Genomic DNA, 57,671 nt, shown 5'->3' on the forward strand with positions numbered 1-57,671 from the left:
TCGGCGACCATCGCGATCAACGGCACCCGGCACACCTTCCCGCCGCAGGTCGATGCCGACCTGCAGGCCCTGCTCGACCGGATTTCGGGGTCCTGACTCACGCACTAACGAAATGAGCCAACTCGGGGGTGACTGCTGTGGCCAAGGGCTTCACGAGCACGATCTGACCTACCTGGAGGTCGAGCCAGGCCAAACTGTCCTCCGGCAATTTCAGATCGGCTGCCTGACCATCGCCCAGCATGAGCAAGAGCCAGACGCGATCGGTGTCGGGGCAGTGATAGATATCTTCGATCCATGCCTGCTCGGCGTCCGGGTCGGTTCGGTCGTAGACCAACTCCAGTGGAATCACGGCGGCTGACGCCGACCGCAGCGCGGGCTGCGCATCAGCGCGTCCAAGTGCCGGTTGGAGAGAGTCGCTACGAATGAACTGAAGAGCGGACGACATAGCCGGAACGTTAGCCAGACGAATTTCATGGCAGAAGAATTATCGTCAGGATGATATTTAATGCCGCGGCGTGTGGATGGGTGTAGAAATCCGCTCGCTCATTGCCGTCCGATCCATCGGTATCGGGGCCGAGGATTCCGGTGTCGAATCCGACATATTCCCTGATCAGAGACTCGGATGCCTGGTTCGTCCGTCAGGGAAGGCGGCTCCCTCCACCGAGCGTCGGCCACAGATTCCGATCCATCGCCGATAAGTAGGAGCGCTCGTACCTGACTAAGTAGACCATTTTAGTCTGCTATGGTCCGGGACGTGACTTCGCTGACCATTTCCACCCCTCCCCTGCTCGCAGACGCGCAAGCGGCACTCGCCGCTGCCGACGAGTTTGCGGACCGCATCCGCCCGGGTTCGATCGAGCGTGACCGACTGAAGACGAAGCCGCTGGCCGAACTCGCCGACCTCGCCTCGACCGGGCTGCTCAGCATCTGGATCCCCCGAGAGTACGGCGGCTCCGGCCTCGACTTCGTGACTGTGATCGATGTGTTCCGCCGCATCGCCGTCGCCGATCCGGCTGTCGCTCAGCTCGTTCTCGCCCACTTCGTGCTTCTCGAATGCGCCCGCACCGACGCGGACGAGCCGACACGTCGGTTCATCTACGACACGGTGCTCGCCGGCGCGCACCTCGGTAACGCATCTGCCGAGCGCGGCACCAAGAACGGCTGGAACCGCAACACGCGCGCCGAGCGCGACGACGCCCGTGGCGGGTGGGTCGTCACCGGCCAGAAGTACTACGCAACAGGCGCCCTCGGCGCCGGGCTCATCAGCGTCGACGCCAAGTACGGCGACCGAGGCGGACTCCTCGGTTTCGTCACACCCGATTCCGATGGGCTCACGCTCGACCTCGACCAATGGTCGTCGTTCGGTCAGCGCACCACTTTCAGCGGCGCGGTGACGTTCGATGCCGTGTTCATCCCGGACGGCAGGGCGATCGACTACGGAGAAGCTCCGGAAAACCCGAAAAGCCCTGCCGCGTCGGTGATCACGCCTCTCGATCAGGCACTCCATGTTGCGATCGACGTGGGAATCGCCCGTGCCGCACTCGAGGACGGAGCCGGTTTCGTACGCAGCAAGACCCGTCCCTGGGTCGAGTGGAACGACGCACCGGCCTCGGAGGAGCCGCATATCCAGCGCCGTTTCGGTGAACTCACGACGCGCCTGCATGCGCTCGAGGCGCTGCTCGAGAGGGCGGCCGGCGCCGTCCAGACTGCGGTCGAGGAGACTCCGCTCACCCACGAGACTGCGACCGCCGCATCGTTTGCCGTTGCCGAGGCCAAGGCGCTCGCGCAGGAATTCGGTCCGGAAATCGCTACCGGCGTCCTGGAACTGGCCGGCACAAGTTCGACCGACGAGAAGTACGGCCTGGACCGGCACTGGCGAAACGTTCGTGTTCACTCACTGCACGACCCCGCGCGCTGGAAGTACGTACACATCGGCAACCACACGCTCAACGGCACCCTGCCTCCCGCCGGCGTACTGATCTGAGTCACCTGATGTCCATCAAGTTGCACTGGTACCTCCCCACCAACGGCGACGGTCGCACGCCGCACGAGTCCGGAACCACCGTCGCGGTCGGCGGCAACCTGGAGTTGGGCCGCACACGAAAACCGGACCTCGAGTACCTTTCCGCAGTTGCCGGCGCGGCCGAAGCGAACGGCTTCGATGCGGTCCTGACACCGACGGGCACCTACTGCGAAGACGCGTGGATCAGCACTGCGGCGCTCAGCCAGATCCACCGCCGGCTCCGATATCTCGTCGCGTTCAGGCCCGGAACGATCAGTCCGGCGCTGGCCGCTCGGCAAGCTGCCACCTTTCAACGCCACAGCAACGGACGGTTGTTGATCAACATCGTCACCGGTGGCAGCGATGTCGAGCAACGGCGGTTCGGGGACCCGCTGGACAAGGACGGCCGCTACGCCCGCTGCGACGAGTTTCTGACAATCTTCAAAGGGGTATGGGACAGTCCAGGTTTCGACTTTCGCGGGGATCACCTCTGGGTGGAAGGCGGGACGATACCCACCCCGACGACGCGACCGGAGATCTACTTCGGCGGCTCATCCGATGCTGCACTTCGGGTTGCGGCAAAGCACGCGGACGTGTACCTGACTTGGGGAGAACCCCCCACGAAGTACCTCGCGGACCACCTCGACACCGTCAGAGAGTTGGCCGCCGCTGCGGGGCGGTCGGTGAGATTCGGAATCCGCTTCCACGTGGTGGGTCGTGAGACCAGCGCTGAGGCTTGGCAGGCGGCAGACGCACTGCTGGCCGACGTCGACGCGGAGACGATCGCGCACCAGCAACGCGCACAAGCACAGTCGAGTGCGGTCGGGCTCCAGCGAATGCGCGCTCTGCATCAGGGGGACCGCGACAATCTCGAGATCTACCCCAACGTCTGGGCGGGAATCGGACTCGTCCGACCGGGTGCCGGAACGGCGCTCGTCGGGAGCTACGCAGAGGTCGCGTCCCGCCTCGCCGAGTACCACCGGAAACTGGGGATCGACGAGTTCATCTTGTCCGGATATCCGTGCGACGAAGAAGCATTTCATGTCGGCGAGGGGATCGTCCCCGAGCTCCGCAAACTCGGCCTGGTGGAGTAGTGAAGCGATGAGTTCTGCATACGTAGACGACAAGCCGCCGGTTCTCGACCGAGACGGCTCAGCGGCGGTGTTGCGCGGAGACGCAGATGTACTCGACGTTGCCCGGGAACTGGCCGACGAGCTGCGATCATCAGCTTCCGAACGTGACCGCGCCGGCAGGTACCCCGCAGCAGCACTCGAGCAAGTGGCGTCCAGCGGCCTACTCGCTGCTGGAATACCTGTCGAGTGGGGCGGCGCCGGTGCAGGAGCCGGCGCTGTGATCGAGGTGATCCGGCTGTTGGCAACCGCCGATGCGTCCGTCGCGCAGACACTGCAGCCGCACTTCCAATTGGTCGACGCGGTGCTCCTCGACGGTGGAACAGAGTTGCAGTCGGTGCTCCTCCCTGATGTCGTCGCCGGCGGCCGCGTAGGAAACGCTATCGCGGAGCGTGGCGCAGCCGACGGCGCACAGCATTCGACACTGTTCCGTCAAACCGACGAGGGCACTTGGGAACTGGATGGAAGCAAGTACTACTGCACCGGCGCACCAGGATCGAGCTGGCTGGGGGTCGCGGTACGCGGCAGTGACGACACAATGTCGCTCGGGTTCACGAGGACCGAGCGAGACGGGATCACCGTGACCGACGACTGGGCGGGCATGGGGCAGCGGTCGACAGGCAGTGGCACTGTCACCTTCGCCGCGGTTCGCGTACCCGACACACACGTGATCCGTCCCTGGGCCGGGGCCGAGTCCCGCCGCGCGACCCACTACGTGGGTCGCCTGTTACACGCAGCGATCGACATCGGAACTGCAGAGGGTGCCCTGGCCGACGGACTGCGGTTCCTTGCAGAGCGTGCTCGACCGGCGCCCGGACGGGGCTTCCGGCACGCCGGCGACGATCCGCTCGTCCAGCGCTCGGTCGGCGCGGCAACGGCCCGCGTCCATGCGGGAAGGGCATTGCTCGCACACGCAGCATCACTGCTCGAATACGCGGTTCGAACCGAAAAGAATGTCGACATGCAGGCGGCGGTGGTCGCTGCAGAACAGGTCAAAGGCTTGGCGGCAGAACTCGCTGTCGAGATCTCCAGCGAGGTCTTCGCATGGTGTGGTGGCAGCGCCGCGGACGAACGACTCAATCTGAACCGCTACTGGCGTGACGCCCGCACTCACACGCTGCACGATCCCGCCCAGTGGGCGTACGCCACCGCCGGAGCCGAAGTCGTTTCCGCGATCGGGAGCGGCACTCTTCCCGACTTCGTGTTCTGAAGGTGTCTCGTGTGAGCCGGCCAGGACACGACGCCGGTTACGACAGCACGAACAACCCACTGCACGAAGCGAACAGACCGAGAAACCCTACAAAGCCGGATAGGACATGTCAGAAGCGCACACATCGGCCATCGGACCGAATCACCTTGTGCCTGTGGACTCCTCACCGGGCGCCGTAGTGCTCCGAGGCGTCGGCAAGAAGTTCACCGACGATTACGCGGTCACCGACGTGTCGCTCACGGTGGCACGGGGTGAGGTTCTGGCGATCATCGGCCCCAGCGGAGCCGGCAAGAGCAGTCTGTTGCGCTGCATCAACCTGCTCGACGCACCGACCGCCGGAGAGATCGTGGTCGACGGAATCCAGGTACGTGGTGCCGACGGAACGACCGTGGCAGGCAAGGAACTCGCCGAGCTACGTCGCCGCGTCGGGATGGTGTTCCAGTCGTTCAATCTGTTCCCGCACCTCAGCGTGCTGCAGAACGTCTCACTCGCCCAGACTCGTGTGCTCGGACGCTCCAAAGCGGAAGCGAACGCCCGCTCACTCGACCTGCTCGAACGCGTCGGACTCGCCGACAAGGCGGCGCAGCATCCGACACGGTTGTCCGGTGGCCAGCAGCAGCGCGTCGCGATTGCCCGCGCGCTGGCACTCGACCCCTCGGTCATGTTGTTCGACGAGCCGACTTCGGCGCTCGATCCCGAACTGGGCCTGGAGGTGCTCGCGGTCATGCGGGAACTCGCCGACGAGGGGATGACGATGCTGATCGTCTCCCACGAACTGCACTTCGCGGAAGAGGTTTCCGATCGTATCCTCGTGATGGCCGATGGCCGGGCGATCGAGTCCGGACCGCCGGAACAGGTGCTCAGGAATCCGACTCATGCACGGACACAACAGTTCCTAGGGGCACTCCATGAGCGATAGCAATGGTTGGGACCAGTTCGGGGACCTCGTCGGAGGAATCCCTCTCACCCTCGAACTCACGGTCGCATCGTTCGCGATCGGCGCCGTAGTCGGCGTCCCTCTGGTGTTGGCGCGTCGTTCGCAGTTCCGTCTGACGCGTGGACTCGCCGTCATGATCATCGACCTTGCCCGTGGAATTCCGATGATCACCTGGCTGTTCCTCATCTACTTCGCACTTCCTCAAGCCGGAATCCGCTTCTCCCAGTTCGCCGCAGCGGTTCTCGGGCTCGGGCTCCTCACTGCGGCGATGATGGCCGAGATCTACCGCGCCGGGATCGCGGCGGTCCCGAAAGGCCAGTGGGAAGCCGGACGGACGCTCGGGCTGTCGGAGCGACGCCTGTTCCTCGACGTTGCTGTGCCGCAGGCGGCTAGAGTCGCGATTCCGCCGACGGCCACTCTGCTGATCGGCCTGCTCAAGGACACCGCGATTGCATCGACCCTCGGCGTCGCCGAGATCACCTACCGCGCCCAGATCGCTGCGCAGAACACGTACAAAGGGCTGACGATCTTCGCCTTGGCCGCCGGGCTGTACATAGTCCTCAGCCTCCCCGTCGCCGCTCTCTCACGGTGGCTCGACCGATGGTTGCATCAGAAATGGACAGTAGCGTGATGGGCGGCGGTCTGCTACACGACTGGGCTCAGCAAATCGGCCCGTTGGCGCAAGGACTTTGGGTGAGCGCCCGGTTGGCAGTCGTAGGGCTGGCGGTCGGTCTGCCGCTGGGCCTGTTGCTCGCGATCGGTGTCGGCAGCAAGGGCCGGTCGCTGCGGTGGGCCTGCGTCGGAATCGTCGAGATCGCACGAGGCACCCCGATGCTGGTCGTACTCCAACTCGTCTACTTCGGGCTGCCGCAGGTGAACATCACGTTCAGCAGTTTCGTGGCCGCGGTGGTGAGCATTGCCGTGATCACCGCTGCCTACACCAGCGAGATCTTCCGTTCCGGACTCGCGGCCGTGCCGCACGGGCAGCAAGATGCAGCGCGTGCCCTCGGGCTACGAACAGCGGATCGTCTCCGATACGTCATCGTTCCTCAGGGCATCAGGATCGCGATCCCGCCGCTGTTGAATTTCGCGATCTTGATCTTCCAAGGCACGTCCCTGGCGTTCACGATCGCGGTGCCGGAACTGATGGCCCAGGCCTACGGAATCGGGGCCAGCACCTTCCTGTACATGCAGGTGCTCAGCCTCGCCGGACTCATGTACGCCGCAATCACCCTGCCGAGCGCGGCGGGTGTCCGTCTACTCGAAAAGCGGCTCGGGCGTCACGTGGCGGCCGCCGCCTGACGCCATCCATGGCGCCGCTCCAGGAACACCTTTTCCACTGTCCAACGCTCCACCAGTAAGGATCACGAGAATGAAGCCCGCAAAACTCAGCGCCGTCGCCCTCGCAGCGGTGATGGCAGCCGTGACACTCGGGGCCTGCGGCTCCGGCGACTCGGCCTCGACGGCCGGCGCCGGTGCGGCGGAGTGCACTCCGCGACATCAGTTCAGCACCGTCAGCGAGGGCGAGCTGACCGTTGCCCTCGCCCCCTACGAGCCGGCGGCCTATACCGACAGCTCCGGCAATCTCGTGGGCATCGAGGGCGAATTGCTGCGGCAGATCGCCGAGTGGGAGTGCCTGGAAATCAAGGTGCTTCCCCTCGGCTCCTACGCTGCCACCATCCCGGCGGTGCAGTCCGGCCGCGCCGACATCACGGTCGGCGACATCTACCGTACGGCCGAGCGCGCAGCGGTCACGACCCTGACCGATCCGATCTACAAGGACGCACTCGAGATCGTTTCCAAGGGAGGCACGGTGACCTCGATCCAGCAGCTGGTCAGCGACAACCTCCGCCTCGGCGGTTCCACCGGAGGACTCTGGGACGACGATTTCCAGAAGTTGCTCGGCGACAATTTCAAGCTGTACCAAACATTCCAGGATGCGGTTCAGGATCTGCAGGCCGGGCGGCTCGACGCGGTGGTGATGAGCAGTCTCGGGTACAACGCGTTGACCGAGGGTGTTTCCGGAGTCGCCGGCGTCATGCCGCCCGCCGATTCTCGGGTCACGGCCTCGACGGCACCGGGACAGGCGACGTGGCCGACCAACAACAGCACCCCTGAGCTCACCACCGCTCTGAACGCCGACATCAGCGAGCTTCGTTCCAGCGGAGCAATTACGGAAGCGCTCGAAAAGTACGACTTGGATCCGGAACTCGCCGATCCCGGTGAGCCCAACCTCCTGTAGTCACGGCTGAATCGGGACGGATACCCGTTGGGGTTGTGAGATCGTCACGACCCCAACGGGTCTGCCCGCTGTGATTTCTGTGCCCTCTACACCGAGCTCAGAGCATCGGCGCTACCCGCTTATGCGGCACAGGATCTCGCTGTGGAGCAGCGCAAACCAACCGTCGTTGTCGGCAGCCCAGGTACGCCAGCCGTCCGAGATACGTGCGAGGTCGTCGCCGGTTGCGAGACCCAGTTCGACGGCCCGGTCGGCGTAGTTCGACTTCAGAACCCGGTCGGCCCACGACCCGCCCCACCACTCGCGGTCCTCGTCGGACGAGAAACACCACGTACTCGCGGTGGTGACCGCATCGTCCAGGCCGGCGGCGTGCGCCCAGGCCCGCAGACGCCGCCCCGCGTCGGGTTCGCCACCGTTCGCGCGGGCGATGTCGTGGTAGAGCGACAGCCACCGGTCGAGTTCGGGATTCTCCGGGTACCAGGTGAAGGTGCCGTAGTCGGCGTCACGGGCGGCGACGATGCCGCCCGGCTTGCAGACCCGAGCCATCTCGCGCAGCGCCTGCACGGGGTCGCCGACGTGTTGCAGGACCTGGTGGGCGTGGACGACATCGAAGGTGTCGTCGGGGAAGTCGAGTGTGTGGATGTCGGAGACGACCGTCTCGGCATTGGTGATCCCGCGCCGGGTGAACTCCTTTCGAGCGAGATCGAGGGCCTCGTCGTTCATTTCGACGGCGGTGACCTCGGCGACCAACCCGGCGAAGTCTGCGGTGATCGTCCCGGGACCGCATCCGACGTCGAGGAGAGTCATGTCCGGCCGCAGGTGCGGCAGCAGATACGCGGCGGAGTTCTCGGCCGTGCGCCAGCGATGACCGCGCAGCACCGACTCGTCGTGACCGTGTGTGTAGACGACCTCTTCGTTGCCCATGCCTCGAGCTTAGGCGACCTGCCCAATAAGTGGGAAACCAATCCTAAATCATGAGAACGCCGACGCACGCTCCGTGAAACGCACCAGGCGATGCCGCGCATCAGCGGTCGCGGTAGTACGCCCGGATCGCTCGGCTGATCACCTTGGCCTCCCGGTTCCGCTCGTGCCGCAACCGCGCATCGGCACGCGCCGCTACCCACTCGTTCTCGCGGCGCAGCTTTCGGTGGCTCTCCACCCGTCGCGCGTCGAGGTCGCCTTGTTCGACGGCAGCGCGGACCGCACATCCAGGCTCGGTCTCGTGCGCACAGTCCGTGAAGCGGCAGTGCTGCGCGAGATCGTCGATCTCGGGGAACACCGCGGCGATACCGGCATCGGCGTCCCACATTCCGACCCCGCGCAGGCCCGGTGTATCGATGAGGGTGATGCCGTCTCCCAGCGGAAACATCTCCCGATCGGTGGTGGTGTGCCGGCCCTTGCCGTCGCCGTGCCGCACCGGCGCTGTTGCCTGGATGTCGCGGCCGCACAACGCGTTGACCAGCGTCGACTTCCCGGCACCGGATGCCCCGAGGAAGACGACGGTGCCCTGGATCCGGTCGCGCAGTTCGCTCAGCCCAGCCCCTTCCGGTGCACACACCTCGACCACGTTCGCGCCGGGCGCGAGCGCCACGACCTGCTCGAACACCGGTTCCGTCGTGACGTCGACCTTCGTGAGCGCGACGACCGGCTGAGCTCCACTGTCCCAGGCCAGGGCAAGCAGGCGTTCCACGCGGCCGAGATCGAGCGTGTCCGCCGCGGCCGTCACCACGACGGTGTCCACGTTTGCGGCGAGGACCTGCTCCTCCGATCGCCCCGACGCGTCGGCGCGACGGATCGCACCGGTACGCGGCAGCACGGCGCAGACCGTGCCGACCGTGTCGCCGTCGGTGGCAGGTTCGCGCACGATCACCCAGTCGCCGGTACAGACCCGATGACCCGACGACCGCACCCGCAGCGGGCCCGCGGAGGTCACGGCTTCGCTGTGGCCGCGACCGGCCCGCACGATTCGTCCCGGCGTCCCCTGAATATCGCTGTCCGCGAAGCGTTCTGCAATCCGCGGAGTCCAGCCGTACTCGGCCAGAGGTTCGATTCCGGGTAGGACATCGGGGTGCACGGTGACTCCTGATTCATGGTGGCGCGCGGGGCCCATGTCCCGCTCCGACAGATTCCGATGGTGAACCCGGTGGCACCGCAGCGCAATCGAATTTCCGGATGGGGCAGCCTGGACCGATGACGAGACGCCTCCGCATCGTGATCACCGTCGCCGTCGCGGTGCTGCTCGTGATCGCCACCGTGCTCGGGCTCTACACGCTCTCGAACTCGCGCACCTACCAGCTTTTCGGCGATCTCGTGCACCGGGTCGAGACCGACGACAAGCTCGTCGCGTTGACCCTCGACGATGGACCGTCCGACCGCACTCCCGAAGTTCTGCGTGTCCTCGCCGAAGCAGGTGTGCCGGCGACCTTCTACGTCACCGGCACCGAGCTGGCCGCACACCCCGAGATGGGACGCGCGATCGTCGAAGCCGGGCACGAACTCGGCAACCACACGAAAACGCACCGGCGGATGATCCTCGTCGGCGGCGACACCGTGCGCGAGGAGATCGAGAGCACGGACGCGCAGATCCGCGCCGCCGGGTTCGACGGCGACATCACGTTCCGCCCGCCCTACAGCAAGAAGCTCGTCGTCCTCCCCCGGTATCTCGACGCACACGACCGGACCACGGTGATGTGGGACGTGGAACCGGACTCCGTCGCCGCCGACGCGGCCACGATGGTCGACACAGCACTCGCGCAGACCCGCCCGGGGTCGATCATCCTGCTGCATGCGATGTATCCGGCGCGGCAGTCGTCGCTCGACTCGATTCCGGGGATCGTCGCCGGTTTGCAGGCGAAGGGCTTCCGGTTCGTGACGGTCTTGGAGCTCCTCGGCTCCTGACCGACCGAAACGTACCCGCTGGTCCCCGCCTCCTGACACGCTGGAGATCTGTAGGACTCACCGGCAGAAACCAGACAGGAGTGATCGCAGATGGCACGTCCGGTTCGCGTCGTCGTTCTCGGTTCCGGATCGTGGGGGACCACGGTCGCGGGGCTCGCGGCCCAGAACACACCGACGCTGCTGTGGTCGCGGAAATCCGACACCGCGGCGGAGATCAACGAGGAGCACCGGAACAGCCGCTACCTCGGCGACCGCGAGCTTCCCGCGGAACTGCGCGCCACCGACGACCTGGTCGAGGCCGCGCACGAGGCGGACGTGCTGGTCGTGGGTGTGCCCTCCCACGCCGTGCGGGAAACGCTCGAGCAGATCGCCGACGAGGTGCGCGCGTGGGTGCCGATCGTCTCGCTCGCGAAAGGTCTCGAGCCGGGCACCCGGCTGCGTCCGACCGAGGTGGTCGCGCAGTGCATGCCGGGGCACCCGGTCGGGTTGCTCGCCGGCCCCAACATCGCCAGCGAGATCGCCGACGGCCTGGCTGCCGCGGCGGTGGTGGCGATGCAGGACGAGTCGATCGCGAGCGCGCTGCAACCGCTGTTCGCGGCGAAAGTGTTCCGCGTCTATCGCAACACGGACGTGCTCGGCTGCGAGTTGGGCGGGGTCCTGAAGAACATCATTGCGATCGCGGCCGGCATGGCCGAAGGTCTCGGGGTCGGCGACAACACCCGCGCAATGGTGCTCTCGCGGGGACTCGCCGAGATGATCCGGCTCGGTGTGGCGATGGGCGCGCAACCGCGGACCTTTTCGGGCCTGACCGGCATGGGCGATCTGATCGCCACGTGCATGAGCCCGGCGTCCCGCAACCGCCGAGTGGGCGAGGCGATCGCACGTGGGCTGTCCGTCGAGGAGGCGGTCGCCGAGTTGGGGCAGGTCGCCGAGGGTGTCAAGACCGCGCCGACGGTGATGGAACTGGCCCGCGAGTACGGCGTCGAGATGCCGATCGCCGCCGAGGTCGAAGCGGTGGTCGCGGGACGTCACACCCCCACCGAGGCCTACCGCGGTCTCCGGAAGCGCGCGCCCGGTGACGAGGAAGACCTCGTCTGATCAGCCGAATATTCAGCTTTCTCGGAGAGACACTAGAGAGCTATAGATTCCCCGATTTGACTGTTCAAACCACAACTTGAACACTGTTCAGGTGTCGTCGTCCACAGAAGTGCTCATCATCGGCGCCGGATTCGCCGGCCTCGGTGCCGCCGTGCACCTGCATCGCCGCGGCCGGGACGTGCGGGTTCTCGAACGCGCGGATTCCCTCGGTGGGACGTGGCGCGACAACACCTACCCGGGCTGCGAATGCGACATCCCGCCGGCGCTGTACTCGTACTCGTTCGCCCCGCAGGCGACGTGGGCCCGGGGACGCGCCGGCCAACCGGAGATCCTCGCGCATCTGCACGAACTCGCCGACGAGCCCGGCCTGCTCGAGCGCATCACGTGCGGGGTCGGCGCCACCGGATGCCGCTGGGACGAGCGCACGCAACGCTGGCACGTCACCACCGACCGCGGAACCACCTACGAGGCACGTTTCCTCGTCCTCGCGGTGGGCGCACTCAACGTTCCGCGGATCCCCCGCACGGACGGCACGTTCGACGGCCCCGCCGTCCACACCGCACGCTGGGACCACTCCCTCGATCTCACCGGCCGACGCGTTGCCGTCGTCGGAACCGGCGCCAGCGCAATACAAATCGTTCCCCGGCTCGCCGAGATCGCGGAACACGTCACCGTCGTGCAGCGCACCGCACCGTGGATCCTGCCACGCACCGCACCCCGGCTGCCGCTCCCCCGTCCGGCTCGACGGGCACTCGAATACTGGCGCGCGGAGTCGCGATTGGGCTCCTTCACGGGTTCGCCGGACCGGCTCGAGGCTCGCGCACTGAGGCACCTGCACGACGGAATCGACGATCCGGCGCTGCGTGAGACACTGACCCCGGGCTACCGGATCGGTTGTAAGCGAATCCTGTTCTCCGACGACTACTATCCCGCCCTGAGGCGGGAGAACGTCGAGCTGGTGCCGTCACCGATCGCACGCCTCGCCGGGAACTCCGTCGTCACCGCGGACGGTCGCGAGCACCCTGCCGACGCCCTGGTGTATGCCACGGGATTTCACGTCTCGGGCGCGCTCGCATCGGTGCCGGTGTCCGGTCGGGGCGGAATCGTCCTTCTCGAACGCTGGGCGCGCGAGGGCGCGCAAGCGCACCTGGGTATCACCGTCTCGGGGTTCCCGAACATGTTCGTTCTGGGTGGCCCCAACACCGGCCTGGCACACACGTCGGTTCTCACTATGCTCGAATCCCAGTTCCGTTATGCCGCAGCCGCAATGGATGTAACCGATCGCGAAGAAGTCGAGGCCCTCGAGGTAGACGAGCAGGCGCCGGCCCGGTTCGGCGCCGAGATGGCCGAGCGGTCGGCGGGAACCGCGTGGACGTCCGGCTGCGACAGCTGGTACCTCGACCGCGGTGGCATCAACCGTTCGTTGTGGCCCGATTACGCGTGGCGCTACCGGTGGCGCACCCGCAGGTTCGACCGTGAGAACTACCGCGTGCCGGTACCTTCGACAGAGCCATCACCGACCTTCCTGCCGTAGCGCGAGTTTCGGAATGATCCCGCCGGCCAGCACATCCTCGAGTTGCCGGGGCGACAGCCTGTGCCGCACCGGAATATCGATGTTGCGGGTCGAGTTGTGCACCGACAGCTCGGGTCCTGCCACGAGAGCGTCACGAAGCCCGTCGAGGACGAGCACGTCGCCCTGCTCGATGGCGTCGTAGTCGTCCGGGTTCGCGAATTCGAGGGCGAGGACACCGAAGTTCGCGAGGTTCTGCCAGTGGATCCGTGCGAACGACTTCGCGAGCACGGCGCGGAGACCGAGATACCGCGGCGTGATGGCCGCGTGCTCACGCGACGATCCCTGACCGTAGTTCTCTCCCCCGACGACGATGTGTCCGGTGGTGTCCTTGGTTTCCGCGGCCCGGTCGGGGTAGGTTTCGTCGACCTGTGTGAACGTGAACTGCGAGAGCTTGGGGATGTTGGACCGGAACGGCAGTGCCCGGGCTCCCGCCGGCGAGATCTCGTCGGTGGAGATGTTGTCCGCGACCTTCAGCAGAACGGGCGCCTCGATCCGGTCCGGCAGCGGCGGGAAATCGGGCAGCGACGAGATGTTCGGCCCCTTCACCGGTTCGATCCCGCGTGCGTCTTCTTCCGGGGGCGGCGGGACGAGCATCGCGGTGTTCACCGAGGCCTCGGCGGGCAGGTTCAATTTCGGGTAGTCCGTGCCGACCTCCGCGGCCCAGTCGCGGGGATCGGTGATGCGACCGGTGAGTGCGGACGCGGCCGCGGTCTCCGGCGAACACAACCACACCGAATCCTCCCGGGTTCCGGAGCGACCGGGAAAGTTCCTCGGCATGGTGCGCAACGAGTTCCGCCCGGTCGCCGGGGCCTGCCCCATGCCGATGCAGCCCATGCATCCGGACTGGTGGATGCGAGCTCCGGCAGTGATCAGGTCGAGCGTGGCGCCCATGCGGGTGAGGTCGGAGTAGATCTCCCGCGAGGACGGGTTGATGTCGAAGCTGACCTCCGGAAGGGTCTGCCGCCCGGCGACCATCGCGGCCGCGATCGCGAAGTCGCGCAGTCCGGGGTTTGCCGAGGACCCGATGACCACCTGCGCGACCGGTTCTCCGGCGACCTCCCGCACGGGCACGACATTGCCCGGCGACGACGGCTTCGCGATCAGCGGTTCGACGGCGGACAGGTCGATGTGCTCGACCAGGTCGTATCCCGCACCCGGGTCGGCGGCAACCTCGACGAAGTCGTCCTCCCGCCCCTCCGACCGCAGGAACTCGTGCACCGCGTCGTCGGCGGGGAACACGGTGGTGGTTGCACCCAGTTCGGCGCCCATGTTCGCGATCACGTGGCGGTCCATCGCCGTGAGCGTGTCCAGGCCCGGCCCGTAGTACTCGACGATCCGCCCGACGCCGCCCTTGACGCCGTGCCTGCGCAGCATCTCGAGAATCACGTCCTTCGCCGAGCACCACGGCGGTAGCGCACCGGTCAGCTCGACGCCCCAGATCTCGGGCATCCGGAGGTTCAGCGGCTCACCGGCGATGGCCAGCGCAACCTCGAGGCCGCCGACTCCGATGGCGAGCATCCCGAGCGACCCGGCCGCGGGGGTGTGCGAGTCGGATCCGGCCAGTGTCTTTCCCGGAATCCCGAATCGCTGCATGTGCGTCGGGTGCGAGACGCCGTTGCCCGGCTTGGAGAACCACAGTCCGTACCGCAGGCAGGCGGTACGCAGGTACTCGTGGTCTTCGGCGTTCTTCTCGTCCGCCTGCAGCAGGTTGTGGTCGACGTACTGGACGCTGACCTCTGTCCGGGCCCGATCGAGGTTCAGCGCTTCGAGTTCCTGCATCACCAGGGTTCCGGTGGCGTCCTGGGTGAGGGTTTGATCGATCCGGATCGCGATCTCCTCGCCAGGGTCCATGTTCCCCGACACGAGATGCGTTCCGATGAGCTTGCGCGCAACGTTCTCCGGCATGGTGGCTCCCGTCCGCGCCCGGGGCACCGAAGGCCGACCGGGCGGCACTGTCGATTCACTTCCTCCAGGATGCTCCGATTCGACCGCGGGAACTACCGCATTCCGGGGCCTGGGGCCGCCGTGGCGACCACCCGACCCGCCCCTTCGCGAACGAGGGGTCTCTACCGACGCCGAATCCGCACCGCCAGTCCTGCGACGTGAGCGCAGCTGGCGGCGCGGGCACCCTCGGCATCGCCGGCCCGGATGGCCGCGACGATACGTTCGTGCTCTTCGACGACAAGCTGCCGGTTGGTCTCGGACGCCCACATGTCCGAGCGGTACAGGTGCCTGCGCGTCGAGGCGGAACAAGGCCTCGCGCAGCGGCTTGTTCGCGGCAATGCCGCGGATTGCGGTGTGGAAGTCGAGATCGAGCCGCGAGTCCCGTCGTCGGTCGGCGGGCTGGTCGAGCATCGACCGCTGTGAGTCGACCATCGCCATGAGGTCGGCGACCTGCTGGTGAGTGGCCCGCAACGTCGCCTGGTAGCCGTCGAGCACCTCGCGCACCGCGAACACCTCCCGGATCGGCTCGTCGTCGACCGTTTCGACCTTGGCCCCGGCGTTCCTGGTGTACACCGCGAGGCCGTCGTTGATGAGTTGCTGCACGGCTTCGCGGACCGGGGTCCTGCTCACGTTGAGTTTCGCGGCCAGCGCCGGCACGGACAGCGCGGTGCCGGGCGGCAGCTCCCCCGCGAATATCCGGTCTCGGAGCGTGGGGTGAACCGATTCCGCGAGCAGCTCACATTCGGCAATCCTTCGGGGCTTGCGCGACAACGGGATTCGCGCGGCACTCGGTCGCGGCGTCGCCGACCGGGCCGACGCCACCCGCAAGTGGGGCTTCGAGCCGCGGCTCATGCAGCCGCTGGACGACGTGCTCGCCCATGCCGACCAGCTGGCGGAGGACGCGGCCGGATCCGCCGTCACCGTCGGGCTCGCGGTTCCGAACCCGCGGTCCGTCACGGCCGAGGGCATGGCCGCCATCCGGGAGTTCGCGACGGCCCGCGACATGACCGTCTCGATCCATCTGCTCGAAACCACCACCGACGACACGATGTGCCGGGAGCACGCGGGCATGGGCGTGGACGGCGCCGCCGGCAACGACACCCAGGACATGCTCGAATCACTTCGCAGGGGAGCGTACGTGCAGCGGGCGGCGCAACGCAGGGCCGACCCTGTTCGGATTCGAGCAGATGCTCGACATCGCCACGGGCGGAGCCAATTCCGCGCTCGGACTACCGGCCCGCTCCGGTGGCGTGCACGTCGGGGACCCGGCGGATCTGACGTTGATCCGGTTCGACCGGGAGTTCGCGACCCTGCCGTCCGCGATCCGGGTGCCGCCGTTCTCACGACCGGCACCAGCCGGATCGTGGACACCGTGATCGTCGGCGGTGAGGTGACGATCCGGGACGGGCGCAGCACCGGGGTCGACGAGTCCGAACTGGTCCGCACCCTGGCAGCACTCTGGGATCACAGCCCGGCAATCGGCAGTTCGAGGGTGAAGACGGCGCCGCGGCCGGGTCCTTCGCTGTGGGCCCGGATGCGGCCGTGGTGGGCTTCGACGAGGGCCCGGGCGATCGTCAGTCCGATTCCGCTGCCTCCACTTTCGCGGTCGCGGGCGGTGTCTGCGCGGTAGAAGCGATCGAAGAGATGGTCGAGGTGATCGGGTGCGATGCCTTCGCCGGTGTCGGCGACGGTGATCTGCACACGATCCTCGTCGGCTCGCCTGCTGGTGACGGTGACGACTCCTCCGGCAGGGGTGTGCCGCAGGGCGTTGTCGAGCAGGTTCCCCAGCACCTGACCGATCCGGTCCGGATCGACCGTCACGATCTCGGAGTCTTCGATGCGGGTCTGCAGAGCCACACCTGCGCTTTCGTACCGTTCGCGTACCGCATCGGCCGCGGTGTCGACGAGGGCGCCGGTGGTGGTGGGCACCGGCCGGATGCGGGTGAGGTGTTCTTCGGCGCGGGAGACGGCGGTGATGTCCTGGGCGAGCCGGGACAACCGTTGGGTCGCGGCGTGCAGGACCTGGCGGGTCTCGCCGTCGAAGGTGCGGACGCCGTCGTCGAGGGCTTCGAGGTAGGAGTCGAGAGTGGCGATGGGCGTGCGCATCTCGTGACCGAGGTCGGCGAGCATACGGCGGCGGGTGGTTTCGGTGGCGTCGAGGCGGCGGGCCAGTTCGTTGACGGTGACGACGAGTTCGTCGAATTCGCGGCCGAGTCCGGGGCTGGTCAGACGGGTGTCGTAGTGGCCTCCGGCGATGCGGGCGGCGGAGGTGGTCACCGCGGTGATCGAGCGTTGCACCCGGCGGGTCAGATACCAGCTCACCACCAGCGCCAGGAGCACCGCGAGTGCGACGGCCAGACCCCAGGCCAGGACGATCGACCGGGTGAAGGCCTGCTCGACGTGAGCGGCCTGGCTGGAGTTGTGGTCGATACCGGCCCGTCCGAGGTGATCGTGGAAGATACCGGGCGCAAGAGACGACGCGACGAGCCAGGCACTGACCGCACAGCCGACCACCACCACGGTCAGCGCGAGAAACAGCCGGGTGCCGAAGCTCGACCCGGGGAAGATGCGCCGCAACGATTCTCGTGGAGAAGACTGGTGGTTCATGCGCCTGTACCCATCCGGTAGCCGACCCCGCGGACGGTGCGCACATAGCGGCCCCTCGAGGCGTCGTCACCGAGTTTGCGACGCAGATGACCGATGTGCACGTCGACGAGGTGCTCGTCTCCCGTCCAGGCCGGCCCCCACACCGTCTCGATCAACTGTGCGCGGGTGAGCACCACCCCGGGATCGCGCGCGAGGGCGGCAAGGACGTCGAACTCGGTGCGGGTCAACGCCACCGGCACACCGCCGACGGTGACCTCCCGGCCGTCGACATCGAGCGTCAGGTCACCGAACCGACGGATCCGATCGGCGGCACCCGGGATGGGACCGGGTGTGGGTACGGCGAGGCCGGCCCGGGGGCGGCGCAGCATGGCCCGGATGCGGGCCATCAACTCGCGGGGACTGAACGGTTTGGTCATGTAGTCGTCCGCGCCGACGGACAGCCCGATGAGGGTGTCGACCTCTTCGGTGCGGGCGGTGAGCATCACCACGTACGCATCGGAGAAAGTGCGCAGCCGTCGGCACACTTCGACACCGTCCAAACCCGGCAACCCCAGATCGAGAACCACGACATCGGGATCGACCTGCCGGGCCAGGGTCACCGCGTCGGCGCCGTCGCCGGTGATCACGGTCTCGAAGCCGTCGCGTTCGAGATACGAGCCGATCAGGCTCGCCAACGGCGCCTCGTCCTCGACGACCATCGCCCGCAGCCCTGTCGTGGGGCGTTGCGGCGGCCCCGGGTCACCGGCTGCGGTGGGCGTGCGCGCAAAGGAGTCCATGACGTCCATCTTCACCGGCGCTCACTACGACGAACGCTGTGGTCGGGCTTCTTGAGCAAATCTTCATACGGCCTCCACAGCAATCGCGGGGTAGGAGCGCCAGGCTGGACACACGAACCGGGGAAGGGAGGCGATCATGATGGGCTGGGCAGGTCAGCTGACCTGGACCGTATGGATCGTCATGGCCGTGTGCATGGTCGCGTTCTGGGCGGTGGTGATCTATCTGGTTGCGATGATGTTCCGTTCCGACCGGGTGGACGGATCCGGACGCGGCGGCCAGGAGCCCGATCCGCTGCGACTGCTCGAGACGCGTTTCGCCCGCGGCGAGATCGACGCCGACGAGTTCGCTGCTCGTCGGCAGATGATCGTCGCGGGTTCACCTGTGCTCCATGACCATTCGAGGAAGGGAACACCCTGATGGACAAGAAGACTCTCGCTGCCGGCGTAGCGGCGCTTGCGGTGGTGTTCACCGCGGCCGCGTGCAGCGACTCCGACACGGGCACCACCACCGCCGCCCCGTCGAGCGTCACGGCCACCTCGCCCGCCGAAGAGGCCGTAACGCACAATCAGGCGGATGTGATGTTCGCCCGCATGATGATTCCGCACCATGCCCAGGCGATCGAGATGAGCGACATGATCCTGGCGAAAGAGGGTATTCCCGCCGAGGTGACCGCGCTGGCCGAGCAGATCAAGGCCGCCCAGGGACCGGAGATCGAGCAGCTCGAATCCTGGCTCGACCAGGGGGGCCGGCCACAGATGCCCACCGACGCCCCGGGAGCTTGGCAGAACATGCCCGGAATGACGTCTATGCCCATGCAGTCCATGCCCATGCAGTCCATGCCCATGCAGTCCATGCCCATGCAGTCCATGCCGGGTATGCAGGGGATGATGAGCGCCGAGGACATGCAGGCGCTGTCCGCCGCGCAGGGCACCGAGGCCGCCCGACTGTTCCTCACCCAGATGATCGTCCACCACCAAGGCGCCATCGCCATGGCGCAGACCGAGGTCGAGAACGGACAGTCTCCCGACACAGTTGCCTTGGCCCACAACATCATCGATGCCCAACAGCAGGAAATCGACACCATGCGTCAGTTGCTGACCACTCTGTAACCGATTTCCCTGTCCGATTTCCCCCCAGGCCTGGCACCCCAGGAGGCTTTCGATGTCGCCTCCGGAGCACGGCCACTCCGGCCCGAATCCAGCCCCGACCGGGCACGATGACCGCTCCGGCGAACAGAGTCCGTCACCCCGGCAGCACGATGCTCACGCCGGGACCGCCGAACATCTCGCCCACGTCGCCCACGCCGAGCGCGACACTCGTGCCGACCACGGCGGGCACGATCGGCACGCCGGGCACGGGGCGCACGGGGAGATGTTCCGCCGCCGCTTCTGGGTGTCGCTGGTGCTGTCGATACCGGTGGTGTACTTCAGCGACATGGTCGCCGAACTGCTCGGCTACACCACGCCGGATTTCCCCGGCGCCATGTGGATTCCCCCACTGCTGGGCACGGTGATCTTCTTCGCCGGGCACAGCACCCGGGTCGACGAGCCCGAACTGGTCCGTACCTTGGCAGCACTCTGAACTGCGGTGAGACGCGGTCGAAAAGAAGATCGCATTCCCGCAGATGAACGAATCCCGCGGGACGATGGGGGCGATGGAGGGAGAGGTTGGAGAGCCTCCCGTTCGATCGGTCACGCAGTAGAAGCGCGGCCATGAACGTGATGGCGACGATGGACCAGGGCGTACGTGATACTGCACCAATTGATGATGTGGCTACATCGGATGGACGGGATGCCGATGATGCATCTGCCTATTTGGTCCCGGCCGGTGCCCGTGCCAACGAACCGAAGTGTTCACCGTCGTCTTCCGCCGCCCGCCCCCGACCCTGCCTCGAGCACGGGCGGCGGCATCTACGGGATGGGGGTCTACCGCGGCGTCACGGCACGGAATCGAACGCGGGCGTCGAGACCACCATCCGGGCTGCGGGACAGCAATTCGGCGGTGGCTCCGCTGGCGCGGGCGAGTTGGGCGACGATGGCCAGCCCAAGTCCGCTGCCTTCGGTGTCGGTGCGGGCGCGCCAGAAGCGGTCGAAAGCCCGGATGCGGTCCTCGGCGGACAAGCCGGGCCCGTGATCGAGCACGTGCAGGTCCACACTGCCGGAGGCAGCGTTGTCGATGGTGACCTCGACAGTGGTGCCGGGCGAGGACACGGCGAGGGCATTGTCGAGCAGATTGTCGATGATCTGCTCGGCAGCGCCGGGCACGGCGAGCACGAGCGCTGCCGCAGGTGCCGTCACTGTGATTCGCGTCCCGGATTCGTCGGCGAGGGGTTCCCACTGCTCGACGCGGGCGCGGGCCACCGCGGCCAGATCGGTTTGCTGCGGTGCGGTGCCGGAATCGTCGGCACGGCTGAGCACCAGCAGTGCATCGACGAGGTGCTGCAGCCGCAGCACCTCGTCTTGGGCCGAGGCGAGCGTTTGACGGGCCGCCTCAGGATCGGCGTCGATGAGGTCGGCGGCACCATCGAGGCGCAACCGGAGCGCGGTCAACGGGGTACGCAACTGGTGCGACGCATCGCCTGCGAAGGCACGCTGTTGCCGCAACAGGTATTCGACGCGGTCGGCCATCTGGTTGAACGACCGTGCCAGGCTGCGGATCTCCGGTACGCCGACACGCTCGGATGTGCGGGCGTCGAGGTGTCCTTCGGCCAGACGTTCGGTGGTGCGACGCAGCTGCTGCAAGCGGCGGGTCACCGTGCCGGCGATGAGGAACGCCACGATGCCGGCCAAGACCACGGTGACCGCGGCGACGAGCCAGAGCGCGCGTAGTTGGCCGCGAACCTGGTCGGTTACCACGTGGGCCGGATACGTCAGCCGTACGGCACCGACGACCTGTTCGCCGCTGAGCACGGGCACGGTCACGTAGAGCAGATCGGTGCCGAGACTGTCCGAACTGCGTTGGCCGGTGGTGATCTGTCCCGACAGGGCCGTACCGATCTCCGGACGAGAGCGGTAGGAGGAACCGGCGGTGGCCTGGTCGTCGTCGGAGGTGGCCACGGCGGTGCCGGAGGTGTCGACGATCACCACTCGGGCGCCGCTGCTGCGGTGGTAGCGCTGTGCGTCGGTGACCAGGGCCGGATCGGGGACGCCGGCCTCGAGCACCTCTTCGCTGCGGCCGGCGAGTACGAACGCATCCCGTTCGAGGGCGGTGGTGATGCGTTCGCGTTCGGTCCGCATCAGATAACTCCCGAGGGGAAGGTCCTGCACGATCACCACGGCCAGGGTGATCGCCATGAACGCGGCCATCAGTTGCCATCTCACGCGGGCACCGCGATCCGGAAGCCGACCCCGCGTACGGCCTCGATCCAGCCGGGATCACCGAGCTTCTTCCGGATGGCGGCCACATGGGCGTCGAGGGTCTTGCCGGTGCCGTACCAGTTGGCGCCCCACACCTGATGCAGGATCTCCGAGCGCCGGTACACCGCCCCAGGATCTTCGGTGAGGTGGCAGAGTACATCGAACTCCTTCGCGGTCAGCTGTATCTCCCGCTCTCCGAGGTGCACCCGCTGGGTCCGCCGATCGATGGTCAGCGTCCCGACCACCTGGATCCCGGCCCGTGCATGCGGAGTGTCCCTCGAGTCGGCCACACGTCGGCCGACGGCGCGGATACGGGCGACGAGCTCACGCATGCCGAACGGTTTGACCACATAGTCGTCGGCTCCCATCTCCAGGGCCAGGACCCGGTCGATCTCGTCAGCGCGAGCACTGAGCACGATGATCGGGATCTTCGATCCGGCACGAATGGTGCGGCACACATCGGTGCCGTCCATGTCCGGTAGCCCCAGATCCAGCAACACGAAATCCGGGCCGGTCTCGGATACCGCAGCCACGGCGGCCGCGCCGGTGGCCACTCGCACGGCCTCGAATCCGGCACGGATCAATCCGTCGCACACCCCGTCGGCAACGGAGTCGTCGTCTTCGACCACAAGAACCAGCACATGCGCATTATCGGCTCGTCACCCACGTGACCGTCACCGGGCAGCGGCCCCTGGATCGATCTTGGACGAATCTTGTATCTTCCCGGGGCCCTCCTTAACCGGAGCCCCCCTACCGTGGGGACCCATGAGATCGAAAACGGCGGTGATCGTGGCCGCGGTGACCATCCTGGTGATCGGAGCGGCCGCTCTGGCCGTGAACACCAGGATCCTCAACGCCTCGTCCACCAGCGACATCGGCCGCGCCGACCAAGTCCTGGTCCCCGGCACTGCGCCCGCGGGCAACGGAACATCGACGCAGCACACATCAACGCCCCCTGCCACCGCGCCGGACGAGGACAACGAGGAACCGTACGACGACGAGGAACCATACGAGGAACCGGATCGGGAACACCCCTTCCCGCACAGGAGCAAACATGAGCCCGACGACTGACCGGCACACACTGCGACGGTCACGGGCACTGCGCTCGAAGATCACCACCGCCATCCTGTCCGGCGGCGCTGTACTCGCCCTCGTCGCCGGCATGGCCACCCACGCCACCGACAACTCATCGGCGCGAACGGCCACCCCGGCCGACCCCGACTCCGCTGCACCCGGTACCTCCGCCGATCGCTGGGCCCCGGCGGCGGTACCCGCACCGAGCGCACCCCGAGGCACAGTCACTGTCCCGCATGCGACCTCCCGCGGATCCGGAGGTTGAAGTGCCCCCCGATTCCAAGACCTTCGAACACCGCGACCGCGGCTCGTCCACGGCGGGGATCGTGCGGCACGACCGCCGCCCCGCTATGGGTGGTACCACAGCGATCACCGTCGTCGGCGGCCCATCCGACCTGGCCGACCTGTGTTTTGCGCGACTTGCGGAAATCGAACAGGCGTGGAGCCGTTTCCTCGACACCAGCGATGTCTGGCGGCTGAACTGGGCACAAGGACGCCCGGTACGGGTGCGGCCCGACACCGTGCGTCTGGTGACCGAATTGATCCGGGCGTGGGCGGTGACCGGCGGTGCCTTCGACCCCACCACCCTGCCTCAGCTGATTGCTGCCGGTTACGCCGCCAGCTGCACCGATCCGACCCGACGCACCACCCTGCCCGACACCGCCACCTGGCCGGGCGCGGTCTCCGAGATCGACATCGCCGGCCTCGAGGTCCGGCTTCCCCGGGGCACCACCCTCGATCCAGGAGGACTCGGCAAAGGACTGGCCGCCGACATGCTCACCGAGTTCGCCCTCGACCACGGCGCCGAGGGGGTACTCGCCGAAATAGGGGGAGATCTCGTCGTCGCCGGCACGCCGCCCGACGGGGATGCCTGGACCGTCGGCATCGACGATCCCTTCACTCCAGGCACGTTGGTGACCGTGGTGCGGTTGACCGCCGGAGCCGTGGCCACCTCGAGCCGCCTGGTGCGCGTATGGACCGGCAGCAAGGGTCGCGCCCACCACCTGATCGATCCGGCCACCGGCATCAGCGCCCGCACCTCGACCGTGACAGCCACGGTCGTGGCCGGAAACGGAGCCCGGGCCGAAGCCCTGACCAAGCTCGCCTTCACTGGGGAACCCGACCGATTGGTTCGCCGAGCCCCGCACCTCAGCGCCGCCGCCCTGGTGCTCACCGCCGACCGACAGCAGCACCGATCCGTCAACTGGAATGAGTTCGAATGAACGACGCGTCTCTGTGGTGGTATGTCACCCGTGCCAGCGCCCTGGTCGCGTGGGTGACGATGACCATCTCGGCGTTGTGGGGTGTGTTGCTGTCGACACGCATCCTGCGGGCAGTCGACAATCCGGTGTGGCTGCACGAGATGCACCGCTGGCTCGGCGGCACAGCCCTGACCATGACGGCACTGCACCTGCTCTCGCTCATGCTCGACACCTGGACCCGGTTCTCGGTCACCGACCTACTCGTCCCGCTGGCCGCCGACTACCGGCCCGGGCCCGTTGCTCTGGGCATCGTGGCGTTCTACCTGCTGCTGGCCGTCTACGGATCCTCGCTGCTGCACACCCGACTGCCTCGACGATGGTGGAAAGCGCTGCACTACGGCAGCTACGGGGCCGTGGTGCTCGTGTCCTTCCACGCCGGATGGTCCGGCACCGACGTCGGCACCTGGGGATATCGGCTCGTCGCCTTCATCCTGCTGGTTTCGGCGACGGTGGCGGCGTTGGTGCGCACCCTGTCCGGCCCCGGGCGGCCAGTCACCGACGCGTCGACGCCGCAACCACGGGCGATGCCCCGGCCGATGACCATCACCGCGGTACGCCCCCTGGCCGCCGACATCGTCGGGCTCGATCTGGCACCGGCGGACGGAACCATACTGCCGGTGTGGCAACCCGGCGCCCACCTGACGGTGCATCTGCCGAACGGACTGCAACGCCGATACTCGTTGTGCGGTGACCCGGCCGAGCGCAACTGCTATCGCATCGCGGTGCGCCGGATGCCGCACTCACGTGGCGGCAGCGCCTGGGTGCACGATCACGCCGTTCCCGGCACCGTCGTGGGCGTGTCCGGCCCGGACAACCACTTCGGTCTCGAACCAGCGGGCGACTACCTCTTTCTCGCTGGAGGAATCGGCATCACCCCGATCAAGACGATGATCGAATCCCTACCGGCACACCGGTCGTGGCGGCTGATCTACGTCGGACGCAGCCGCACGACCATGGCCTTCTGCGACGAACTCGAGCGACGATGGCCCGAACAGGTCAGCATCCTCGCCCGCAACGAAACCGGCACGCGTCCGGATCTGACCCGCATTCTCGCCGGAACCACGGCCACGGTGTACTGCTGCGGCCCCGCATCGATGACCAACGAGGTGACGACCCTCGTCCCCGCCACGCGCCTACACGTCGAACGCTTCACCGCTGCATCGACTACGCCGACCGCTTCACGTCGCCCCTTCGAAGTCGTGTGCGCCCGCAGTGGCCGTCACGTTCAGGTGACGGAACACCAGACACTTCTCGACGCCCTCGAAGACGCTCAAATCCCGGTCGTCGCGTCTTGCCGCGAGGGCGTGTGCGGTGCATGTGCCGTACACATCATCAACGGACACGTCGAACACCTCGATGCGCTCCCGCTCACTCCCGAACGAAACGCGCAGAACATCATGTATCCCTGCGTATCCCGCTCCCGCAGCCCCCTGCTGACCCTGGACCTGTAACGTGGTGCGGCGCAGCAGCCAGGTCCGGGCACCCACACCAGCGGCGCATCAGCCGCTGCGCATTGCATCCGATGCATCGACCGGCCAGCAGTCCCAGGCGCGGTCCACTCTTCAAGCGGCAGCGGCCGAAATCCACTTGGCCAGAGCGTGTTTCGTCGGCGTATCGGATTTCGGTCAAGTCTGCAGCGTCGCATACACGGATGCTGCGCCTGGCTGCATCGCAGCACCTGAATCCCCTGCTGCGGCAGGTCGCCCAGCGCGCGGTCCGCGTCGCACGCCCGCCCTCTCACTACACGCAATACGGGTATGCCGGCGTCGGCAACGCGGTAGGGTTTGCCCAAGCGTAGGGTCGGCCCAACCGGAGGCGACATGGGCATGCTCGGTTCGCTGCGCACCGCGACGGTGGGGTTGGTCGTCGTACTTCCCGGCATGCTCCTGGCCGGCTGCACGTCCACCGACGCCGCGGATCCGGTCTCGGAATCGACCGACTCCGTCCCGGCCTACTGCCAGCAGATGGAACCCGACCTGGCCGGCCTCGCCGACAGCATGAACGTACCGGGTGCGGTCGTCATGGTGCTCTCGCCGGAGCTGGGCGACTGCCTGCTCACGTTCGGTTCGCGCACGGTCGCGGAGCAGGAGCCGATCGGCTTCGACGACCAGCTCCGCATCGGCAGCAACACCAAGCCCATGACCGGCACGATCGTCCTGCAACTCGTCCAGGAGGGCAAGCTCAGTCTCGACGACCCGGTCTCGAAGTATCGCGACGACGTGCCCAACGGCGACGACATCACCATCGAGATGCTGCTGAACATGCGCAGCGGCCTGGCGGACTACAGCGGCCTGCCCGAGATCGCCCGGTCGATGGACGAAACGCCCGACCGCGTCTGGACGCCGGATGAGCTCCTCGCACTCTCTTTCGCTCAGCCGGTCGCCTTCGCACCCGGCGAGGGGTACCTCTACTCGAACGCCAACACGGTCCTGCTCGGGCTGATCATCGAGCAGCTCACCGGCGAACCGGTCGAGCAAGCAATCGACGAACGTATCTTCGAGCCGCTCGGCTTGGAACGCACGCTGATGCCCGCCCGGACATCCAATGTGATCCCCGAGCAGCACGCGCGGGGCTACCTTTTCGGCACGGTCACCGACTTCGTCGCCACCGGCGGGGTGTTGCCGGCGGAGCAGGCTGCCGAGGCGGCCACGGGAACGTTGCAACCCAACGACGTGACCGACATCAATCCCTCCTGGGGATGGGTCGCCGGCGCGGGGATCTCCACCAGCAACGACCTCGCCCGCTTCGTGAAGGCACTCGTCGGCGGCGAGCTGCTGGACGACCGGATGCAGGAGGAGCGTCTCGCCAGCGTCATCTCGATCGACCCTGCCAACCCCGACAGCGCCGCCTACGGCCTGGGGATCGCGAAGTACGGCAGCCTGTACGGACACAGCGGGGAGCTTCCCGGCTACAACTCGTTCATGGGACACGATCCGGAACGCGATCTCACCGTGATCGCCTGGGCGAACATGATGACCGGACCCGACGGACAGCCGACCGCGGCCGTCCTCTCGCAGGCGGTGATCGACGAGCTCTACTGATCGGATCTCGGCCGCAGGCAGCTCTTCGGTACTGGGGCGAACAGCGCTGCGGCACATCGCGTCCGGTGCCTGACCACCCGCACACCCAGCAGCGCCCTGTCGTCGAGTGGATGACGCAGCTCGCCGGTCGCAGACTCGGGCGACACCCCAGTCGAGATCACTACACTGAGAAGTGCATGACCGATCATCTGCCTCTGGCACCGTGTCCGGTAACAGACTGGAGCGATGAGCGTCGCCGAGCTGCTTTGCACAGCACTCGGTTCGGTCACCGTTGGAGGCGGTTCGCGCGTGTGCGCCGAGCTTTGGTGTGGCTGACCCTCGTTCTCGTGGCGCTGCTGACGCTGTACGGGCAGTACTGGATCCATGACGTTGCACCGGAACGGGCCCGTTTGGCCCACACCCAGCCGTACCTGCATCCGATCTTCGATGCTGCGGAGCCCGCCGACCGGACCACCGCAGTCGTGGATCTGGTCGGGTTGGGCAATCTCGACGCCACCGACACCGCCCGCGCGCTTCCGGCATTGGCCGAGCTGGGTCAGGTGTGGGGGGTGCAGTACGACAACGCAGGCCTCGACACCGCCGTGATCGCCCGGATGATCCTCGATCGTGCCGAACACACCGAGGTGGAGCGGATCGTGCTGGTCGGACACAGCATGGGCGGCATCATCGCTCTCGAGGTGGCCGAGCATGTCGTCACCGATCCGGAGGTGAACCTGCTGGCCGTGATCTTGGACTGCACGCCGATCGATCTGCACGCGGTGCGGGCCGATGCACGAGACACCGGGGAAGATCTGCTGCGCTGGATGGGCTGGCTGCCCGGAGCACGGGAAAGCCGCACGTTGCGCCTGGCGGTCGAAACCGCGGCCCGCAAAGACCACTATCTCGTCACGCGCCCGAACCGCTTGCCCACCGTTGATCCCGGCGCGCTGGTCGAAGCGGTCACCGAAGTGCTCCAGGACAAGATCTTCTCCACCGATGCCGCCAGCAACGGGTTGATCGAGGCGCAATTCGAGGCGATCGTGGCTTCCGGCGCGCTCGACAACCTCGGGGTGCTTGCGTCCCATCGGAAGGACCGGCGACCTCCGGCGGTGGTGTTCCTTCGACCCCGGCACGGCACCGATGACGAGGTCGTCGATGTGGACTACACCCAGAAGGTTCTGTTCGACCGCATCGGCGGACCCCAGGGCTTCTTGCGGGTGGTGCGACTCGCGGGCACCGGGCACGCCGATCCGATCCAGCGGCCGCAGGCCTACAACTCAGCGCTCGAGTCGAGGGTCGTCCCGTTCCTCGAGCGCCTCGCCCGAGAGGCCGAGCGCCCGATGGTCGCAGGTGGGCGGTAACGCTCTCTTCGCAATACCGGACCCAGGACCTGAACGAGCGCTAGCTCCCGCCGTGTGCGATCGTGGGGCCTATGACTGCCAACGATGCGACGATCCTGTCGACGCTGCTCGACACCCGGTACAGCTGCCGCGCGTTCCTGTCCAAGCAGGTGCCACGCGAGGACATCGAACGCATGCTGCGGATGGCGCAGCGCACCCCGTCGTGGTGCAACTCGCAGCCGTGGCAGGTTCACGTGACCAGCGGTGATGCCACCGACCGGCTCCGCGCCGCGACGTACGAGCAGGCCGTCTCCGGGGTTCTCGACCCGGACATCGCGGGCCCCGCCGAATACCGCGGCGAGTATGCCGAGCGCCGGCGCAACGCGGGGTACGCCCTGTACAACGCACTCGGCATCGCCCGCGACGACTACCCCGAGCGTACCCGGCAGATGCTCGAGAACTACCGGTTATTCGGCGCCCCGCACGTCGCGATCATCACCAGCGACAAGCAGCTCGGAACGTACGGCGCCGTCGACTGCGGCGGCTACGTCGCCACTCTGCTGCTCGCCGCGCAGTCCCTCGGGATCGCCGCCGTACCTCAGGCGGCGGTCGCGATGACGGCAACAGCCCTCCGGAAGGAGCTGAACATCTCCGACGAGCGCGACATCGTGTGCGCGGTCTCGTTCGGCTACGCCGACGAGTCGCATCCGGCGAACACGTGCCGGACCGACCGCGCCGAACTCGACGACGTCGTGCGGTGGGTGGAGGACTGACCACCCCCAGGGGTGCTGTTTCGTGAGGCCACGGAGGCGCACGCTCGAGGTGTCGAATTCCCGCACCGAGAGGAACCACCGTGACCGATACCGAAACCGAAGCCCTGCTCCGCAATTGGGTTCCGCGGGCCGTCGCGGGTGAACCGCACGCCGTGGGTGTGGTGGTGCGCTCGGTCCATCCCCACGTGATGCGGTTCTGCGACGCACGGATGGACGCGCACACCCGCGCCCACACCCCGGTCGAGGATCTCGTCCAGGAGGTGTGCCTCGCGCTGACCCGCGCGCTCCCCCGTTACCGCGACCAGGGAACCTCGGTGCTGCGCTTCGCTTTCGGTATCGCCACCCGGAAGATCGCCGACGCCCGCCGCGGGGCGGCCCGTTCCGTGCCACACGTGCACGAGGTGACGGTCCCCGGCCCCGAGGAAGCCGTACTCGACGAGGAGTTGATCACCGCCGCGCAGCAGCTCATGACGACGCTCCCCGAACAGCAGCTGCTCGTGCTGAAATTGCGGGTCATGCAGGGCTACAGCACCGAACGCACCGCTGCGATGCTCGGCACCACACCGGGCGCGGTCCGCATCGCCCAGCACCGGGCGCTGAATCGTATTCGGGCGCAGCTCAATCGGATTGAGCGCGCAGATACCGTCCGAAGTGCGGGACGGTGAACCCGATGAAGCCCCGCTCGGCGGAGTAGATCAGCCCCTTTTTGATGAGCCCGTCCCTCGCCGGGGACAGCGACGCCGGTTTCCGCCCGAGCTCCGCTGCGATCTTCGACGTGGCGACGGGCCCGTCGTCGCCGGACAGGTCGGCCATCGCACGCATGTATTCCCGTTCGGCGGGCGTCGCGCGTTCGTACCGGGATCCGAAGAACCCGACGGCGAGTTCCTCCTCGGCCGCCGGCGCGGCGACCCGCACGTCGTCCGCGGTGATCGGACTCGCCGCTGCCACGTCCCACGTCGCCTTGCCGTAGGCCTGCACGAAGTACGGGTATCCGTCGGCTGTTTCGTAGAGGGCATCGAGCGCGTCCTGCGTGAATTCCACGTCCTCGCGCGCGGCGGGGGCGATGAGCGCGAGGTCGGCGGCGGAACGGTCCAAGCGGTCGATGCGGTGATAGGTGAACAGCCGCTCCGAGTAGCTCTTCGACGCGGACAGCACTGCCGGTAGGTGCGGCAGGCCCGCGCCGACGACGATGAGCGGTGCCGCATCCTGGCTCAGTTCGTGGCAGGCCCCGCAGATCGCCGACACGTCGGCCGCGCCGAGGTCCTGCATCTCGTCGATGAACAGCGCGATGCCCACGCCGACGTCGCGGGCCAATCCGGACGCGTCGACGAGCAGTTCCACCAGGTCGATCTCGATGTCCCCGGAATCCGCGCGACCCTTGACGGCGGGCGCGTCGATCCCCGGCTGCCAGCGTTCCCGCATGCCCTTGTCCGCGGTGGCGCGCAGCGCGAACGATTTGAGGACGCCGAGGAAGTAGTCGACCGACTCGCGGTCCGGATGGGCCGCCGCGATCTCCCGCACCGCCATGTGCAGCGCCGACGATAGCGGTCGCCGCAGGTCCTGGTCGGGGCGCGCTTCGATCTTGCCGGTTCCCCAGCTGCGGGCGATCGCGGCCGAGCGCAGCTGGTTGAGCAGCACGGTCTTACCGACGCCGCGCAGCCCGGTGAGCACGACGCTCCGTTCCGGACGGCCCCGCGCGATGCGTTCGAGCACCACTTCGAACGCCGAGAGCTGCCTGTCGCGGCCGGCGAGTTCGGGCGGGCGCTGTCCCGCGCCCGGGGCATACGGGTTGCGGACCGGGTCCATCGGTCGATGGTAACGACAGGCCTGCGCGATTCCGCGTTCATCCGAACGGTGATTCGCGGCGGTTCCGGATCGGACGTCGGCCGCGCGTCGGCCGGGTCCGCGGGAAGCCACGAAGTGCCGTCGTCTCCGGCCCGGCCGGGGAACAATAGGGTCCTCCGAAACACACCGGACCGGCACTCCGGTCGGCGCGCCGGTGACAGGGTGTAAGGGGGTAGCCGCGATGACCTGGGCATTGCCCGCGATCGCCGTAGTCCTGCTCGGTTTCGCGGCGATCTCCCGGCGAGTGGAGGGCACGCCGATCACCGCTCCGATCGTCTTCACCGTCAGCGGACTCCTGCTCGGCGTCGAGGCGGCCGGTGCGGTCGACGTGCACGTCACCGCCGAGATCGTCAAATTACTGGCCGAGGTGACCTTGGCGCTGGTGCTGTTCTCCGACGCCGCACGCGTCGACCTCCCCGAACTCCGCACCGAGATCTCCTTGCCCGCACGACTTCTCGGGATCGGACTGCCGCTGACCATCGCCGCGGGATTCGGTGCCGCCGCGATCGTGCTCCCCGGCCTCTCGTGGCCCGAGGCGATGCTCCTCGCGGTGATCCTCGCCCCCACCGACGCCGCGCTCGGCCAGGCCGTGGTCACCCTGCCCGTGCTGCCGACACGGATACGGCAGGGATTGAACGTGGAGAGCGGGCTCAACGACGGTATCTGCGTGCCGTTGTTCCTGGTCGTGCTCGCGATCGCGCAGGCCGAAGCAGGCACGATCGGCGGTGGTGCGGCCGCCCGTCTGGTTGCCGAACAGATCGGGTACGGGATCGTCGCCGGGGCCGCAGCGGGTGCACTCGCCGCCGCGATCCTGGTGACCGCCGGCCGACGACACACCCTCGATCCGCTGTGGGCACACACCGTGCCGGTGACCGCGGCCCTGCTCGCCTACACCGCCGCCGTGCCGCTGGGCGGGTCCGGGTTCATCGCCGCGTTCGTCGGCGGACTGACCTTCGGTGCACTCCGGCGCCGCTCCGACGTCGACGACGGCAACGCCGGGCGCATGATCGACGAGGCCGGTGACCTGTTCAGCGCGGTCACCTTCATCGTCTTCGGCGCCGTGCTGCTGGGCCCGGCCCTCGGTCATCTCTCGTGGGCAGTGCTCGGATACGCGGTCGCGAGCCTGACGGTGGTGCGGATGATCCCCGTCGCACTGTCCCTGATCGGCACGCACCCGCGGGCGCCGACCGTTGCGTTCCTCGGCTGGTTCGGGCCTCGCGGCCTGGCCACCATCGTCTTCGTCATCCTCATCGTCGAGGAACCGGGTGAGTTGCCCCACGAGGAACTACTTCTGACCACCGCGGTGATCACGATCGCGCTCTCGGTCCTGGCGCACGGGCTCACCGCCTCTCCGCTCGCCGTCCGCTACGCCACGTGGTTCCAGGACCACCCACGCCCGGAGAATCGGGTTTCGCGGTGAAGCCCGATCACCGCTCGATTCGGGTGCGCAGCAGCTTCGCCTCCACACCCCGCAGCCCGGTCGCCTATCCCGTCCTGCCCGGCGTCCCCGGCCTGACCCCGACCGACGCCGGAGAACCCGACTGACAATGCACGCATACGCATACTCGACTTTGACATTCGTTTCCATTAACGCGTAGATCTGTGCTCATGAAACCACTCCCCCGATCCGTCGTCGCCACGCTGTCCGCGGGTCTCACCCTCGCCCTGCTCGCGGGATGCTCGTCGACCGACACAGACAGCTCGTCGAACCAACCCTCCGAGACCACCGCATCGGACGGCCCCGCCGAGACCGCCTCGGCGCAGCCGCGATTGGCCCTCACCTACGACGGCGGCATCCTCGTCGTCGACGCCACCAACCTCGACGTCGTCGCAGATCTTCCGGTCGACGGATTCAATCGTCTCAACGCCGCGGGCGACGGGCGCCACGTGCTCGTCACGACGTCCGGTGGCTTCCGGGCACTGGATACCGGCAGTTGGTCCGAGGCACACGGCGACCACGCACATCACTACGTCGGCGATCCAGCTTGGGCCACAGCGGAATTCGCGGCCGACAAACCTGGACATGTCGTCACCCACGCCGGCCGCACCGCGCTGTTCGACGACGGCACCGGCCGCATCGACCTGTTCGACCCGGCCGAACTCGCCGACGGTACCCCCGACGTCGAAACGGTCGCGCTGCCCGAGGCGCATCACGGTGTCGCGGTACCGCTGGCCGACGGCGGTCTCCTCGTCACGCTCGGAAACAGCGGCTCCCGAAACGGAATCGCCGTCCGCGACGCCGCCGGCACAGAGGTCACCGCCAACGAACAGTGCCCGGGTGTTCACGGTGAAGCAACCGCCCGCGACGCGGTCGTCGTCGGGTGCGAGGACGGGATGCTCGTCTATCGGGGCGGAACCATCACCAAGGTCACCGCTCCCGATCCGTATGCACGTCTCGGCAACCAGGCCGGGTCGGCGAACTCCGATGTCGTGCTCGGCGACTACAAGACCGACCCGGACGCCGAACTCGAACGGCCCGAACGCATTGCGCTGGTCGACACAGTCACCTCGGACCTGCGGCTGGTCGATCTCGGTACCAGTTACACCTTCCGGTCGCTCGGTCGCGGACCGGACGGGGAGGCGCTGGTGCTCGGCACGGACGGCAATCTGCACGTCGTCGACGAACACACCGGAGAACTGATCCGGAAGATCGCCGTCGTCGATCCGTGGACCGAACCGGACGAGTGGCAGCAGCCGCGGCCCGCACTGAAGGTGCTGGGCGGCACCGCATACGTCACCGACCCCGCCGACGACGAACTGCACGCCGTCGATCTCACCACGGGCGCGATCACCACCGGCACCCTGCCGCGAACCCCCAACGAGATCAGCGGAACCTGATCACCGCTCGATGCGGGTGCGCAGCAGGAAGGTGTTGTAGTCGGACCAGGTCGAGAGCATGAAGTACACGTCTTCGTCGGTCGACCACGGGTGGAGGAACCCGCCGTACAGTTCGACGTGTTCCTCCACCCCGACTAGGCGGGCGCTCTCCGACCACGCCCCCTGCGGGGTGTCCGACTCGCGCAGCACGATCGCGGCCTTCGCCGTGTCCAGATACGCCATCTGCCATCGGCCCGCGGCCGCGTCGTATCGCACGGACAATTCCGCGGCCGGGCCGTGCACGATCGGTGTGGCCGCGGTGTAACCGCCCACGTGCGTCCAGTTTCCGTTGTTCCAGTACTGGTAGGCGTCGGGCTCGAGCACCCGGTCCTCGGGTACCCGGGCCAGCGCCACCGATCCGAGGCGTGTGTTCGGGGTTCCGAAGAGATACACGTAGCCTTCGGCGGGCACCGCCGCCGCCACCTGGAAGTTCGTCACCCCGAAGATGTTGTCCCACTGGGCATGTGGGTCCTTCGTCCAGGTCGAACCGCCGTCGTCGGAGTAGGCGATGCCGCCGTGGTTGGTCCACCACGTGGCGGGGATGCTGTTCCAGGTGCGGATCGACATGTAGGTCAGGTACTGGCGCGATCCGACCGCGAACCCCGAGGTGGGAATCACGGTGATCTCGACGTTGTCGAGCTTGCGGCTGCTCAGAATCTCGGCCGCGTGACAGCGCGAGTCCTGCACCATCGAATCGAACGTCATGCCGTCGGCGAGGTCGCGGTCGGTACTGAACGCGAGGACGTTGCTGCGCCAGTCCTCGCCCTGTCCGCCCGGCGGGTGGAAACCCTTGCCGACCGTGTCGCCGAATGCGACGGCGATCCTTCCCGGCTCCGACTCCCACATGATGCCGAGATCGGTGCCGTGCACCTGCCAGCGCTTGTCGGTCCGGTTGATCGAGCCGGCACCGGTTTCCTTGGCAACGGTGGTGACGTCCACGACGTTCGGCACCGGAGGTGCCGGAACCTGCGGGGCGGGTTCGATCGGCGCGATCTCACCTCCGGGTTCGGGCGCGGGGGGCTCCGGCTCGGGTCCGGGCACGGGCAGGCCGAAGTAGAACGGTGTCGGTTTCAGTCCGATGCGGGGCAGCAACGGCGGGGTCCGCTCGGGCTCGTCGGTCAGGTCCGGGCACGGGTCGGTGCACGGGTCCGCCGGGAGGGAGTCCGGTTGGATGCGTACCGGCTCCGGTTCCGGCGCCGGATAGGGCACGGTCGTGATCACCGGGTACGGCACGGGGATGTCCAGATCGGACGGCACCAGCGACTCGTGCTTCCAGGTGTCGGTCGCGCACGGCCCGGTCCCCGGTAGCCCGTCCGGTTCGTCCGCCGAGGCGGTGACAGATTGCCCGGTCGCGACGACGACGGCCGCCAGCACCGCCGCCAGCGGCAGCCCGCGCCGATTCCGTCCCGACCACCTGTCCACCGCCCGCTTCACGGACGAGATCGTGACACAGACACCGGGCCGGTGCAGCGCAGAGGTCCGGCCGACACGCGTGTCGTGGGAAGGACAGCGCACGCCTCGGCGGCACGCTCGCGCATTCGGATATCTACCGGTTTCTAGGCACTACGGTAGATATCCGAATACTGCGGTGTTTCGGCGATCCTCCCTGCCGGGAGTCACGACGCTGCCCCGCGGATCCGTGCGACGATGAAGGCCGGGTCACCGCGACAGGACCCGTGGAGGTGCTCAGAAATGCAGGACGCGACCGTGCGCGACGTCCCCCCGGCGCTCGGGAATCCCGAGCTCGCCGGTCGACTGGCCGGACGCCGCCCGGCAGTGTTCCTCGACTACGACGGCGTTCTCAGCCCGATCGTGGAGCGACCCGAGGACGCGGTGATGTCGGAGCACATGCGCACCGTCGTCCGCGACCTCGCCACCCGCGTCCCGGTGTGCGTCGTCACCGGCCGCGACCGCACCGTCGCCCAGCAGTTGATGGGCATCGACGACCTCACGATCGCAGGCAGTCACGGTTTCGACATCTGGACACCGACACAGGGCGCGCTCTCCGACACGTACGTCGAGCAGTACACCGACCTCGTCTCGGAGGTGACCGCGCGACTCCGCGACGACACGCGCGACGTCCCCGGTGCCCACGTCGAACCCAAACGCGCTTCGGTTGCCGTGCACTATCGCCAGGTCGACCCCGCCGACCGAGACCGCATCTCGGCAACGGTGCAGACCGTGATGGATGCCTACTCCGGCAAATTGAAGCTCACGCCCGGGAAGATGGTGTACGAACTCGGCCCCAACGTCGACTGGAACAAGGGCAAGGCAGTGCTCTACCTCATCGACGTGCTCGGTCTCGACAGCGACGACATCGTGCCGCTCTACCTCGGCGACGACATCACGGACGAGTACGCATTCCAGGCGTTGCGCGACCGCGGGATCGGCATTCTCGTCGGCGACCCCGACGACCCGGAAGTGGCGAATCGAACCACGGCGGCCCGCTACGCACTGGCCTCCGTCGACGACGTGGAACGTTTCCTGGCGACCCTGACCTGACACACCGGTAGGTCGCGTGACTCGGGAGGTGAAACACCGTGCAATCTCCGGATTTCGGACTGGACTACGATCGTTTCGACAGCGCCGCAGAGGGTTTGCGTGAGGCTCTGACCTCCACGGGCAACGGCTTCTTCTGCACGCGCGGCACCGCCGAGTGGGAGGACATGAGTCCCGTCCACTATCCCGGAACATACGTTCACGGCATCTACAACCGCGAGACCACGATCATGGGAGGGCGACCGGTCCTCAACGAGGATCTCGTCAACGTGTCGAACTGGCTGATTCTCAAACTTCGCATCGAAGGCGAGGACGCGATCCGGCTCGACAACATCGACCTGCTCGGATACCGCCACACCTACGACATCCGCTCGGCAACCGTGATGCGGGAGATGACCTTCCGGGACCACTGCGGGCGGGAGACGACGCTGCGGAGCCGCCGGTTCGTCAGCATGGCCGACAGCCACCAGGCCGCGATCGAATGGACCATCACACCCGAGAACTGGTCGGGGCGAGTGGAAGTGGTCTCGGCCCTCGACGGTCGCGTCACCAACCGCGTCGTCGCCCGCTACCGGCAACTCGAGGGCCGGCACCTGGATCCCGTCTCGCCACGCACGTTCAGCGACGAGACCATCGCTCTGCGGGTGCAGACGCGGCAGTCCGACATCTACGTGGCCGAGGCTGCGCGCACCCGGGTCTTCCGGGGAGACAGCGCGGAACCGTGCGAAGTCGAACGCGACCTCTACCAGATGGAGGACTACATCCAGCAGGTGCTCTGTTTCGACGTCGAACGCCGGAAGCCGGTGCGGGTGGAGAAGATGGTGTCGCTGTTCACCTCTCGGGACAACGCCATCACCGAACCTCTGGCCGCGGCCGGCCGGCACGTGCTGCGGTATCCGGATTTCGCCACCGCGTACGCCGAGCACTGGGCGGCATGGGACGAACTGTGGGACATCTGCGATGTCCAGCTGCCCAGCGAACCCCGCGCGCATCTCCTGCTGGGCCTGCACGTCGCGCACCTGCTGCAGGTCTGCTCGCGGCACACCGCACGGCACGACGCCGGGGTCCCGGCCCGCGGATTGAACGGTGAAGCGTACCGGGGCCACGTCTTCTGGGACGAGATGTACGTCTACCCGTTCCTCAATCTCCGGATGCCGGAGGTGACGCGAAGCCTGATCCTGTACCGGTATCGCCGTCTCACCGAAGCACGTTGGGCTGCACAGGATGCCGGATTCCGGGGTGCGATGTTCCCGTGGCAGAGCGGCAGCGACGGCACCGAGGAAACCCAGGAAGTGCATCTCAACCCCCTGTCGGGACAGTGGGATCCGGATCACAGTCGCAACCAGCGGCACATCAACGCGGCGATCTTCTACAACGTGTGGCGCTTCCATCAGGTCACCGACGACGCCGAGTTCCTCGCCGACTACGGCGCCGAACTCATGCTCGAGATCGCTCGCTTCTGGGCGTCGATCGCGCACTGGAACCCCGAACGGGAACGGTACGAGATCCACGGTGTGATGGGGCCGGACGAGTTCCACGAACACTACCCCGGCTTGTCGGAACCGGGACTCCGCAACAACGCGTACACGAACGTCATGGTGGCGTGGGTGATGGCGACGATCCCGTCCATCCTCGAGTCGCTGTCCACGATCCGGCGGCACGCGCTGCTGGCCCGGCTCGCCGTGACCGACGAGGAACTGGGCCTGTGGGACGACATGAGCCGAAAGATGTTCGTGCCGTTTCACATGGGAGTGATCAGCCAGTTCGAGGGATACGACGAACTGGAGGAACTCGACTGGGAGCAGTACCGCGCCACCTACCCCGACATCGGACGCCTCGATCGGATCCTGCGCGCCGAGGGCGAAGATCCCAATCGGTTCAAGATGGCGAAGCAGGCGGACACCGTCATGCTGTTCTACCTCTTCGACTACGAGGAACTCGAACCGGTCTTCGAGCGGCTCGGTTACCCGTTCGACCGGGATCTCGTCGAACGCACCATCGAGTACTACGACGAAAGAACCTCGCACGGTTCGACACTCAGCCACGTGACGTTCGCGTCCGTGCTCGCCGACCTCGACCCGCCCGGCTCCTGGAATCGTTTCATGCTGGCGCTCGAGAGCGACGTCAGCGACCTCCAGGGCGGCACCACCAAGGAAGGCATCCACATGGGGGTGATGTCCGGGACGCTCGACGTACTGCAACGCACCTATGTGGGAACCCGCGTCGAGAACGGTGTCCTCGTGTTCCGGCCGCGGCTCGTCGACCGGCTCGACGGCGTGTCCTTCTCGATCCGGTTCCGCGGCACACCGTTGCGGGTGCGCATCTCCGGAGGAGAACTGACCGTGCTCGCGCAGGCCGTGGGCTTCCACGTCCCGATCCGGGTGGCCCTCGACGGACAGGAACACGAACTCGGTCCGGGCGACAGCTGTGTGTTCACCCTCCCCGCGCAGCGGTCGTCGAGTAACCGGCAACCGCGCGGGGTGCGATCGTGACCCCGGCGGCGACGCCTCCGCCGTCAGGAAGCACCGGTTTCGCCGGCGCGATATTCGACGTCGACGGAGTCCTCGTCGACTCCCCCCACGAGGCGGCGTGGCGACGAGCCCTGCACGAACTGATGGTCGGTGAATGGTCCGGCATCCGGGACGCGACCACGTGGTCGCCGGAGGCCTTCACCCCGCAGGTCTATCAGCGGGTGTTGTCGGGGAAGCCGCGCCTGAGCGGCGCGCGCGCCGCGCTCGAGTACTTCCACGTCCCGGACGCCGCCGAACGAACCGCGACCTACGCGGAACGCAAACAGCAACTGCTGGTGCGCCTGATCGACGAGCGCGCGTTCGAGGCGTATCCGGACGCGGTGCGGTTCGTCCTGGCCGTGCGCGCCGCGGGTATCCCCGTCGCCGCGGCGTCGTCGTCGAAGAACGCCGACCGGTTCCTGCGCGGCATCTCGCTCGCCGAGTTCGAGGGTGTCCCGGACGCGGCGTCCGGCTTCACCCTTCTCGATGTCTTCGACGCGAATCTGTCCGGACGGGACTTCGCCCGCGGCAAGCCGGATCCGGAGATATTCCTCACCGCCGCAGGTGAATTGGGTGTTTTGCCCGAATCGTGCTTCGTCGTCGAGGACGCGGTCAGCGGAATTCTGGCCGCGAAAGCCGGCGACATGGCGGCGCTCGGCGTCGCCCGGTCCGGCGACGCAGACGCCCTGGTGGCGGCACACGCCGACCTGGTGGTGACCTCGCTGGACGACGTCGATCGAACCCGGTTGCTGCACGGGGAACTCGCCACCCGCAGTCGATGACGGCAACGCAACGGAGCAGTCGACGGTAATCTTGCTGCCACGTCGCAATGACAACGATTGTGTAACGTGGCTCGAGTTCATGCCGTACCGGTCTCATGCCGTCTCGAACCCAGGGGGTGCACGCTCGTGCTGTCGTCCGAAATCCGAATCCGGCCCGTGCAGTCGGCACTCGTCGCGCTGGGCCTGATCCTCTCGGCGATCGTCGTGACGAGGTACCTGCAAGATTCGCTCACCGAATACCTGATGGACCTGGACGTGTTCCGCGATGCCGGTGAAGCGTTCCTGCACCACACTCCGCTCTACACGGAGGGCTTCCACACCAGCTCGGGTTTCCGGTTCATCTATCCGCCGTTCGCGGCAGCCCTGTTCGCGGTGTTGCCGCTCGTGGGCAGCACCACCATGCAGTTCCTGTGGACGCTCGGCCTGATCGCGCTGGTCTGGTGGGTGCTGAAGGTCGCGTTCGAACGCATGAACGTCGACCGCGCGCCCCTGCTCGCCACCGCCGCGCTCGGACTGACACTGTGCCTCGAGCCGATCCGGTCGAACTTCGCATTCGGCCAGATCAACATCGTGCTCATGGCGCTGGTCGTCGCCGACTGCCTCGGCGTCATCCCCCGCCGGTTCCGCGGGGTCGGTATCGCGCTCGCCGCGGCCATCAAGATCACGCCTGCGGCGTTCGGCCTGCTGCTGTTGCTGCGCCGGGACCTCCCGTCGGTGGCCCGCGCGGCCGGTGGGTTCATCGCGCTCGCCGCGTTCGGCTACTGGCTGCGGCCCGACTCGTCGGTCTATTTCTGGACCCACGAGGCGTGGGCGACCGATCGTGCCGGCGACCAGGAATTCTTCCGGAATCAGGCGCTGACGGGCCTGATCGCCCGGTTCGACTTCTCCGAGACGGTCACCAAGGGCCTGTGGCTGGCCGGAGCCCTCGTCATCGTCGCCGCGGCCGCGTGGGCTGCCAATCGTTTCCTGCGGTCGGACGAACCGGTGATCGCGCTCGGGGTGATCGCGCTCGCGACGCTGCTCGCCGCCCCCATCGCCGTCACCCACCACTGGGCGTACAGCGTCCTGCTCGTCGCGATCCCGATCGCGCCGCAGTACCGCCGCTGGTGGCCGGTCCTGCTGCCCGCCGCGCTCGTGTTCCTCGTCGGACCGAACTACCTGCTCATCGACGCGTCGTCGCACGGCTGGGTCGAGCAGGCCGTCCTCGAGTTGCTGGGCAACGCCCAGTGCCTGACCGGGATCGCGCTGCTGGTCGCCGCCGTGATCGCCGCCCGGTCGCGCCGCGGAGCCGACACCTCCGCCACGCCCGCCCAGGAGACCGCTCAGCTCCAGAGCGCGCCCGCCGCCACATAGGCGACGGTGCCGGCAACGGTGCTCAGCGCCGGACTGTGACGCCACAGATGGACCGCGACGGTCACGCCGAGCCCGATCACCGCGGGCAGCCACGTCGTCGCACCGGTGTCACGCAGCGTGTACATCACCAGGATCAACATCACTCCGGCCGGCATCGTCGCGCCGAGGAACTTGACCACCGCCGAATCACGCAGGAACGCGAGCGCCGCGAACGGCGCCGCGCGTAGGCCGACGGTGACCATGAACATCACGAACAGCGACGCCAGCACGTAGCCGGCGCCGGGCACCGAGTCAGGCATGGGACACCCGATTGCGGTAGACGAATCGGACGAGCAGCGCCAGCACGAACAACCCGAGCGCGACGGGAAGCATGACGTCCTTGGCGAGCACCAACGCCACCAGACCGCAGACCAGCGCGATCGCGGGCGCGGGCAGGTCGCGATTGATGCGGAAGGCGTCGATCGCGAGCACCGCGCACAGCGCGGTGAGCGCGAACTCCAGTCCCGACAGGCCCGCAGGAAGGGCCGCTCCGATCAGCGCGCCGACCGTGCCCGAGGCCACCCACACCACCTGACAGAGCACCTGCACGCTGAGGACCCGGGTACCGGTCAGCTCGTCGCGGGGTTTCGGGGCGACGATCGCGTACGACTCGTCGGTGAGGGCGTACACGCTGTAGATCCGCCCGGCGCGGCTGCGTATCACCCGCAGCGGGAAGCTCAGGCCGTAGAACACGTGCCGGAAGTTGATCAGCAGCGTCGCCACTGCGAGCGACGCGAACGGGGTGACCGCGCCGATCAGCCCGACCGCGAGGAACTCCATCGACCCGGCGTAGATGACGGTGGAGAAGATCGGCGCCCACCACCAGTCGAACCCACCCTGGGTCAGCACGACCCCGAACGCCAGACCCAGCGGGATCAGCCCGAGACCGACGGCCCAGGAGTCGGCGATACCGGCGCGGATCTGGGCGGAGCGACGGTCGGACACGCGATCCAATCTATCGGGGTCGCCGATTCGCCACGCGTCCCCGGCGGCGGTCGATTTGCCGGTCCCCGGCGGCGGTCGATTTGCCGGTCCCCGGCGGCGGTCGATTTGCCGGTCCCCGGCGGCGGTCGCGTGGCAGGGCCCGCCGTACGATGACTCGTTCAGTTCTCCGATGGAAGGTGCCCCGTGTCCTCGACCCTCGCCTCGATCCCGGACGCACTGGGATCCGCGTGGGACGCGGTGTCCGCGGTCAGCGAGCCGGCCCCGCCCGCCCTGATCGTCACGACCGCCGTGATCGCACTCGTGCTGGTCACCGTGCGGCCGTTGTGGCTCGCGACGCGGCACCTGATCACCCAGGCCCACGAAGGGTCACACGCGCTCGTGGCCCGCCTGGTCGGGAGACGGCTGTCCGGGATCCGGCTGCACAGCGACACCTCCGGGGTGACCGTCTCGTCGGGCAATCCACGGGGTCCGGGCATGATCGCGACCGCGTTCGCGGGCTACGTCGGCCCGGCCGCGCTCGGCTTCCTCGCGGCGACGCTGCTGACGCTCGATCGTCCGGCCGCCGTGCTGTGGTCGGTGCTGGCCGCGCTGGCGTTGCTGATCCTGCTGATCCGCAATCTGTTCGGCTTCCTGTCGGTTCTCGCCGTGGGCGCAGCCATCGGGGCGGCGGCCTACTACGGGGATCCGGTCATCCGCTACACGGCGGCCTATCTGCTGACGTGGGTGTTGCTGTTCGGCGCGACCCGCCCGGTCGTCGAGTTGGCCCGCACCCATCGGCGCGGGGGCGGCGGGGGTTCGGACGCCGATCAACTGCGGTGGCTCACGCACATCCCGGCTGCCGTGTGGATTCTGGTGTTCGGGCTGGTCACAGCCGGAACCGCGGCGTACGGGGCCGCGCGGATCGTGCTCACGCAACTGCTGTGAGCCGTGTGCCTTTGTGGCGGTCAGGGCCGCCAATAGGACACACCGGGCGCTAGGCCACCTCCATTGCGACCGCCCGGACCGGGGCACCGTCGCCGTCACGCAAGCGGATCGGCAGGATGCTGACCAGCGGGTCCGGGAAGTCGATGCGTTCGAGTCCGCAGAGGTTCTCGCAGATGACGCCGCCGGCATCGGCGATAAGCCAGTGCGCGGGGAACTCGCTCGCGCCGGTGGCATCGAGGCTCGGTGCGTCGATGCCGATCGTGCGCACGCCCCGGCCGAGGAGTTCGCGGCACGCATCGGCCGCCAGGTAGGGGTGGGCGAAGTACTCGTCGGTGCCGTAGTGCGCGTCCCAACCGGTGTGCAGGAGCACGATGTCGCCGGGTCCGCACGTTGCGCCGTCGAGCAGGTCCGCGGTGATGGGAGCTCCCGCGGCCAGGCCGCGCACGTCGACGACGACACCGCGCCCGACGAACAGTTCCGGGGCCAGACGGTCGACGGGTTCCCCGGCCGCGCGCATGTGCCGCGGGGCGTCGACGTGGGTGCCGGTCTGTGACCCCATGTCGATGCGCAGCAGGTTGTAGCCGTCCTCGCCGAGGGTGGCGTGCGGGGTGAGGGTCGGCGCGGGATCGCCCGGATAGACCTGGGTGTCCGCGGAGATCAGGCGGCTCAGGTCGACGATCCGGCGTACGCGCACCCGGCGATCGTATCCCTGCCGGCGGCGCCCTATCAGCTCGCGACCACCGCATCAAGAGTGTCATTTTCAATACTTGCAAGTATTGTTCTCTACTGCGAGAGCACGATGTTCGTACCGGCACGCGACAGCAGGGGACGAAGACACATGTTGTGGGAACCGACTCCCGACCAGGAGTTCTTTCGAGACACCACCGCCCGGTTCCTTCGGGACCAGGCACCACCGGCGGAACTGCGCCGCCTCCGTGACGACCCGGCCGGTTTCGACTCCGGTTACTGGCGCCGCGGGGCCGAACTGGGCTGGACGAGCCTGCTCGTCACCGAGGAACACGGCGGCGGCTCGCTCAGCGGCGCGGGCCTGGTCGACCTCACCTTCGTCGCCCACGAGTTCGGCCGGCAGGTCGCCCCCGGCCCACTGACCCCGAGCAATCTGGTGGCCGCGGCGCTGAGCACCCACTACACGGACGCGCACGACAAACCGCTCGCCGCGCTGATCGCCGGAACGTCGACCGCCGCGTGGTGCGTCGACGAACCGCGACCCGGAAGCCGTGCCGGCGCGACTCCGGTCGAGATCCGGGTCGAGGGCGACGAGGTCGTCGTGCGCGGCACGAAACGTCCCGTCGAAGCCGCACCCACCGCAGACTTCCTGCTGGTAGCCGGCCGCACCGGCGACGGACTGTCCCAGGTCCTCGTCCCGGCCGGTACCCCGGGTGTCCGGGTCACTCCCCTGCGTTCGATCGACGTGACCCGCCGCTACGCGGCCGTCGAGTTCGACGAGGTGCGCCTGCCGGTCACGGCACTGGTCGGGTCCGCGGGCGGTGCGGCGTCCGACGTCGAGCACCTGCGACGGCTCGCGATCGTGATCGGTTGCGCCGAATCGGTCGGCGCCCTCCAATCGGTGTTCGATCTGACCGTCGAATGGGCCTTCGACCGTTACTCGTTCGGCCGGTCGCTCGCCTCGTACCAGGCGCTCAAGCACCGGTTCGCGGACATGAAGACGTGGCTCGAGGCGTTCCACGCCCTGGCCGACGACGCCGCCGCCGCGGTCGCGGCAGGAGCCCCCGATGCCGCGGAATCGACCAGTGCCGCAAAGGCATACATCGGTGAATACGGTGGTCTGATGATCCAGGACTGCGTGCAGTTGCACGGCGGAATCGGTGTCACCTACGAACACGATCTGCACCTGTTCATGCGGCGGGCCGCCGCGAACCGGTCGAGTCACGGTAGCCCCGCCGAACACCGACAGCTCGTCGCCGACATCGCTCTGCAGCAGGAGGCCGCACAGTGACTCCGTCACCCGACAACACAGTGACTCCGTCACCCGACAACACAGTGACTCCGTCACCCGACAACACAGTGACTCCGTCACCCGAGAACACCGAGACCCTCGACGAATTCCGCGATCGCGCCCGCACCTGGATCCGCGCGAACCTGCGCCCCGCCGATCCCGAAGCCCACATCGGCGTCCTGCGCGCCGAGGGCACGGACGAGGAGGAACTCGCCGCGGTCGCCCGCGAACGCGAGCTGCAGCGCATACTCTTCGACGCCGGGCTCGCCGGGATCTGCTTCCCCCGGGAGTACGGCGGTCAGGGGCTGACCCGCGCGCATCAGCGGGTGCTCGACGAGGAACTGGCCGGATTCGAGTACCCGGCCAGACTTCAGTCACCCACGTTCGTTCCTTGTGCCGCAGTGCTTCTCGAATGCGGCACCGAGGAGCAGAAGCGGCGCCACATTCCCGCCATTCTCAAGGGCGAGGAGATCTGGATGCAGTTCCTGTCCGAGCCGAGCGGCGGTTCGGATGTCGCGAGTGCCGTGACCACGGCCGTGCGCGACGGTGAGGACTGGATTCTCAACGGATCGAAGATCTGGACGACCGGAGCCTGGTGGTCGGACTGGGCCCTGTGCCTGGCCCGCACCAACTGGGACGTTCCCAAGCACCGCGGTCTCACCGTCTTCATGTTGCCGCTGAAACGCGAGGGCATCGAGGTTCACCGCATCGAAATGCTCAGTGGTTCGAAGGAATTCTGCCAGGAATACCTGACCGACGTGCGGGTGCCGGACAGCGACCGCGTCGGCGAGGTCGACGACGGCTGGAGCGTCGGCACGCGCTGGATGTTCCACGAGCGGATGCAGTCGAGTTCGCAGTTCGCCACCCGGCCGCCGGGCAGTTCCCGCGGCGGGTCGCGGATTTCGGAACTCGTCTCGGTCGCCCGCGACGCCGGCCGTCTCGACGACCCGATCGCCCGCGACCTCGTCGGCGAGGCCCGCACCCTGGAACTGGCGAAGGAGGCGCTGCAGCGGCGGATCGGCCGGGGCATCGCGACCGGCAAGATCTCCGACCAGGCGGCCGGGATCGTCCGGTTGATGGCCGGGACCGTCGCGACCCGGCTCACCACGATCATGTACGAGTTCACCGATGCCGGCGGTGCCGCGTGGGACGACGACGACGGCGCTGTCGCGGAGGTCGGACACGACTATCTGATGCAGCAGGTCTGGTGCATTGCCGGCGGCACCACCGAGATGGCCCGGAACACCATCAGCGAACGCGTGCTGGGCATGCCCCGCGAGCGCACCCACGATCCGAACATCGCGTTCCGCGACATCCCGATGGGTCGGTCCTCGGCCCGGTAGTCAGGACCGGGCGGGCAGATGGTGGTGGTCGCCGCGCGCGATGGTGAGCGCGGCGACCACCACACCGACGACGACGCCGATGAGTGTGTCCCCGATGCGGCTGAGCGCGATGTCCGGTCCGATCGGCTCGCCGAGGCCGATGACCAGCAACGCCGTTGCAGTGACCGCGATCGACGTGAGCGCGTAGTTCCGGGTTGCGTACAGTTCCGCCACCGTCTGCAGCGCGACGATCACGACGACGAGCGGCCAGTATCCGAGCGCGGCGGCGATCAGGATCGCGGCCAACAGGGCACCGGCGACGTTCCCGAGCAGTCGCTGGATCCCGCGCTGCACGGTCTGCCGGTAGTTGGCGCCCTGCAAGGCGGCCATCGCGCCCATCGTCGCCCACAGCGGATGCTGCAGTCCTGCAGCCAGCGCGATCCAGCCTGCGAGCAACGACGCGAGCATCACCCGCCCGGCACCGATCACGATCGCGCGGTCGCGCAGATCCCGGACGCCGGTCCGCAGGAAACCTTCGGGCCGGTCGGGCAGTGCGGCGTCGGCCGCATCGACGCGTGGGACCTCGATGTCGCGGCGCACCTTTCGCAGCTCGGATTCGAATCGCGCGAAGTCGTCGCGGCGGGCACGGACCGTGTCGTGCGAACCACCGTCGACGACCGCTTCGGCGGCGTCCAGCAGCGCAAGCAGTTCATGGGTGTGCGGGTGACGGGGGCCGAGGGCGACGACCTCACGCGCTTTCGCGATCGCCGCGCGGGCCGGCGCGACCGCGGACTCGCCGGAGTTCTCCAGCGCGGACACCGCGGCGAGCGCGCGGGCGACGGCGACGCGGGCGGGACCGTGCGGGTGGTACAGCGCCGGTGCCATGACGATCACCCAGCCGATCACGGCGCCGGTCGCGGCGGCGGCCACGGCCACGCCGATGTCTGCGGCGGTGTCGGCGAATCCGGCGGCTCCGGCCGCGGCGAAGATGAGGATGACCGCGCCCGGGCCGATGATGCGGAATGCCGCGAGCAGCCAGAACGCAACCCCGGCGGCGACGGCGAGCAGCACGATCTCCGCCCACATCGGCATTCCCGCAGCGCCGACGGCGGCGCCGAGCGCCACATAGGCGGCGACCCCGGCTCCGGCGCATCCGGACTTGGCGGCGAGCCGCCGATACGGTTCGTGCCGCCCGAACGCCGAGGACAGGGCTCCGAGCGCCGCAAATCCCGCGAGGTGCGTCTGACCGAGCAGACCACCGCCGATCAGGACGACGAGAATCGCCAACCCGACGCGCACCGCCGGGGCGACGACCGCGTCGGCACTCCGCACGTCGAGCGATCGACGCCAGGCGTCGGCGGACAACGAGTGCGCGAGTGCGCCGCCGGCGTGTCGCAGACGGCTGTAGGTCGGGTCGACGGTCGAAGGAAGCACCGGGCCAGTCTAATACTTCATAGATGAAATAACTATGAATCGGTTGTGAAACGGATCGCTACACTGGATACATGCCCGACGCACCCACACCCCCGGACGACTTCGTCGATCGAGTGAGACGCGCGTGGTCCGAGGTGTATCCGGACCTGAACACCCGGCCCATCGACATCATCGGCCGCATCATCCGGATCAGCTCGCTTGCACTGAACCATCTCGACCACGAACTGATCGGAAGTGGTGTCACCCGAACGGAATTCGAGGTGCTGTGCGCCCTCGCCCGCAGCCCGCACCCGCTGCGCGCCAGCGAGGTCACCTCCGTCACCGGGATCTCGGGGGCCTCCACCACCAAACACACCGACCGGCTCGTCGGGCTCGGACTGGTCGAACGCAAACGGCTCGAACGCGACGGCCGCGTCGTGCTGCTCGAGCTCACCGACGCGGGGCGGCGCGTCGTCGAAACCGAATACCCGCGCCGGGTCACCCGCGAGATGCGCATGCTCGACGGGCTCTCCGACGACGAACTCGACACCCTCACCGACCTGTTGCGCCGGGTCGTGTTCAACGTCGAGCAACAGACCCGCCCGTGACGACGGAGACCGTCAGGGCATCTCGACGGTCTGCTCCCGTTCGATCTCCCCGACCGCCCGGCGGATGTACTGTCCCGGCTCGACCTTGCGGGTCGCGAGCAGCTCGGCGAGGACCACGATCCCCGCGGTGAGGTACTGCTCGGGCCTGGCCTTCGGCGCGTCCGGATCGGTCACCCCGAGCGCCCCGGTCAGCACCGCCACCAGCGCGTCGGGCGTGGCCTGCACGGAACCGCGGGCACACCGTTCGAACACGGCCTGAACGTCCTCACCGGCCAGACCGTCCGGATGCAGTTCCTCGAGCAGCTCGCGCATCATGCCCGAGTGCACCGCTGTGACCTGCTCGTACGGCAACTCGACGAGAGTGCTCACCGCGTCGGCGAACGCCGGTTCGTCGTCGGCCCGGGCCGCGTTCAGCGCGGTCTCGGTGGCATGCGCGATCTCCCGCGCGATCGTCGGCCAGTGCGTGGGCCACACAGTGTTCTCCTCGTCGGTGCTGCTTCGTCCGCCTCGTGCGCGGCACGCGCATCAGTGTGCCGTCCGGCCCCGACACCTCACAGCCGGCGCTGCAGCGCGAGCGCGTCGTGGGGAGCGAACCCCTTCGCGTCGTTGTCGAAATACACGTACACGTCGAGGTCGTCGACGAGCCACGCCCGGATCCGCTCGGCCCACCGATCCAGCGCGGCGTCGCTGTAGCCGCTCACGTAAAGCTCGGCGTCACCGTGCATACGGACGTACACGAAGTCCGAGGTGACCTCGGTGAGGAAGGGAAAGCGGCCCGCGGTGTCGGCGACGACGAGCGCCACGTCGTGTTCGCGGAGCAACGCAGCCGCCTCGGCGGAAGCGAAGGTCGGATGCCGGACTTCCATCGCGTACCGGATCGGGCGGTCGGCGTCGGCTTCGGTCCACGCCCGATCATCGGGAACCTTGTCCGTATGGCGCGACGCCAGCGCCGCAGCCTCCAGCGTCGTGCGCGGCAGTTGCGCACAGAAACCGGCGATCCGATCCGGTTCGAACGCCATCGTCGGCGGTAGCTGCCACAGCAGCGGACCGAGCTTCGGTCCGAGCGCGGGCACGCCGGACGCGAAGAAGTTGGCGAGCGCCTCGTCGACGTCGACGAGGCGTTTGAGGTGGGTGACGAACCGGCCGCCCTTGACCGCGAACACGAAATCGTCCGGGGTACGGTCGCGCCAGTCCTCGAAGCTCGACTTCCGCTGCAGGCTGTAGAACGTGCCGTTGATCTCGATCGACCCCATCCGCTCGGCGGCGTACTCGAGCTCGAGACGCTGGGGCAGTCCCACCGGATAGAAGTCGCCGCGCCATCCGGGATAGCGCCAACCCGAGATTCCGACCCGTGCGCGGACCATCGCCCGACGATACCTCCGAAAATCGCCTGCGCGTGGGCGCTCATTCGGCGCGCATCGACCTGTAACCAGGCATACGCTGTGGCGGAACACAAGATCAAAAACCAGGAGTGATCATGTCCGAGGCCGCTGCCACACCGAGTGATCCGTTCCGTTCCCTCTTCAAACAGATCTGGTGGATCGTCCTGATCCGCGGCATCCTCGCGGTGCTGTTCGGCATCGTCGCCCTCGTCTGGCCGGGCATCACCGTGTGGGCCCTCGTCGTCGTCTTCGGTATCTACGCGATCGTCGACGGCCTCGTGCTCGGCTACCACGCGGTCCGCGATCGCAGGACCCTCGACGGCTGGGGGTGGTGGCTCGCGATGGCCGTCATCTCGGTCCTCGCGGGCATCGTGGCCCTGGTGTGGCCGAAGGCGACCGCGCTCGTACTGCTCTACATCATCGCGTTCTATGCGATCTTCTTCGGAATCGCCGGGGCCGTCGGCGCATTGCGGTTCCGGAAGGTACCCGAGTCCGGATGGGTGGCGTCGCTCGTCGCCGGCATCCTGGCGATCCTGTTCGGCATCATCCTGCTGATCTTCCCCGGCGGCGGCATCATCGGCCTGATCTGGCTGCTGGGCATCTACGCGATCCTGTTCGGCGTCCTGCTGATCGCCGTCGCGTTCCAGGCACGCAAGGTCGCGAAGGAGGCCGGCGTCCTCTGAGTTGCCCGGGTGCCGGGTACCTCTCTGCTGCTCGACAACGAAGACAACAGAGAGGCACCCGGCCCCGAAACGACTACGCGTCCTTGAGCCGACCCCATGCGTGCCAGCGATCGATCTCGATCCACGCGCTGACCCGCTTGCGGTCACGCACGTAGTACGGCTTGCCGGTGTAGTGCCGCGCGATGCGGTCGATGTCGACGAGACCCTCGTCGTCGACTATCTCGACGACCCGGCCCTGCACGCTCACGTGGGTGACCCAGTCCTCCGGGTCCATCGCGCTCAGGCTCACGCGCGGATCGTTGCGCACATGGTCGAGACGCTTGCGGCCCTCGTCCATGTTCACCAGGATGCGGCCGTTCTCGTAGACGTACCAGGTGGGCACGGACACTGGCTGGCCGTCTGCACGCAGCGTGCTGATGGTCGCGTAGTTGGACCGGGCGAGGAATTCGGCCACAGCATCGGGCAGCGGCGGCTTCGGCACGGCAACCCTCCCTTTCGATGAGATCTTCTCGGTGTCGCAACGAGCCTAGGCCAGCAAGAGCGGGCCGATCGCAGCGAAACGGCCCCGCGGCGCGGCGTCCGGACCGAACATGGAAGCAGTCCCCGAACCGAGGAGAACCGTCCCATGCCGAAATTTCTGTGGCAGGTCACCTACACCAGCGAAGGCGCGAAAGGGTTGCTCGGCGAAGGTGGTACCGCCCGCCGCGACGCGATCACCAGCATGGTCGAGAGTGTCGGCGGCAGCGTCGAATCCGTGCATTTCGCGCTCGGCGGCCACGATCTGTACGTGATCGGCGAGGTGCCCGACGACATCGCCGCTGCCACCCTGGAACTGCGCACCATCGGTTCGGGTGCGGCCAGGTCGAAGCCGATCCTGCTGCTCACGCCCGAGCAGATCGACGAGGCCGTGCACCGGGACACCAGTTACCGGGCTCCCGGGAACTGATCTTCCGGTCCGGCACCGCGGCGTCACCGAAGCGTGACGCCGTCCATCTCTCCGTCTTCCCGCCAGCGGGCCAGCAACTCGAAGAACTGCACCGGACCGCCGCCGTAGTTCGCTGCTGCGAGGCCGTCGGGATTGCCGATGTCTCCCTCGTTGTCGAGATAGCTGGGGGTGCAGTCCGCGTAGAAGGCACGGCTGGGGCCGGCGAGCTCGTTCATGGTGGCGACCCAGGCGTCCTCCGCCCGCAGATCGGCCTCGATCGTGGTGGCTCCGCGCGCCACCCGCTGCTCGAGCAGGTAGACCAGGTGACGGGCCCGTTCCTCGGCGGTGTGCGTGTAGTTGTTCGCGACACCGGTCTGCGTGTACCCGAGGAAGAAGCAGTTGGGGAACCCGTTGGACTGCAGACCGTGGAAGGTGCGCGGTCCGCTCTTCCACTTGTCGCTGAGGTGAACACCGTCCCGGCCGATGATGTCGAATCCCGTGCGACGGGTGTAGCTGCTGCTGACGTCGTAGCCGGTCGCGAAGATCAGCGCGTCGACCTTGTACTCGCGATCCCCCACGACGACACCGTCGCGCGTGAGGCTCTGGATGCCGCGCCCGTCCGTGTCGACCAGCTCGACGTTGTCACGGTTGAAGGTGGGGAGGAACTCGTCGTGGAACCCGACGCGCTTGCAGAGGCGCTTGTACCAGGGCTTGAGGGCTTCTGCGGTGGCTTTGTCCGTCACGATGGCGTCGATCCGCGCCCGTACGCGTTCCATGGATCTGAAGTCGGCCTCGAACAGGAACTCGGCAATCTCCTCCGGGGTCATCGGTGCGCCCCGACGCTCGATCTCCTGCTTGATCGCCGTCTTGGTGACCTCGGCCGACACACGGGTCCAGCCGTCGTCGACGAGGTCGGTGTGATGCTCCACCCCGGCCGTGTAGCGGGTGAAGTTCTCCATCCGCTCACGTTGCCATCCGGGCCGGAGGCTTGCTGCCCATTGCGGGTCCGTCGGCTTGTTGCCCCGTTCGTCGACGGCGTTCGGAGTCCGCTGGAACACGTAGAGTTTCCCGGCCCACCGACCGAGATGGGGCACCACCTGCAGACCGGTGGCACCCGTGCCGATGAGGCCTACGGATTTGTCCTGCAGCCCGGTCAACCCGCCGCTCTCGTCTCCCCCGGTGTAGCCGTAGTCCCAGCGGCTGGTGTGGAAGGTGTGACCTTCGAATTCGTTGATGCCGGGGATGCCCGGCAGCTTGGGTCGCGTGAGCGAGCCCGGTGAGACCACCACGATCCGGGCGCGGATCCGGTCACCGCGATCGGTCTTCACGATCCAGCGCTCGGCCTCGTCGTCCCAGACCATCTCCTTGACGGTGGTGTGGAAGAGCGCGTCCCGCACCAGGTCGTACTTGTCCGCGATCGCCGTCAGGTGCTCCCGTATCTCGGATCCGTAGGCGTACTTCTGCGTGGGGATGTAGTTCAGCTCCTCCAGCAGCGGCATGTAGATGTAGGACTCGATATCGCACTGCACACCGGGATAGCGGTTCCAGTACCAGGTTCCGCCGACGCCGCCGGCCCGGTCGACCAGCCGGATACCGTCGAGGCCGGCCTCGCGCATCCGTGCCGCAGCGATCAGGCTGCCGAGACCCGCACCGATCATCAGGATCTCGACCTCGTCGTTCACGGGGTCGCGCTCGACCCGCTCGGTGTAGGGGTCGTCCTCGTAGTGCGAGAAGTCCGCCGTGACCTCGATGTACTGTTCGACTCCGTCGCGCCGCAGTCGCTTGGCGCGTTCGTAGGTGTGCTTGGCGCGCACCCAGTCCGGGTCGAAGCCTTCGGGTTGAGGTCCCGGTGGCGTCAACGTCTCCGGCATGTCGGTTCCTTTCGGATTCTCAGCACGTCCCCGCGCTCCTCGGGAGTGATTGGCACTGAAGGCAATTCGGAATGTCTGTTACTCCCCACCGGCGAAGCGTTCCCGCAACGGTCGCTCGTCGGAAGTTCCCCGGTGGATCCCGCGGTCGATCAGCCGCGGAACCACCTCGTCGATGAACTCCCGGACCGACGCCGGCCCGACGGGGAACATGAGGTTGAACCCCCCGACGTTGCCGTCGGTGAACCACCGGTCCAAATCGTCGACGATGTCGTCGTAGGAACCGACGAACTTGCGGTGCTGAGCTCCGCCCCGCCCGAGCGACTGTGCCGCGACATCGCGAACGGTTGCGCCGGGATGCGCGTCGATCCAGTCGTAAAGCCCGACGTAATTCCCGAAAGTGCTCTTGACGGTCGCCTCGACGTCGGACGGTTTCGGCAGCAGTTCGAGCGGGAATCGGTCGTCGACACTGTCGTACGGCACCTCCAACCCGAACTGCGCCAACGCTTTCGGCGCGACACTCTCCCACGGAACGTAGTCGTCGAGCGCGTGCATCTTCTCCTCGGCCTCGCGCGCGGTACGCCCGATGTACGGGATGAGCCCGGGGACCGCCGGAACACTTCCGGCCGGACGTCCGGCGTCCGCGAGCGCCTTGTCCAGGTCCTCCCGGTACTGCGCCGCACGCTCCCGGGTGGTGGCGGCCGTGAACACCATGTCCGCATGCCGGGCCGCGACCTTGATACCCGGTCCCGACCCGCCGGCCTGAGCGACCAGCTGACGGCCCTGCCGGCTCGGCGCGACATTCAAGGAGCCTCGGACACTGAAGGATTCACCCTTGTGGTCGATCGGAGTGGCGTAGAACCGCGTGACACCGTCCGGGTCACGACGCACCTCACGATTCGCCCACAGGGCCGCGGTCACGTCGAGGAATTCCATGGCTCGGCGGTATCTGATCTCCCGATCGGGGTGACCGTCCCGGCTGTAGTTCAGCGCATGCGCGTCACCCACGGTCGTGACCGCGTTCAGCCCGGCGCGGCCGTCGGACGCCTGGTCGAGCGACGCGATGAGGCGAGCGAGGGTGTACGGGTCGAAGAACGTCGTCGAGGCGGTGGCTATGAGACCGACGTGCGCGGTCTCGCGGGCCATCGCGCTCAGCGCGGTGATCGGCTCGGCGGGTCCCCCGTCGAAGGCCGGTGAGTTCGGCATGCCGGGCACGTCGCCGAGGAAGACCGCGGTGAAAAGTCCCTCGTCGCCGAGCCGCCCGTAGGCCATGAGCCGTTCGAACGGGTCGGTGAGTGCCGTGTCGGCGCGGTGCCGCTGTTCGTACGCGGGGGCTCCGAAATGGAGATTGATGTCGTTGCCGACCAGGTTGAGATGCAGATACCGCCGGTTTGCCATGGGTCGCCCTTCGGATGGGAGGTGACGCGAAAGTTCTTTTTCAACAATGCAATTCCGACACGTGGACACAATCGGTGACCGCCGCCCGTCCCGCTCTCATCCCCCAGATCCCAGCGACCGCGAGGGTGGCACCGGCCCCGCCGTAGACCATTCCGCTCGGGTTGGCCATGACGTTGCCGGCGGCGTACAACCCCGCGATGACCGCGCCGTCGACATCGACGACCCGCCCCTCGGCGTCCGTGCGGGGCCCGCCCTTCGTGCCCAGCGCGGAGCTCACTACCTCGACCGCGTAGAACGGTCCCGTCCGGACCGGACCGAGTGTTGCGTAAGGCGAATCGGGATCGCTCATCCGCCCGCCGGGGAAACGATCGAACGCACTGCTTCCCCGGGAGAAGTCCGGGTCCACGCCCTGCTCCGCGTACTCGTTGAAGCGTTCGACCGAACTCGTCACCGCGTCGACCGGCAACCCCAGGGCCGCGGCCAGCGCGTCCAGCGTGGGCGCGCTTTCGACCCAGTCGGGGACCGGCGCCCCCGGGCGGCCGCCGAACACGCCGAACCGGTCGACCGTGGACTGATCGAAGATCATGTACGCCGGGAGGTTCGGGTAGTCGAGTTTCGACTCGTCGAGATGGTGGAAGGCGCCGCCGAATGCGTTGTAGTTCGCCGCCTCGTCGGCGAAGCGCCGCCCGTAACGGTTGACCATGATCGACCCGGGGAGCGCACGTTCACGCGAGGACAGCATCGCCGCCGGCACCCCGTCGCGCCGAATCCCCGGGCACGGCACCATCGGCGACCACCACGCTTCGCGCATGTTGCCGAGGCGGGCTCCGACCCGCATGGCCATCCGCAGGCCGTCGCCGGTGTTCGTCGGCGCGCCGAGAGGGCGCGTCAGCGGTCCGCGCAGGAAATCGCGGACCAGGTCCGGGTCGTACTCGAACCCTCCCGTCGCGAGCACCACCGCGCGAGCTCCGACCGTTCGCATCCCGTCGTCCGTCTCGACCTCGACCCCGACGACTCGGTTCCCGACGGTGCACAAGCGCAGCGCCCGGCACCGGGTCTCGACCCGGACGCCTTGCGCGAGACACGCTTTCAACACGCCACCGACGAGCGCGCGACCCAGGCCTTCTTGTGCGGCTTCCGCGCGAGCGGCGAGGACTTCGGGCGCGACGACACCCGTCCCACCGCCCAAGGGCATCTCGGTCAGCACGATGCGCTGGATGTCGCCGCCGATGCGGTCGATCCACTCCTCCATCCCGGCGAAGGAGAAGAGGCCCGGCTCGAGAGTCCGGCCGCCTCCCGGCTTTCCACCGGGATGCTCGGGGTGATAGTCGGGGTACCCCTCGACGAGTTGGAGACGCAGATCGGTGCGTTCGTGCAGGAAGTCGACGAACCGGGGGCCACCGGAGATCAGCGCCTCGGCCAACTCCGGGAGGATCATCCCGTTGGAGAGGCTCTCCAGGTAGGCAGCCCCTTCCTCCAGGGAATCCTCGATGCCCTTCTCGGCCGCGATCGGGTTGCCCGGGATCCAGATCCCCGCGCCCGACAGCGCGGTCGTGCCACCGATCAGTTCGGCCTTCTCCAGCAGGGCGACGTCGGCACCCTCGAGCGCCGCGGCCAGCGCTGCGGTGAGGCCGGCGAGTCCCGACCCGAGAACGACCACGTCGTAGGTGTCCTGAATCTGCACCCGGCCCCCGATCCGTTCGCCGCGGTCGCCCACCCCTGACGAGCCACTGCACGTTGTATATATAGAACAGACTTACTCTATTAGTGCACGACGGTTATGGTAATCAGCATCACACCGAGTCACAAGCATCGCGCGAACCGGAGGACCGGAATGCCCGAATCCGAAACGTACGACGTCATCGTCCTCGGCAGCGGCGCCGCCGGGCTGACAGCCGCTTTCACCGCGGCTCACGAAGGTGCCCGCGTCGTCGTCCTCGAGAAGAACGATCGGGTCGGCGGGACGAGCGCCTGGTCGGGAGGTCACGTCTGGATCCCGAACAACCCGTACATGAAGGACATCGGCGTGCAGGACAGCGCCGACGAGGCGATGGCCTACCTGATGTCGCTCGGGCGCGGCATTCTCGACGAACGCCTCGCACAAGCCTTCGTCGACGCCGGACCGAAGATGGTGCGCTGTCTCGGCGAGGACGGCGGAATCCGATTCTTCGCCGTCCCCGGCCTGCCCGACTACCACCCGTCGAATCCGGGCGGCAAGCCGGAGGGTGGCCGAACGCTCGGGCAGGAACTGTTCCCCTTCGCGAAACTGGGCGACTGGCGGGACCGGGTCGAAGTGAGCCCCTACTACTCCACACATCTGCGGATGGACGAAACCGCGATCGGCTGCGCGGTTCCCAAACCGCCGTCCGAGGAGGAACTCGCCCGCCGCGACGCGGAAGACCTGCGCGGCATGGGCGGTGGACTGGTCGGCGCCCTCCTCGACGCCTGCGTCGGGGCGGGCGTCGAGGTCCGGGTGTCGACGCCCGCGCACGATCTCGTGGTCGAGAACGGCCAGACGCGGGGCGTCGTCGTCGACACTGCCGAGGGGCGGCGGACGATCCATGCGTCGCGCGCGGTCATCCTCGCCACCGGCGGATTCGAGTGGAACGAGGAGTATCGCGCCGCATTCCTCCGCGGCCACGTCACGAAACCCGCGTCGATCCCCACCAACACCGGCGACGGCCTGCGCATGGCCATGCGTGCCGGCGCCGCGCTCCAGAACATGCGCGAAGCCTGGTGGATTCCCATCACCGAATTGCCCGAGGGCATCAACGTGATGAACCTGGAGATGATCAACGGCGACCGCACGAGGCCGCGCAGCATCATGGTGAACCGGACCGGTCGGCGCTTCACCAACGAGGCCGTGAGCTACAACGCCGTCGTGGGGGCATTCCACCAGGAGGACGTCACCGCGTTCCGCTATGCCAACCTGCCCGCGTGGCTGATCTTCGACCACACCTACCTGTCCACCTACGGCTCGGCGGGTCGCCCCTACACGGGCACCACCCCTCCGTGGCTGGTGGAGAGCCCCACACTGCACGATCTCGCATCGACGCTCGGCATCCCGGGCGACGAGCTCG

54 protein-coding genes and 3 pseudogenes (1 of these 57 running past the window's edge) are annotated in these 57,671 nt (G+C 67.6%); 36 read left to right on the forward strand and 21 right to left on the reverse strand.

Features of this window, described 5'->3' with window-relative positions:
• Positions 1-97: 97 nt before the first annotated feature.
• Entirely contained in the window at positions 98-445 is a 348-nt protein-coding gene (locus M1M07_RS15010) for a hypothetical protein (protein ID WP_248674767.1), read from the reverse strand.
• Positions 446-754: 309 nt separating this feature from the next.
• On the opposite strand from M1M07_RS15010, the gene M1M07_RS15015 reads away from it, so the two are divergent.
• The 7 genes from M1M07_RS15015 to M1M07_RS15045 all read left to right on the forward strand — a co-directional run bounded on the left by M1M07_RS15015 (position 755) and on the right by M1M07_RS15045 (position 7,521).
• A complete protein-coding gene (locus tag M1M07_RS15015) occupies positions 755-1,984 on the forward strand; it encodes an acyl-CoA dehydrogenase family protein (RefSeq protein WP_248674768.1) in 1,230 nt (409 codons plus the stop codon).
• Positions 1,985-1,992: 8 nt separating this feature from the next.
• Complete coding sequence (locus M1M07_RS15020; RefSeq protein WP_197251140.1) at positions 1,993-3,096, forward strand: LLM class flavin-dependent oxidoreductase; 1,104 nt, start codon at positions 1,993-1,995, stop codon at positions 3,094-3,096.
• Between the two features lie 7 nt (positions 3,097-3,103).
• The gene (locus M1M07_RS15025) at positions 3,104-4,342 is read left to right on the forward strand and encodes an acyl-CoA dehydrogenase family protein (protein WP_197251139.1); all 1,239 of its coding nucleotides are present in this window, start codon (positions 3,104-3,106) and stop codon (positions 4,340-4,342) included.
• A 154-nt stretch (positions 4,343-4,496) separates the two neighbouring features.
• The gene (locus M1M07_RS15030) at positions 4,497-5,261 is read left to right on the forward strand and encodes an amino acid ABC transporter ATP-binding protein (RefSeq protein ID WP_248674769.1); all 765 of its coding nucleotides are present in this window, start codon (positions 4,497-4,499) and stop codon (positions 5,259-5,261) included.
• The gene (locus tag M1M07_RS15035; protein ID WP_197251137.1) at positions 5,251-5,910 is read left to right on the forward strand and encodes an amino acid ABC transporter permease; all 660 of its coding nucleotides are present in this window, start codon (positions 5,251-5,253) and stop codon (positions 5,908-5,910) included. Before M1M07_RS15030 ends, M1M07_RS15035 begins: the two co-directional genes overlap by 11 nt.
• Positions 5,910-6,581, forward strand: a complete 672-nt coding sequence (locus M1M07_RS15040) for an amino acid ABC transporter permease (RefSeq protein WP_282582078.1) — start codon at positions 5,910-5,912, stop codon at positions 6,579-6,581. The genes M1M07_RS15035 and M1M07_RS15040 overlap by 1 nt, the downstream gene beginning before the upstream one ends.
• A 70-nt stretch (positions 6,582-6,651) precedes the next feature.
• Positions 6,652-7,521 carry an ABC transporter substrate-binding protein gene (locus M1M07_RS15045; RefSeq protein WP_248674771.1) on the forward strand — a complete coding sequence of 290 codons (870 nt, stop codon included), beginning with the start codon at positions 6,652-6,654 and terminating at the stop codon, positions 7,519-7,521.
• A 111-nt stretch (positions 7,522-7,632) separates the two neighbouring features.
• On the opposite strand, the gene M1M07_RS15050 is transcribed toward M1M07_RS15045, so the two are convergent.
• Positions 7,633-8,442, reverse strand: a complete 810-nt coding sequence (locus M1M07_RS15050; protein WP_197251134.1) for a class I SAM-dependent methyltransferase — start codon at positions 8,440-8,442, stop codon at positions 7,633-7,635.
• 100 nt (positions 8,443-8,542) lie between these two features.
• On the reverse strand, positions 8,543-9,592 hold the full coding sequence (rsgA, locus tag M1M07_RS15055; RefSeq protein ID WP_248674772.1) for a ribosome small subunit-dependent GTPase A: 1,050 nt from the start codon (positions 9,590-9,592) through the stop codon (positions 8,543-8,545).
• Between the two features lie 116 nt (positions 9,593-9,708).
• Between rsgA and M1M07_RS15060 the strand changes: the two genes are divergently transcribed.
• The 3 genes from M1M07_RS15060 to M1M07_RS15070 all read left to right on the forward strand — a co-directional run bounded on the left by M1M07_RS15060 (position 9,709) and on the right by M1M07_RS15070 (position 13,048).
• On the forward strand, positions 9,709-10,416 hold the full coding sequence (locus tag M1M07_RS15060) for a polysaccharide deacetylase family protein (protein WP_248674773.1): 708 nt from the start codon (positions 9,709-9,711) through the stop codon (positions 10,414-10,416).
• 90 nt (positions 10,417-10,506) lie between these two features.
• Complete coding sequence (locus M1M07_RS15065; protein WP_197251131.1) at positions 10,507-11,514, forward strand: NAD(P)H-dependent glycerol-3-phosphate dehydrogenase; 1,008 nt, start codon at positions 10,507-10,509, stop codon at positions 11,512-11,514.
• Between the two features lie 91 nt (positions 11,515-11,605).
• Positions 11,606-13,048: an NAD(P)/FAD-dependent oxidoreductase gene (locus M1M07_RS15070; RefSeq protein WP_248674774.1), complete on the forward strand. Its 1,443-nt coding sequence runs from the start codon at positions 11,606-11,608 to the stop codon at positions 13,046-13,048.
• On the opposite strand, the gene M1M07_RS15075 is transcribed toward M1M07_RS15070, so the two are convergent.
• Both M1M07_RS15075 and M1M07_RS15080 read right to left on the reverse strand, forming a co-directional pair.
• Positions 13,028-14,992, reverse strand: a complete 1,965-nt coding sequence (locus M1M07_RS15075) for an aconitate hydratase (RefSeq protein WP_248674775.1) — start codon at positions 14,990-14,992, stop codon at positions 13,028-13,030. The two genes, M1M07_RS15070 and M1M07_RS15075, sit on opposite strands and share 21 nt — an antisense overlap.
• 161 nt (positions 14,993-15,153) lie before the next feature.
• Positions 15,154-15,781: pseudogene (locus M1M07_RS15080) on the reverse strand (GntR family transcriptional regulator).
• On the opposite strand from M1M07_RS15080, the pseudogene M1M07_RS15085 reads away from it, so the two are divergent.
• A pseudogene (locus tag M1M07_RS15085) lies at positions 15,771-16,490 on the forward strand (amidohydrolase family protein); the annotation flags it as partial. The pseudogenes M1M07_RS15080 and M1M07_RS15085 sit on opposite strands and share 11 nt — an antisense overlap.
• 5 nt (positions 16,491-16,495) lie before the next feature.
• Here M1M07_RS15085 and M1M07_RS15090 read toward each other — a convergent pair.
• Both M1M07_RS15090 and M1M07_RS15095 read right to left on the reverse strand, forming a co-directional pair.
• Complete coding sequence (locus M1M07_RS15090; RefSeq protein ID WP_248674776.1) at positions 16,496-17,638, reverse strand: cell wall metabolism sensor histidine kinase WalK; 1,143 nt, start codon at positions 17,636-17,638, stop codon at positions 16,496-16,498.
• The gene (locus M1M07_RS15095) at positions 17,635-18,414 is read right to left on the reverse strand and encodes a response regulator transcription factor (RefSeq protein ID WP_197251164.1); all 780 of its coding nucleotides are present in this window, start codon (positions 18,412-18,414) and stop codon (positions 17,635-17,637) included. The genes M1M07_RS15090 and M1M07_RS15095 overlap by 4 nt, the downstream gene beginning before the upstream one ends.
• Before the next feature lie 136 nt (positions 18,415-18,550).
• Between M1M07_RS15095 and M1M07_RS15100 the strand changes: the two genes are divergently transcribed.
• The 3 genes and pseudogenes from M1M07_RS15100 to M1M07_RS15110 form a co-directional block, all read left to right on the forward strand.
• Positions 18,551-18,832: an SHOCT domain-containing protein gene (locus tag M1M07_RS15100; protein WP_248674777.1), complete on the forward strand. Its 282-nt coding sequence runs from the start codon at positions 18,551-18,553 to the stop codon at positions 18,830-18,832.
• A complete protein-coding gene (locus tag M1M07_RS15105; protein ID WP_248674778.1) occupies positions 18,832-19,524 on the forward strand; it encodes a DUF305 domain-containing protein in 693 nt (230 codons plus the stop codon). Before M1M07_RS15100 ends, M1M07_RS15105 begins: the two co-directional genes overlap by 1 nt.
• A 52-nt stretch (positions 19,525-19,576) precedes the next feature.
• Positions 19,577-19,942 (forward strand): annotated as a pseudogene (locus tag M1M07_RS15110) (heavy metal translocating P-type ATPase); the annotation flags it as partial.
• 398 nt (positions 19,943-20,340) lie between these two features.
• Here M1M07_RS15110 and M1M07_RS15115 read toward each other — a convergent pair.
• Positions 20,341-21,735: an ATP-binding protein gene (locus M1M07_RS15115; protein WP_248674779.1), complete on the reverse strand. Its 1,395-nt coding sequence runs from the start codon at positions 21,733-21,735 to the stop codon at positions 20,341-20,343.
• Positions 21,732-22,412 (reverse strand): response regulator transcription factor, encoded by a 681-nt coding sequence (locus M1M07_RS15120; protein ID WP_197251125.1) that lies wholly within the window; start codon positions 22,410-22,412, stop codon positions 21,732-21,734. Before M1M07_RS15120 ends, M1M07_RS15115 begins: the two co-directional genes overlap by 4 nt.
• Positions 22,413-22,536: 124 nt before the next feature.
• Here M1M07_RS15120 and M1M07_RS15125 point away from each other — a divergent pair, with 124 nt between their 5' ends.
• The 8 genes from M1M07_RS15125 (at position 22,537) to M1M07_RS15160 (ending at position 29,905) form a co-directional block, all read left to right on the forward strand.
• Positions 22,537-22,842, forward strand: a complete 306-nt coding sequence (locus M1M07_RS15125; protein ID WP_197251124.1) for a hypothetical protein — start codon at positions 22,537-22,539, stop codon at positions 22,840-22,842.
• Complete coding sequence (locus tag M1M07_RS15130) at positions 22,826-23,110, forward strand: hypothetical protein (protein ID WP_197251123.1); 285 nt, start codon at positions 22,826-22,828, stop codon at positions 23,108-23,110. The genes M1M07_RS15125 and M1M07_RS15130 overlap by 17 nt, the downstream gene beginning before the upstream one ends.
• 1 nt (position 23,111) lies before the next feature.
• Entirely contained in the window at positions 23,112-24,068 is a 957-nt protein-coding gene (locus tag M1M07_RS15135) for an FAD:protein FMN transferase (protein ID WP_248674780.1), read from the forward strand.
• Positions 24,065-25,558 carry a 2Fe-2S iron-sulfur cluster-binding protein gene (locus M1M07_RS15140; RefSeq protein ID WP_248674781.1) on the forward strand — a complete coding sequence of 498 codons (1,494 nt, stop codon included), beginning with the start codon at positions 24,065-24,067 and terminating at the stop codon, positions 25,556-25,558. Before M1M07_RS15135 ends, M1M07_RS15140 begins: the two co-directional genes overlap by 4 nt.
• Before the next feature lie 369 nt (positions 25,559-25,927).
• The gene (locus tag M1M07_RS15145) at positions 25,928-27,148 is read left to right on the forward strand and encodes a serine hydrolase (protein WP_248674782.1); all 1,221 of its coding nucleotides are present in this window, start codon (positions 25,928-25,930) and stop codon (positions 27,146-27,148) included.
• 176 nt (positions 27,149-27,324) lie between these two features.
• Complete coding sequence (locus M1M07_RS15150; protein WP_248674783.1) at positions 27,325-28,488, forward strand: alpha/beta fold hydrolase; 1,164 nt, start codon at positions 27,325-27,327, stop codon at positions 28,486-28,488.
• A gap of 71 nt (positions 28,489-28,559) precedes the next feature.
• Entirely contained in the window at positions 28,560-29,240 is a 681-nt protein-coding gene (locus M1M07_RS15155; protein ID WP_248674784.1) for a nitroreductase, read from the forward strand.
• An 80-nt stretch (positions 29,241-29,320) separates the two neighbouring features.
• Entirely contained in the window at positions 29,321-29,905 is a 585-nt protein-coding gene (locus M1M07_RS15160) for a sigma-70 family RNA polymerase sigma factor (protein ID WP_197251118.1), read from the forward strand.
• On the opposite strand, the gene M1M07_RS15165 is transcribed toward M1M07_RS15160, so the two are convergent.
• Positions 29,859-31,046: an AAA family ATPase gene (locus M1M07_RS15165; protein ID WP_197251117.1), complete on the reverse strand. Its 1,188-nt coding sequence runs from the start codon at positions 31,044-31,046 to the stop codon at positions 29,859-29,861. The two genes, M1M07_RS15160 and M1M07_RS15165, sit on opposite strands and share 47 nt — an antisense overlap.
• 220 nt (positions 31,047-31,266) lie before the next feature.
• On the opposite strand from M1M07_RS15165, the gene M1M07_RS15170 reads away from it, so the two are divergent.
• The 3 genes from M1M07_RS15170 to aztD all read left to right on the forward strand — a co-directional run bounded on the left by M1M07_RS15170 (position 31,267) and on the right by aztD (position 33,923).
• A complete protein-coding gene (locus M1M07_RS15170; protein WP_248674785.1) occupies positions 31,267-32,505 on the forward strand; it encodes a sodium:proton antiporter in 1,239 nt (412 codons plus the stop codon).
• The gene (locus M1M07_RS32765; protein ID WP_269437552.1) at positions 32,502-32,630 is read left to right on the forward strand and encodes a hypothetical protein; all 129 of its coding nucleotides are present in this window, start codon (positions 32,502-32,504) and stop codon (positions 32,628-32,630) included. Before M1M07_RS15170 ends, M1M07_RS32765 begins: the two co-directional genes overlap by 4 nt.
• Before the next feature lie 63 nt (positions 32,631-32,693).
• Positions 32,694-33,923 (forward strand): zinc metallochaperone AztD, encoded by a 1,230-nt coding sequence (gene aztD, locus M1M07_RS15175; RefSeq protein ID WP_248674786.1) that lies wholly within the window; start codon positions 32,694-32,696, stop codon positions 33,921-33,923.
• Here the strand turns inward: aztD and M1M07_RS15180 are convergent, their stop codons facing one another.
• Positions 33,924-35,333: a DUF4185 domain-containing protein gene (locus tag M1M07_RS15180; RefSeq protein WP_231610130.1), complete on the reverse strand. Its 1,410-nt coding sequence runs from the start codon at positions 35,331-35,333 to the stop codon at positions 33,924-33,926.
• Positions 35,334-35,654: 321 nt separating this feature from the next.
• Here M1M07_RS15180 and otsB point away from each other — a divergent pair, with 321 nt between their 5' ends.
• The 4 genes from otsB (at position 35,655) to M1M07_RS15200 (ending at position 41,106) form a co-directional block, all read left to right on the forward strand.
• Complete coding sequence (gene otsB / locus M1M07_RS15185) at positions 35,655-36,464, forward strand: trehalose-phosphatase (RefSeq protein ID WP_197251114.1); 810 nt, start codon at positions 35,655-35,657, stop codon at positions 36,462-36,464.
• A gap of 38 nt (positions 36,465-36,502) precedes the next feature.
• Positions 36,503-38,953, forward strand: coding sequence for a glycoside hydrolase family 65 protein (locus M1M07_RS15190; protein WP_197251113.1), 2,451 nt, complete (start codon positions 36,503-36,505; stop codon positions 38,951-38,953).
• Complete coding sequence (locus tag M1M07_RS15195; protein ID WP_248674787.1) at positions 38,950-39,753, forward strand: HAD-IA family hydrolase; 804 nt, start codon at positions 38,950-38,952, stop codon at positions 39,751-39,753. The genes M1M07_RS15190 and M1M07_RS15195 overlap by 4 nt, the downstream gene beginning before the upstream one ends.
• A gap of 126 nt (positions 39,754-39,879) precedes the next feature.
• Positions 39,880-41,106, forward strand: a complete 1,227-nt coding sequence (locus M1M07_RS15200) for a glycosyltransferase family 87 protein (RefSeq protein ID WP_197251112.1) — start codon at positions 39,880-39,882, stop codon at positions 41,104-41,106.
• On the opposite strand, the gene M1M07_RS15205 is transcribed toward M1M07_RS15200, so the two are convergent.
• The gene (locus M1M07_RS15205; RefSeq protein WP_197251111.1) at positions 41,076-41,405 is read right to left on the reverse strand and encodes a branched-chain amino acid transporter permease; all 330 of its coding nucleotides are present in this window, start codon (positions 41,403-41,405) and stop codon (positions 41,076-41,078) included. The two genes, M1M07_RS15200 and M1M07_RS15205, sit on opposite strands and share 31 nt — an antisense overlap.
• Positions 41,398-42,090, reverse strand: a complete 693-nt coding sequence (locus M1M07_RS15210; protein WP_197251110.1) for an AzlC family ABC transporter permease — start codon at positions 42,088-42,090, stop codon at positions 41,398-41,400. The genes M1M07_RS15205 and M1M07_RS15210 overlap by 8 nt, the downstream gene beginning before the upstream one ends.
• Before the next feature lie 183 nt (positions 42,091-42,273).
• Here M1M07_RS15210 and M1M07_RS15215 point away from each other — a divergent pair, with 183 nt between their 5' ends.
• Positions 42,274-43,014, forward strand: coding sequence for a M50 family metallopeptidase (locus M1M07_RS15215; protein ID WP_248674788.1), 741 nt, complete (start codon positions 42,274-42,276; stop codon positions 43,012-43,014).
• A 49-nt stretch (positions 43,015-43,063) separates the two neighbouring features.
• Here M1M07_RS15215 and M1M07_RS15220 read toward each other — a convergent pair whose 3' ends face one another.
• A complete protein-coding gene (locus M1M07_RS15220) occupies positions 43,064-43,708 on the reverse strand; it encodes a cyclase family protein (protein ID WP_197251109.1) in 645 nt (214 codons plus the stop codon).
• A 144-nt stretch (positions 43,709-43,852) separates the two neighbouring features.
• Here M1M07_RS15220 and M1M07_RS15225 point away from each other — a divergent pair, with 144 nt between their 5' ends.
• Positions 43,853-44,992, forward strand: a complete 1,140-nt coding sequence (locus M1M07_RS15225; protein WP_197251108.1) for an acyl-CoA dehydrogenase family protein — start codon at positions 43,853-43,855, stop codon at positions 44,990-44,992.
• Positions 44,993-45,060: 68 nt separating this feature from the next.
• Positions 45,061-46,335, forward strand: a complete 1,275-nt coding sequence (locus M1M07_RS15230) for an acyl-CoA dehydrogenase family protein (RefSeq protein ID WP_248674789.1) — start codon at positions 45,061-45,063, stop codon at positions 46,333-46,335.
• On the opposite strand, the gene M1M07_RS15235 is transcribed toward M1M07_RS15230, so the two are convergent.
• Positions 46,336-47,748 (reverse strand): FUSC family protein, encoded by a 1,413-nt coding sequence (locus M1M07_RS15235; protein ID WP_248674790.1) that lies wholly within the window; start codon positions 47,746-47,748, stop codon positions 46,336-46,338.
• A 71-nt stretch (positions 47,749-47,819) separates the two neighbouring features.
• Between M1M07_RS15235 and M1M07_RS15240 the strand changes: the two genes are divergently transcribed.
• On the forward strand, positions 47,820-48,335 hold the full coding sequence (locus M1M07_RS15240) for a MarR family winged helix-turn-helix transcriptional regulator (protein WP_197251106.1): 516 nt from the start codon (positions 47,820-47,822) through the stop codon (positions 48,333-48,335).
• A 12-nt stretch (positions 48,336-48,347) separates the two neighbouring features.
• Here M1M07_RS15240 and M1M07_RS15245 read toward each other — a convergent pair whose 3' ends face one another.
• Positions 48,348-48,809, reverse strand: coding sequence for a hypothetical protein (locus tag M1M07_RS15245; protein ID WP_197251105.1), 462 nt, complete (start codon positions 48,807-48,809; stop codon positions 48,348-48,350).
• Between the two features lie 77 nt (positions 48,810-48,886).
• A complete protein-coding gene (locus M1M07_RS15250) occupies positions 48,887-49,699 on the reverse strand; it encodes a DUF72 domain-containing protein (RefSeq protein WP_197251104.1) in 813 nt (270 codons plus the stop codon).
• Between the two features lie 113 nt (positions 49,700-49,812).
• On the opposite strand from M1M07_RS15250, the gene M1M07_RS15255 reads away from it, so the two are divergent.
• Positions 49,813-50,400, forward strand: a complete 588-nt coding sequence (locus M1M07_RS15255; RefSeq protein WP_197251103.1) for an HdeD family acid-resistance protein — start codon at positions 49,813-49,815, stop codon at positions 50,398-50,400.
• Positions 50,401-50,473: 73 nt separating this feature from the next.
• Here M1M07_RS15255 and M1M07_RS15260 read toward each other — a convergent pair whose 3' ends face one another.
• Positions 50,474-50,881, reverse strand: coding sequence for a PPOX class F420-dependent oxidoreductase (locus tag M1M07_RS15260; protein WP_248674791.1), 408 nt, complete (start codon positions 50,879-50,881; stop codon positions 50,474-50,476).
• A 144-nt stretch (positions 50,882-51,025) separates the two neighbouring features.
• Here M1M07_RS15260 and M1M07_RS15265 point away from each other — a divergent pair, with 144 nt between their 5' ends.
• Positions 51,026-51,346 carry a GYD domain-containing protein gene (locus M1M07_RS15265; protein WP_197251101.1) on the forward strand — a complete coding sequence of 107 codons (321 nt, stop codon included), beginning with the start codon at positions 51,026-51,028 and terminating at the stop codon, positions 51,344-51,346.
• A 23-nt stretch (positions 51,347-51,369) separates the two neighbouring features.
• Here M1M07_RS15265 and M1M07_RS15270 read toward each other — a convergent pair whose 3' ends face one another.
• The 3 genes from M1M07_RS15270 to M1M07_RS15280 all read right to left on the reverse strand — a co-directional run bounded on the left by M1M07_RS15270 (position 51,370) and on the right by M1M07_RS15280 (position 56,275).
• On the reverse strand, positions 51,370-53,196 hold the full coding sequence (locus M1M07_RS15270) for an NAD(P)/FAD-dependent oxidoreductase (RefSeq protein ID WP_197251100.1): 1,827 nt from the start codon (positions 53,194-53,196) through the stop codon (positions 51,370-51,372).
• Between the two features lie 78 nt (positions 53,197-53,274).
• Positions 53,275-54,591, reverse strand: coding sequence for an NtaA/DmoA family FMN-dependent monooxygenase (locus M1M07_RS15275; RefSeq protein ID WP_248674792.1), 1,317 nt, complete (start codon positions 54,589-54,591; stop codon positions 53,275-53,277).
• A 40-nt stretch (positions 54,592-54,631) separates the two neighbouring features.
• Entirely contained in the window at positions 54,632-56,275 is a 1,644-nt protein-coding gene (locus M1M07_RS15280; protein WP_248674793.1) for an FAD-dependent oxidoreductase, read from the reverse strand.
• Positions 56,276-56,425: 150 nt separating this feature from the next.
• Here M1M07_RS15280 and M1M07_RS15285 point away from each other — a divergent pair, with 150 nt between their 5' ends.
• Positions 56,426-57,671, forward strand: partial view of an FAD-dependent oxidoreductase gene (locus M1M07_RS15285; protein ID WP_248674794.1) — the 5' portion only. The gene runs 383 nt beyond the window's last position; 1,246 of the gene's 1,629 nt are visible here — the first part of the coding sequence; it begins with the start codon at positions 56,426-56,428; its stop codon lies beyond the right edge, outside the window.

The organism is Rhodococcus sp. HM1, from assembly GCF_023218075.1.
In the GTDB taxonomy this organism is placed as follows: domain Bacteria; phylum Actinomycetota; class Actinomycetes; order Mycobacteriales; family Mycobacteriaceae; genus Rhodococcus.

Coding starts and splice junctions, on each gene's coding strand:
- M1M07_RS15010 (WP_248674767.1), bottom strand. CDS start 445: ATGTCGTCCGCTCTTCAGTTCATTCGTAGCGACTCTCTCCAACCGGCA.
- M1M07_RS15020 (WP_197251140.1), top strand. CDS start 1,993: ATGTCCATCAAGTTGCACTGGTACCTCCCCACCAACGGCGACGGTCGC.
- M1M07_RS15025 (WP_197251139.1), top strand. CDS start 3,104: ATGAGTTCTGCATACGTAGACGACAAGCCGCCGGTTCTCGACCGAGAC.
- M1M07_RS15035 (WP_197251137.1), top strand. CDS start 5,251: ATGAGCGATAGCAATGGTTGGGACCAGTTCGGGGACCTCGTCGGAGGA.
- M1M07_RS15040 (WP_282582078.1), top strand. CDS start 5,910: ATGGGCGGCGGTCTGCTACACGACTGGGCTCAGCAAATCGGCCCGTTG.
- M1M07_RS15045 (WP_248674771.1), top strand. CDS start 6,652: ATGAAGCCCGCAAAACTCAGCGCCGTCGCCCTCGCAGCGGTGATGGCA.
- M1M07_RS15050 (WP_197251134.1), bottom strand. CDS start 8,442: ATGGGCAACGAAGAGGTCGTCTACACACACGGTCACGACGAGTCGGTG.
- M1M07_RS15060 (WP_248674773.1), top strand. CDS start 9,709: ATGACGAGACGCCTCCGCATCGTGATCACCGTCGCCGTCGCGGTGCTG.
- M1M07_RS15065 (WP_197251131.1), top strand. CDS start 10,507: ATGGCACGTCCGGTTCGCGTCGTCGTTCTCGGTTCCGGATCGTGGGGG.
- M1M07_RS15075 (WP_248674775.1), bottom strand. CDS start 14,992: ATGCCGGAGAACGTTGCGCGCAAGCTCATCGGAACGCATCTCGTGTCG.
- M1M07_RS15090 (WP_248674776.1), bottom strand. CDS start 17,638: ATGAACCACCAGTCTTCTCCACGAGAATCGTTGCGGCGCATCTTCCCC.
- M1M07_RS15095 (WP_197251164.1), bottom strand. CDS start 18,414: ATGGACTCCTTTGCGCGCACGCCCACCGCAGCCGGTGACCCGGGGCCG.
- M1M07_RS15100 (WP_248674777.1), top strand. CDS start 18,551: ATGATGGGCTGGGCAGGTCAGCTGACCTGGACCGTATGGATCGTCATG.
- M1M07_RS15105 (WP_248674778.1), top strand. CDS start 18,832: ATGGACAAGAAGACTCTCGCTGCCGGCGTAGCGGCGCTTGCGGTGGTG.
- M1M07_RS15125 (WP_197251124.1), top strand. CDS start 22,537: ATGAGATCGAAAACGGCGGTGATCGTGGCCGCGGTGACCATCCTGGTG.
- M1M07_RS15130 (WP_197251123.1), top strand. CDS start 22,826: ATGAGCCCGACGACTGACCGGCACACACTGCGACGGTCACGGGCACTG.
- M1M07_RS15140 (WP_248674781.1), top strand. CDS start 24,065: ATGAACGACGCGTCTCTGTGGTGGTATGTCACCCGTGCCAGCGCCCTG.
- M1M07_RS15145 (WP_248674782.1), top strand. CDS start 25,928: ATGGGCATGCTCGGTTCGCTGCGCACCGCGACGGTGGGGTTGGTCGTC.
- M1M07_RS15150 (WP_248674783.1), top strand. CDS start 27,325: ATGACCGATCATCTGCCTCTGGCACCGTGTCCGGTAACAGACTGGAGC.
- M1M07_RS15155 (WP_248674784.1), top strand. CDS start 28,560: ATGACTGCCAACGATGCGACGATCCTGTCGACGCTGCTCGACACCCGG.
- M1M07_RS15165 (WP_197251117.1), bottom strand. CDS start 31,046: ATGGACCCGGTCCGCAACCCGTATGCCCCGGGCGCGGGACAGCGCCCG.
- M1M07_RS15170 (WP_248674785.1), top strand. CDS start 31,267: ATGACCTGGGCATTGCCCGCGATCGCCGTAGTCCTGCTCGGTTTCGCG.
- aztD (WP_248674786.1), top strand. CDS start 32,694: ATGAAACCACTCCCCCGATCCGTCGTCGCCACGCTGTCCGCGGGTCTC.
- otsB (WP_197251114.1), top strand. CDS start 35,655: ATGCAGGACGCGACCGTGCGCGACGTCCCCCCGGCGCTCGGGAATCCC.
- M1M07_RS15205 (WP_197251111.1), bottom strand. CDS start 41,405: ATGCCTGACTCGGTGCCCGGCGCCGGCTACGTGCTGGCGTCGCTGTTC.
- M1M07_RS15225 (WP_197251108.1), top strand. CDS start 43,853: ATGTTGTGGGAACCGACTCCCGACCAGGAGTTCTTTCGAGACACCACC.
- M1M07_RS15240 (WP_197251106.1), top strand. CDS start 47,820: ATGCCCGACGCACCCACACCCCCGGACGACTTCGTCGATCGAGTGAGA.
- M1M07_RS15250 (WP_197251104.1), bottom strand. CDS start 49,699: ATGGTCCGCGCACGGGTCGGAATCTCGGGTTGGCGCTATCCCGGATGG.
- M1M07_RS15255 (WP_197251103.1), top strand. CDS start 49,813: ATGTCCGAGGCCGCTGCCACACCGAGTGATCCGTTCCGTTCCCTCTTC.
- M1M07_RS15265 (WP_197251101.1), top strand. CDS start 51,026: ATGCCGAAATTTCTGTGGCAGGTCACCTACACCAGCGAAGGCGCGAAA.
- M1M07_RS15270 (WP_197251100.1), bottom strand. CDS start 53,196: ATGCCGGAGACGTTGACGCCACCGGGACCTCAACCCGAAGGCTTCGAC.
- M1M07_RS15275 (WP_248674792.1), bottom strand. CDS start 54,591: ATGGCAAACCGGCGGTATCTGCATCTCAACCTGGTCGGCAACGACATC.